Annotated in this window: 58 protein-coding genes, 1 other RNA gene and 1 pseudogene (1 of these 60 cut by a window edge); 16 read left to right on the top strand and 44 right to left on the bottom strand. The window is 71.4% G+C overall.

Annotated features, from left to right (window positions below):
- The 4 genes from ACFT41_RS15430 to ACFT41_RS15415 all read right to left on the bottom strand — a co-directional run.
- On the bottom strand, positions 1-786 hold the 5' portion of the coding sequence (locus tag ACFT41_RS15430) for an ABC transporter permease (protein WP_377613883.1). 54 nt of this gene lie to the left of the window's left edge; only the first 786 of its 840 coding nucleotides appear in the window; its start codon is at positions 784-786; its stop codon lies beyond the left edge, outside the window.
- Complete coding sequence (locus tag ACFT41_RS15425) at positions 783-1,742, bottom strand: ATP-binding cassette domain-containing protein (protein WP_377613882.1); 960 nt, start codon at positions 1,740-1,742, stop codon at positions 783-785. The genes ACFT41_RS15430 and ACFT41_RS15425 overlap by 4 nt, the downstream gene beginning before the upstream one ends.
- A 29-nt stretch (positions 1,743-1,771) precedes the next feature.
- Positions 1,772-2,611 (bottom strand): DUF4097 domain-containing protein, encoded by an 840-nt coding sequence (locus ACFT41_RS15420; RefSeq protein WP_377613881.1) that lies wholly within the window; start codon positions 2,609-2,611, stop codon positions 1,772-1,774.
- A 95-nt stretch (positions 2,612-2,706) separates the two neighbouring features.
- Positions 2,707-3,243 (bottom strand): ribbon-helix-helix protein, CopG family, encoded by a 537-nt coding sequence (locus ACFT41_RS15415; protein WP_377613880.1) that lies wholly within the window; start codon positions 3,241-3,243, stop codon positions 2,707-2,709.
- A gap of 123 nt (positions 3,244-3,366) precedes the next feature.
- Between ACFT41_RS15415 and ACFT41_RS15410 the strand changes: the two are divergent.
- Positions 3,367-4,260, top strand: a pseudogene (locus ACFT41_RS15410) (DMT family transporter); the annotation flags it as partial.
- 94 nt (positions 4,261-4,354) lie between these two features.
- Positions 4,355-5,035 (top strand): HAD family hydrolase, encoded by a 681-nt coding sequence (locus ACFT41_RS15405; protein WP_377613879.1) that lies wholly within the window; start codon positions 4,355-4,357, stop codon positions 5,033-5,035.
- Positions 5,036-5,170: 135 nt separating this feature from the next.
- Here ACFT41_RS15405 and ACFT41_RS15400 read toward each other — a convergent pair whose 3' ends face one another.
- The 8 genes from ACFT41_RS15400 to ACFT41_RS15365 form a co-directional block, all read right to left on the bottom strand.
- The gene (locus ACFT41_RS15400) at positions 5,171-5,422 is read right to left on the bottom strand and encodes a hypothetical protein (RefSeq protein WP_377613878.1); all 252 of its coding nucleotides are present in this window, start codon (positions 5,420-5,422) and stop codon (positions 5,171-5,173) included.
- A gap of 56 nt (positions 5,423-5,478) precedes the next feature.
- A complete protein-coding gene (locus tag ACFT41_RS15395) occupies positions 5,479-6,021 on the bottom strand; it encodes a DUF6036 family nucleotidyltransferase (RefSeq protein WP_377613877.1) in 543 nt (180 codons plus the stop codon).
- Complete coding sequence (locus ACFT41_RS15390; protein ID WP_377613876.1) at positions 6,018-6,524, bottom strand: helix-turn-helix domain-containing protein; 507 nt, start codon at positions 6,522-6,524, stop codon at positions 6,018-6,020. Before ACFT41_RS15390 ends, ACFT41_RS15395 begins: the two co-directional genes overlap by 4 nt.
- 241 nt (positions 6,525-6,765) lie before the next feature.
- On the bottom strand, positions 6,766-7,506 hold the full coding sequence (locus ACFT41_RS15385) for an MAE_28990/MAE_18760 family HEPN-like nuclease (protein WP_377613875.1): 741 nt from the start codon (positions 7,504-7,506) through the stop codon (positions 6,766-6,768).
- A 9-nt stretch (positions 7,507-7,515) separates the two neighbouring features.
- Positions 7,516-8,616: a DUF262 domain-containing protein gene (locus ACFT41_RS15380; RefSeq protein WP_377613874.1), complete on the bottom strand. Its 1,101-nt coding sequence runs from the start codon at positions 8,614-8,616 to the stop codon at positions 7,516-7,518.
- Between the two features lie 9 nt (positions 8,617-8,625).
- On the bottom strand, positions 8,626-9,831 hold the full coding sequence (locus ACFT41_RS15375; RefSeq protein ID WP_377613873.1) for a tyrosine-type recombinase/integrase: 1,206 nt from the start codon (positions 9,829-9,831) through the stop codon (positions 8,626-8,628).
- Positions 9,831-10,010, bottom strand: coding sequence for a helix-turn-helix domain-containing protein (locus ACFT41_RS15370; protein ID WP_074474743.1), 180 nt, complete (start codon positions 10,008-10,010; stop codon positions 9,831-9,833). Before ACFT41_RS15370 ends, ACFT41_RS15375 begins: the two co-directional genes overlap by 1 nt.
- Complete coding sequence (locus tag ACFT41_RS15365; protein ID WP_377613872.1) at positions 10,010-11,809, bottom strand: replication initiator; 1,800 nt, start codon at positions 11,807-11,809, stop codon at positions 10,010-10,012. The genes ACFT41_RS15370 and ACFT41_RS15365 overlap by 1 nt, the downstream gene beginning before the upstream one ends.
- 95 nt (positions 11,810-11,904) lie before the next feature.
- On the opposite strand from ACFT41_RS15365, the gene ACFT41_RS15360 reads away from it, so the two are divergent.
- On the top strand, positions 11,905-12,258 hold the full coding sequence (locus tag ACFT41_RS15360) for a hypothetical protein (RefSeq protein ID WP_377613871.1): 354 nt from the start codon (positions 11,905-11,907) through the stop codon (positions 12,256-12,258).
- A gap of 23 nt (positions 12,259-12,281) precedes the next feature.
- On the opposite strand, the gene ACFT41_RS15355 is transcribed toward ACFT41_RS15360, so the two are convergent.
- The 5 genes from ACFT41_RS15355 to ACFT41_RS15335 all read right to left on the bottom strand — a co-directional run bounded on the left by ACFT41_RS15355 (position 12,282) and on the right by ACFT41_RS15335 (position 15,602).
- Entirely contained in the window at positions 12,282-12,860 is a 579-nt protein-coding gene (locus tag ACFT41_RS15355; protein ID WP_377613870.1) for a DUF2637 domain-containing protein, read from the bottom strand.
- Complete coding sequence (locus ACFT41_RS15350) at positions 12,857-13,048, bottom strand: hypothetical protein (RefSeq protein ID WP_074474741.1); 192 nt, start codon at positions 13,046-13,048, stop codon at positions 12,857-12,859. The genes ACFT41_RS15355 and ACFT41_RS15350 overlap by 4 nt, the downstream gene beginning before the upstream one ends.
- 5 nt (positions 13,049-13,053) lie before the next feature.
- Positions 13,054-13,308 (bottom strand): hypothetical protein, encoded by a 255-nt coding sequence (locus ACFT41_RS15345; protein ID WP_278128425.1) that lies wholly within the window; start codon positions 13,306-13,308, stop codon positions 13,054-13,056.
- The gene (locus tag ACFT41_RS15340) at positions 13,305-14,924 is read right to left on the bottom strand and encodes an FtsK/SpoIIIE domain-containing protein (protein ID WP_377613869.1); all 1,620 of its coding nucleotides are present in this window, start codon (positions 14,922-14,924) and stop codon (positions 13,305-13,307) included. The genes ACFT41_RS15345 and ACFT41_RS15340 overlap by 4 nt, the downstream gene beginning before the upstream one ends.
- A gap of 276 nt (positions 14,925-15,200) precedes the next feature.
- A complete protein-coding gene (locus ACFT41_RS15335) occupies positions 15,201-15,602 on the bottom strand; it encodes a hypothetical protein (RefSeq protein ID WP_043961098.1) in 402 nt (133 codons plus the stop codon).
- A 614-nt stretch (positions 15,603-16,216) separates the two neighbouring features.
- On the opposite strand from ACFT41_RS15335, the gene ACFT41_RS15330 reads away from it, so the two are divergent.
- Positions 16,217-16,660, top strand: coding sequence for a hypothetical protein (locus tag ACFT41_RS15330; RefSeq protein WP_377613868.1), 444 nt, complete (start codon positions 16,217-16,219; stop codon positions 16,658-16,660).
- Here the strand turns inward: ACFT41_RS15330 and ACFT41_RS15325 are convergent.
- From ACFT41_RS15325 to ACFT41_RS15310, 4 genes are all read right to left on the bottom strand, one after another.
- Positions 16,650-17,432, bottom strand: coding sequence for a glycosyltransferase family 2 protein (locus tag ACFT41_RS15325; RefSeq protein WP_377613867.1), 783 nt, complete (start codon positions 17,430-17,432; stop codon positions 16,650-16,652). The two genes, ACFT41_RS15330 and ACFT41_RS15325, sit on opposite strands and share 11 nt — an antisense overlap.
- Positions 17,420-18,241 (bottom strand): GntR family transcriptional regulator, encoded by an 822-nt coding sequence (locus ACFT41_RS15320; protein ID WP_377613866.1) that lies wholly within the window; start codon positions 18,239-18,241, stop codon positions 17,420-17,422. The genes ACFT41_RS15325 and ACFT41_RS15320 overlap by 13 nt, the downstream gene beginning before the upstream one ends.
- A 149-nt stretch (positions 18,242-18,390) precedes the next feature.
- Positions 18,391-18,636 (bottom strand): precorrin-4 C11-methyltransferase, encoded by a 246-nt coding sequence (locus tag ACFT41_RS15315; protein WP_377613865.1) that lies wholly within the window; start codon positions 18,634-18,636, stop codon positions 18,391-18,393.
- Between the two features lie 91 nt (positions 18,637-18,727).
- Positions 18,728-19,060 (bottom strand): hypothetical protein, encoded by a 333-nt coding sequence (locus ACFT41_RS15310; RefSeq protein WP_377613864.1) that lies wholly within the window; start codon positions 19,058-19,060, stop codon positions 18,728-18,730.
- Positions 19,061-19,353: 293 nt separating this feature from the next.
- Between ACFT41_RS15310 and ACFT41_RS15305 the strand changes: the two genes are divergently transcribed.
- Together ACFT41_RS15305 and ACFT41_RS15300 are read left to right on the top strand one after the other, a co-directional pair.
- Positions 19,354-20,025 (top strand): GntR family transcriptional regulator, encoded by a 672-nt coding sequence (locus tag ACFT41_RS15305; RefSeq protein WP_377613863.1) that lies wholly within the window; start codon positions 19,354-19,356, stop codon positions 20,023-20,025.
- A 79-nt stretch (positions 20,026-20,104) separates the two neighbouring features.
- Positions 20,105-20,620: a hypothetical protein gene (locus tag ACFT41_RS15300; RefSeq protein ID WP_377613862.1), complete on the top strand. Its 516-nt coding sequence runs from the start codon at positions 20,105-20,107 to the stop codon at positions 20,618-20,620.
- A 32-nt stretch (positions 20,621-20,652) separates the two neighbouring features.
- On the opposite strand, the gene ACFT41_RS15295 is transcribed toward ACFT41_RS15300, so the two are convergent.
- Both ACFT41_RS15295 and rnpB read right to left on the bottom strand, forming a co-directional pair.
- Positions 20,653-21,267, bottom strand: a complete 615-nt coding sequence (locus tag ACFT41_RS15295) for a hypothetical protein (protein ID WP_377613861.1) — start codon at positions 21,265-21,267, stop codon at positions 20,653-20,655.
- 757 nt (positions 21,268-22,024) lie between these two features.
- An RNA gene (gene rnpB, locus ACFT41_RS15290) (RNase P RNA component class A) lies at positions 22,025-22,441 on the bottom strand.
- A 238-nt stretch (positions 22,442-22,679) separates the two neighbouring features.
- Here rnpB and ACFT41_RS15285 point away from each other — a divergent pair.
- Positions 22,680-23,441, top strand: coding sequence for a sulfite exporter TauE/SafE family protein (locus ACFT41_RS15285; RefSeq protein WP_377613860.1), 762 nt, complete (start codon positions 22,680-22,682; stop codon positions 23,439-23,441).
- A 20-nt stretch (positions 23,442-23,461) separates the two neighbouring features.
- Here ACFT41_RS15285 and ACFT41_RS15280 read toward each other — a convergent pair whose 3' ends face one another.
- Positions 23,462-24,694 carry an MFS transporter gene (locus tag ACFT41_RS15280; RefSeq protein ID WP_377613859.1) on the bottom strand — a complete coding sequence of 411 codons (1,233 nt, stop codon included), beginning with the start codon at positions 24,692-24,694 and terminating at the stop codon, positions 23,462-23,464.
- Positions 24,695-24,747: 53 nt separating this feature from the next.
- On the opposite strand from ACFT41_RS15280, the gene ACFT41_RS15275 reads away from it, so the two are divergent.
- Positions 24,748-25,227 carry a MarR family winged helix-turn-helix transcriptional regulator gene (locus ACFT41_RS15275; protein WP_377613858.1) on the top strand — a complete coding sequence of 160 codons (480 nt, stop codon included), beginning with the start codon at positions 24,748-24,750 and terminating at the stop codon, positions 25,225-25,227.
- A gap of 119 nt (positions 25,228-25,346) precedes the next feature.
- The gene (locus tag ACFT41_RS15270; RefSeq protein ID WP_377613857.1) at positions 25,347-26,096 is read left to right on the top strand and encodes a trypsin-like serine protease; all 750 of its coding nucleotides are present in this window, start codon (positions 25,347-25,349) and stop codon (positions 26,094-26,096) included.
- Positions 26,097-26,161: 65 nt separating this feature from the next.
- On the opposite strand, the gene mctP is transcribed toward ACFT41_RS15270, so the two are convergent.
- The 7 genes from mctP to ACFT41_RS15235 form a co-directional block, all read right to left on the bottom strand.
- On the bottom strand, positions 26,162-27,814 hold the full coding sequence (mctP, locus tag ACFT41_RS15265) for a monocarboxylate uptake permease MctP (protein ID WP_377613856.1): 1,653 nt from the start codon (positions 27,812-27,814) through the stop codon (positions 26,162-26,164).
- The gene (locus ACFT41_RS15260; RefSeq protein WP_377613855.1) at positions 27,814-28,056 is read right to left on the bottom strand and encodes a DUF3311 domain-containing protein; all 243 of its coding nucleotides are present in this window, start codon (positions 28,054-28,056) and stop codon (positions 27,814-27,816) included. Before ACFT41_RS15260 ends, mctP begins: the two co-directional genes overlap by 1 nt.
- Before the next feature lie 200 nt (positions 28,057-28,256).
- A complete protein-coding gene (locus ACFT41_RS15255; RefSeq protein ID WP_377613854.1) occupies positions 28,257-29,396 on the bottom strand; it encodes a bifunctional RNase H/acid phosphatase in 1,140 nt (379 codons plus the stop codon).
- A gap of 3 nt (positions 29,397-29,399) precedes the next feature.
- Positions 29,400-30,137 carry a zinc ribbon domain-containing protein gene (locus ACFT41_RS15250; protein WP_377613853.1) on the bottom strand — a complete coding sequence of 246 codons (738 nt, stop codon included), beginning with the start codon at positions 30,135-30,137 and terminating at the stop codon, positions 29,400-29,402.
- Entirely contained in the window at positions 30,127-31,083 is a 957-nt protein-coding gene (locus tag ACFT41_RS15245) for a Nif3-like dinuclear metal center hexameric protein (protein WP_377613852.1), read from the bottom strand. Before ACFT41_RS15245 ends, ACFT41_RS15250 begins: the two co-directional genes overlap by 11 nt.
- 116 nt (positions 31,084-31,199) lie before the next feature.
- The gene (locus tag ACFT41_RS15240) at positions 31,200-31,805 is read right to left on the bottom strand and encodes a flavoprotein (protein WP_377613851.1); all 606 of its coding nucleotides are present in this window, start codon (positions 31,803-31,805) and stop codon (positions 31,200-31,202) included.
- Positions 31,802-33,031 (bottom strand): helix-turn-helix domain-containing protein, encoded by a 1,230-nt coding sequence (locus tag ACFT41_RS15235; RefSeq protein WP_377613850.1) that lies wholly within the window; start codon positions 33,029-33,031, stop codon positions 31,802-31,804. Before ACFT41_RS15235 ends, ACFT41_RS15240 begins: the two co-directional genes overlap by 4 nt.
- Before the next feature lie 250 nt (positions 33,032-33,281).
- Here ACFT41_RS15235 and ACFT41_RS15230 point away from each other — a divergent pair, with 250 nt between their 5' ends.
- Entirely contained in the window at positions 33,282-33,953 is a 672-nt protein-coding gene (locus ACFT41_RS15230; RefSeq protein WP_377613849.1) for a bifunctional DNA primase/polymerase, read from the top strand.
- 424 nt (positions 33,954-34,377) lie between these two features.
- Here ACFT41_RS15230 and ACFT41_RS15225 read toward each other — a convergent pair whose 3' ends face one another.
- The 5 genes from ACFT41_RS15225 to ACFT41_RS15205 form a co-directional block, all read right to left on the bottom strand.
- Positions 34,378-35,100 (bottom strand): FAD:protein FMN transferase, encoded by a 723-nt coding sequence (locus ACFT41_RS15225; RefSeq protein WP_377613893.1) that lies wholly within the window; start codon positions 35,098-35,100, stop codon positions 34,378-34,380.
- A 79-nt stretch (positions 35,101-35,179) separates the two neighbouring features.
- A complete protein-coding gene (locus ACFT41_RS15220) occupies positions 35,180-35,725 on the bottom strand; it encodes an FMN-binding protein (RefSeq protein WP_377613848.1) in 546 nt (181 codons plus the stop codon).
- A 24-nt stretch (positions 35,726-35,749) separates the two neighbouring features.
- Positions 35,750-37,165: a ferric reductase-like transmembrane domain-containing protein gene (locus tag ACFT41_RS15215; protein WP_377613847.1), complete on the bottom strand. Its 1,416-nt coding sequence runs from the start codon at positions 37,163-37,165 to the stop codon at positions 35,750-35,752.
- Positions 37,162-38,541, bottom strand: coding sequence for a DUF1501 domain-containing protein (locus ACFT41_RS15210; RefSeq protein ID WP_377613846.1), 1,380 nt, complete (start codon positions 38,539-38,541; stop codon positions 37,162-37,164). Before ACFT41_RS15210 ends, ACFT41_RS15215 begins: the two co-directional genes overlap by 4 nt.
- 32 nt (positions 38,542-38,573) lie before the next feature.
- Entirely contained in the window at positions 38,574-40,685 is a 2,112-nt protein-coding gene (locus ACFT41_RS15205; RefSeq protein WP_377613845.1) for a DUF1800 family protein, read from the bottom strand.
- Positions 40,686-41,132: 447 nt separating this feature from the next.
- Here ACFT41_RS15205 and ACFT41_RS15200 point away from each other — a divergent pair, with 447 nt between their 5' ends.
- Complete coding sequence (locus tag ACFT41_RS15200) at positions 41,133-41,390, top strand: DUF3040 domain-containing protein (RefSeq protein WP_043967006.1); 258 nt, start codon at positions 41,133-41,135, stop codon at positions 41,388-41,390.
- 39 nt (positions 41,391-41,429) lie between these two features.
- On the opposite strand, the gene ACFT41_RS15195 is transcribed toward ACFT41_RS15200, so the two are convergent.
- The 3 genes from ACFT41_RS15195 to ACFT41_RS15185 all read right to left on the bottom strand — a co-directional run bounded on the left by ACFT41_RS15195 (position 41,430) and on the right by ACFT41_RS15185 (position 46,448).
- Positions 41,430-42,398, bottom strand: a complete 969-nt coding sequence (locus ACFT41_RS15195; protein WP_377613844.1) for an SWIM zinc finger family protein — start codon at positions 42,396-42,398, stop codon at positions 41,430-41,432.
- Complete coding sequence (locus tag ACFT41_RS15190) at positions 42,395-45,526, bottom strand: SNF2-related protein (RefSeq protein ID WP_377613892.1); 3,132 nt, start codon at positions 45,524-45,526, stop codon at positions 42,395-42,397. The genes ACFT41_RS15195 and ACFT41_RS15190 overlap by 4 nt, the downstream gene beginning before the upstream one ends.
- Positions 45,527-45,926: 400 nt before the next feature.
- Positions 45,927-46,448 (bottom strand): DinB family protein, encoded by a 522-nt coding sequence (locus ACFT41_RS15185; RefSeq protein WP_377613843.1) that lies wholly within the window; start codon positions 46,446-46,448, stop codon positions 45,927-45,929.
- A gap of 160 nt (positions 46,449-46,608) precedes the next feature.
- Here ACFT41_RS15185 and ACFT41_RS15180 point away from each other — a divergent pair, with 160 nt between their 5' ends.
- Positions 46,609-46,815 carry a hypothetical protein gene (locus ACFT41_RS15180; RefSeq protein WP_377613842.1) on the top strand — a complete coding sequence of 69 codons (207 nt, stop codon included), beginning with the start codon at positions 46,609-46,611 and terminating at the stop codon, positions 46,813-46,815.
- On the opposite strand, the gene ACFT41_RS15175 is transcribed toward ACFT41_RS15180, so the two are convergent.
- The 3 genes from ACFT41_RS15175 to ACFT41_RS15165 form a co-directional block, all read right to left on the bottom strand.
- Positions 46,788-47,957: a polysaccharide pyruvyl transferase family protein gene (locus tag ACFT41_RS15175; protein ID WP_377613841.1), complete on the bottom strand. Its 1,170-nt coding sequence runs from the start codon at positions 47,955-47,957 to the stop codon at positions 46,788-46,790. The two genes, ACFT41_RS15180 and ACFT41_RS15175, sit on opposite strands and share 28 nt — an antisense overlap.
- 88 nt (positions 47,958-48,045) lie before the next feature.
- The gene (locus ACFT41_RS15170) at positions 48,046-48,522 is read right to left on the bottom strand and encodes a GNAT family N-acetyltransferase (protein WP_377613840.1); all 477 of its coding nucleotides are present in this window, start codon (positions 48,520-48,522) and stop codon (positions 48,046-48,048) included.
- Between the two features lie 75 nt (positions 48,523-48,597).
- Positions 48,598-49,197, bottom strand: a complete 600-nt coding sequence (locus ACFT41_RS15165; protein WP_377613839.1) for a TetR/AcrR family transcriptional regulator — start codon at positions 49,195-49,197, stop codon at positions 48,598-48,600.
- Between the two features lie 78 nt (positions 49,198-49,275).
- Between ACFT41_RS15165 and ACFT41_RS15160 the strand changes: the two genes are divergently transcribed.
- Positions 49,276-49,929: a dihydrofolate reductase family protein gene (locus ACFT41_RS15160; RefSeq protein ID WP_377613891.1), complete on the top strand. Its 654-nt coding sequence runs from the start codon at positions 49,276-49,278 to the stop codon at positions 49,927-49,929.
- On the opposite strand, the gene ACFT41_RS15155 is transcribed toward ACFT41_RS15160, so the two are convergent.
- Complete coding sequence (locus ACFT41_RS15155) at positions 49,901-50,698, bottom strand: alpha/beta fold hydrolase (RefSeq protein ID WP_377613838.1); 798 nt, start codon at positions 50,696-50,698, stop codon at positions 49,901-49,903. The genes ACFT41_RS15160 and ACFT41_RS15155 overlap by 29 nt on opposite strands.
- A 186-nt stretch (positions 50,699-50,884) precedes the next feature.
- Between ACFT41_RS15155 and ACFT41_RS15150 the strand changes: the two genes are divergently transcribed.
- From ACFT41_RS15150 to ACFT41_RS15140, 3 genes are all read left to right on the top strand, one after another.
- A complete protein-coding gene (locus tag ACFT41_RS15150; RefSeq protein WP_377613837.1) occupies positions 50,885-51,541 on the top strand; it encodes a hypothetical protein in 657 nt (218 codons plus the stop codon).
- A gap of 160 nt (positions 51,542-51,701) precedes the next feature.
- Positions 51,702-52,034 (top strand): DUF6204 family protein, encoded by a 333-nt coding sequence (locus ACFT41_RS15145; RefSeq protein WP_377613836.1) that lies wholly within the window; start codon positions 51,702-51,704, stop codon positions 52,032-52,034.
- Between the two features lie 495 nt (positions 52,035-52,529).
- Positions 52,530-53,741, top strand: coding sequence for a pectate lyase (locus ACFT41_RS15140; protein WP_377613835.1), 1,212 nt, complete (start codon positions 52,530-52,532; stop codon positions 53,739-53,741).
- 40 nt (positions 53,742-53,781) lie between these two features.
- Here ACFT41_RS15140 and ACFT41_RS15135 read toward each other — a convergent pair.
- Positions 53,782-54,274: IS630 family transposase (locus ACFT41_RS15135; protein WP_377613834.1), on the bottom strand; the 493-nt coding region annotated here is incomplete at its 5' end.

Below are 54,274 nucleotides of genomic sequence, written 5' to 3'. Positions count from 1 at the left end.
CGCGACGGCCGCGCACCAGGCGAGCGCGATCCACGCGTCGTTCCCGATCGGCTCGTCCATCAGCAGGCCGCGCAGGGTCTCGATGATCGGCGTGAACGGCTGGTACTCGGCGAACCAGCGCAGACCGGCCGGCATGGAGTCGGTGGGGACGAACCCGCTGCCGAGGAAGGGCAGCAGGACGAGCGGCATGGGCAGGTTGCTGGCGGTCTCGACGCTCCCGCTGACCTGGCCGAGCGCGACGGCCAACCAGACGAGCGCGAAGGTCACGGCCACCAGGAAGCCGGCCGCGGCCAGCCACCCGCCCGGCCCGGCGGTGGGCCGGAAGCCGACCAGCAGGGCAACGCCCGTCACGACCGCCACGCTGAACATCGCCTGGATCATGCTGCCCAGGACGTGTCCGGTCAGCACCGAGACACGGGCGATGTGCATCGTACGGAACCGGGCGATGATCCCCTCGGTCATGTCCATGGCGATGGAGATCGCCGTCCCCTGGACCGCGGCCGTCACGGTCATCAGGATGATCGCGGGCGCCACGTAGTTGGCGTACGCGGCACGCCCGCCGGCCGCGCCGCCGGGCACCGCCCCGCCCAGCCCGGCGCCCAACGTGCCGCCGAACACGTAGACGAACAGCAGCAGGAAGACGACGGGCATCGCCACGAGCGTCACCGTCATCGACGGGTACCGCAGCATGCGTCGGAGGTTGCGGCGCAGCATCGTCGCCGAGTCGCGCAGTGGATGGAAGCGCAGTGCCGCCGGAGCCGGGCCGGTGAGGGCGGGGGTGCTCATCGGGTGGTCACCTTCTCGTCGGTGGGGTCGCCGGTCAGGGCGAGGAAGACGTCGTCGAGGTCGGGGGTGTGCACGGACAACTCGTCGACCTGGATGGCCTGGTCGTCGAGCCGGCCGATCAGGGTCTTGAGCGAGCGCAGGCTGCCGTCGCTGGGCACCCGCAGGGCGAGGGCGTCGCCGTCGCGCGAGGCCCGGCCCAGCACGCGCCGGGCCGCGTCGAGGCCCTGCGGGTCGGCGAACCGCAGGCGGACGTGTCCGCCGGGGATACGGCGCTTGAGTTCCTCCGCGGTACCCTCGGCGACCACCCGGCCGCGGTCGAGGACCGCGATCCGGTCGGCCAGCTCGTCGGCTTCCTCCAGGTACTGCGTGGTCAGGAAGATGGTGACACCGCCGGCCACCAGGTCCCGGACGATCTGCCACATGTTCCGGCGGCTGCGCGGGTCAAGCCCGGTGGTCGGCTCGTCGAGGAAGATCACTTGCGGGCTGCCGACCAGGGTCATCGCCAGGTCGAGCCGCCGCCGCATGCCCCCGGAGTAGGTCGACGCCGGCTTCCGGGCCGCCTCGGTCAGGTCGAACTGTTCGAGCAGCTGGGCGGCCCGCCGCCGGCCGGCGCTGCGGGCGAGGTGGCGCAGGTCCGCCATCAGCAGCAGGTTCTCCTCGCCGGTGAGCAGGTTGTCCACCGCGGAGAACTGGCCGGTGACCCCGATCGCCGCGCGCACCGCGTCCGGTTCGCGGCCCAGGTCGTGCCCGGCGACCCGGACGTCACCGGCATCTGCCCGGAGCAGGGTGGACAGGATCCTGACCGTGGTGGTCTTCCCGGCGCCGTTCGCGCCGAGCAGCGCGAAGACCGTGCCCTGTGGCACGAACAGATCGACACCATCGAGTACGACCTGGTCGCCGAACGATCTCCGTAGTCCGGTCACGGCGATCGCCGGCCGGGATTGCGTACCGATCATGGGTGTTCTCTCCTCGGGACGGATACGGGTCAGGAGCGGTGGATGGTGATGTCGCCGTAGGAGGTGGCGGCGCGCACCTCGACGGTCTCCTCGGTCTCCCCGGGCCGGCCGGTGTTCTCCAGCAGGTTGCGTACGTGCCCGTACCCGGTGTTGACCTCCAACCAGGCGGCGGTGCCCTCGGCGATGCCGACGTCCAGGTTGCCGGCGGCGGTGCCGAGCACAACCGCGCCGCGGGCCACCTCGCCGAGGCGGATGCCGCCGTTGGAGGTCTTCGCGTCGACACCCGCACCGGCCCGCTCGATGTGGATGTCGCCGTTGGCCGCGCGCACCCGCGCGTCGCCGGTGGCCGCGTCGATCGTGGTGTCGCCGTTGGAGTTCTTGACCACTGCGGCGCCCTGGATCTCGCCGAGCTGGACCTTGCCGGAGCCGGTGGAGATGTCGGCATCGCCCGCGACGGCGTCGACGGTGACGTGGCCGATCCCCGTGTGCAGCCGCAGCGGGCCGGTCCGTTCGACCCGGACGTCGCCGGTGGTCTTGAGCCGGCACTCACCGAGCCGGCCGGTGCAGCGGATGTCGCCCATCACCAGGTGGGCGGAGAGCGGGGAGCCGCTGGGCAGTTCGATGGAGACCTGCACCGACCTGCTCTTCTTGGAGAAGTCGAACGTACGCTTCGGGCCGGTGACCTGGAGCGCGCCGCCGGTGCGCTCGACACGGACCTGCGCGGCGGCCTGCACGTCGGACTCGTCGGACTCGTCGCTGGGCCGGACCTCGACGACGGTGTCGGCCCGGTCGCTCGCGGCGATCCGCACGTTGGCGACGCCGAGTTCCAGCGTGACGGCGATCGGTTCGGGCGTGTCGAAAGTAGGCATGGTTGTCTCCGCATCATGGGTTGGTGGGTCGTCCCCGCAGGTCGGGGAGGCGGGGTGAGCGGCGGCGCGGCGCGGTCCGCTTCGGTGCCGTGCCGTCAGCGCACCCAGCCGGTGAAGCTCTGCCGGGCGCGTTTCCCGCTGTCGCGGGGCTCGGGGCGCTGATCGCGCTCGGGCCGTTGCAGGGCGGCGGCGGCGGCGGCGCGGACCAGCCAGGCGTTGACCGAGCGGCCCTCCCTCGCCGCCGCCTCCTCGACCGCGGCCTTGAGCTGCTCGGGCAGGCGTACGTTGATCCGCGCGGCGGGGCCGTCCTCGGCGATCAGCGGATCGGGTCCCGGTGCGCCGCTTCCCGTCGCCGCAGCGCCTTCCGCCGCGGTGTGGAGCGGCTCGGCGGGCGGCGGGGTCACGACGAAGTGCGGGTCGCGCCCGCGCAGGCGCAACTCCACCGAGCCCGGAGCCAGGTCCCGGGTGATCTCATCGGCGGCGGCCGACAGCGTTTCCAGCAACGTCATCCGGATCGCCGATTCGAGCGAACCGGTCAGGCGCTCGACCAGCACCCGCGCCTCCTCGCCGCCGGCTTCGGCGAGGGTGGCGAACTCGCGCCCGAGGTTGCTCACGTGGGAGGTCAGTTCCATGGTGCCAATATGGCACACGAGTGGCACACGCGCAAGCCATATTGGCTCAGCAGGACGCCACATCTGGCGTCATGCTGGCGTAAACCGATCGAACGATCTTGCCGGGACGAATAGGTTGGGTCGGTGGCGACGAGGACGGGGTCCGTGCACCGGAGTGCGCGCATCGGGCTGCTCCAGGTCTGCGCGGCCGGCGTCCTGTGGGGCACCGGCGGGCTGGTGGTCACCGTGCTGCACAGCCGCGACGGCCTCGGCGCGATGACGGTCAGCGCATGGCGGATGGCGCTGGCCGCCGTCGCCCTGGTCGGCTTCGCCGTGGTCACCCGCCGGTCCGGCGTCGTGCGCGCGACGATGCGCACCCACCCGGTGCTGGCCGTCCTGGTCGGTTGCGGCACCGCCCTGTACCAGGGGCTGTACTTCGTCTCCGTCCTGCTGGTCGGCGTGAGCGTCGCGACCGTCGTCGCGCTCGGGCTGGCCCCGATCCTGGCCGCCGCCTGGGAGCACGCCGCCGCCCGGTCGCGGCCGTCGCTGCGCGAGGTGGGCGTGCTGCTGGCCGCGCTCGCCGGACTGGTGTTGATCAGCACGGCCGCCGGACACGGCTCGCCGGCAGCCGGCGACCGGCCGGGCCTCGGGATCGTCCTCGCCGTCGCGTCCGGGGCCACGTACGCGGCGACGACGGTGCTGGGACACACCCTGGCCCAGCGGGTCGACTCCGTGGCCCTGACCACGTGCGCCACGGCCGCCGGGGCGCTGGCACTGCTCCCCTTCCTGGGACTCGCCGCTGCGACGGGAGAGCCGGTGCTACCGACCGACCCCGCCTCGCTCGCCCTGCTGGGATACCTCGGGGTCGCGACGATGGCACTGGCGTACGGCCTGCTCTACGCCGGGCTGCGGACGACGTCCGGATCGGCTGCCACGGTGGCGACCCTCGTCGAGCCGCTGTCCGCCGTCCTCCTCGCGGCCCTGCTCCTGGGCGAACGACTCACCGCGCCGGCGCTGCTCGGCGGCGCGCTGATCCTGGCGGCGGTCGTCGCCCTACAACCTGCGGGCCAGGATCGAGCGGCCCCGGAGCGGCAAGGAGCGGCCCGGCGCAGCCCGACAGGCCCGCCGGATCGTGACCGCAGCCCTCGCTCCCCTCGTGGACCGCGCCCGCGTGCTCCTGCTCGACTTCGACGGGCCCGTGTGCGGCGTCTTCGCCCGGCACCCGGCCTCGGCCGTCGCCCACGAGCTGCGCCGGCTGCTCGCCGACCGGGCCGTGCCCCTGCCGGCCGGGATCCGGCACGAGCCCGACCCGCTCGCCGTGCTGCGCTTCGTCGCCACGCTCGGCCGCCCCGCCGTCGTCCGGCTGGTCGACGAGGCGCTGACCCGCGCGGAGGTCACCGCAGCAACCACCGCCGAGCCGACGCCGTACGGCCGGGAGGTCATCGTCGCCGCCCACCGCACCGGCCGCCGGGTCGCCGTGGTGTCGAACAACTCCGCCGAGTGCGTCCACGCCTACCTGAGCGCCCGTCGGCTCACCGGCTACGTGCACCCGGTCGTCGGCCGGCCCGAGGCCGACCCCGGGCGGATGAAGCCGGACCCGTACCCGGTGCTGGTCGCCCTGCGGGAGCTGGGCGCCGAGCCGACGGACTGCGTCCTCGTCGGCGACTCGGCCACCGACATCGAGGCCGCCCACGCGGCCGGGGTCGCCGCCATCGGGTACGCCAACAAGCCCGGCAAGCGCGCACGGCTCGCCGCAGCGGACGCCGTCATCGACAGCATGGCCGAACTGGTGGCCGCCTTCGGCGAGGGCTGACGGCCGCGATGCCGAGTCAGTCGGGCGCTCCCGCCCGTGCCGCCGCCCTGCCGATCAGCCCGGCGTACCCGCCCGTGCCGCCGCCCGGAGGATGCTGTCGAGGCCCTCCTCGAACAGCAGGTCGTCGTCCCAAGCTCACCGCAGCCGCGTGCGCACCAGCGCCGTCTGGAGGAACTCGGTGCGGGCCAGGACGTTGGGCCCGAGCATCGGACGCCCGATCAGCCTCGGCGCCCAGGGATGGCGCAGCATGGCGGCGCGCCAGGCGCAGACGAGGACGCGGACGCCCTCCCGCCAGTCGTCGGTCACACCGGGGATCGGCACGTCGCCGAAGATCCCGTCGACGGCCAGGTCGAGGACGGTGGGCAGGAGTCGCCGCCATTGCGCCACAACATGATCTTGGACGCCCACCCTTCACGCCCGAACAACGGCCCCCGGCTTCGGAACTACTCGTCTAGACGCGCGGCGATCCAGTCCCTCAGTCGTTTCATCACCAAGGGATGCACATCGACCAGGAGTTCAATCCGCTCGGCGAGCACTTCCGGTCTTACCAGGCCCGCTCGGAGCAGCGCGGCCGCGAACCTGGCGTCCTTCTCCCTGCCCGCTACCAGCTTGGACACCACGCAGTCGTGCGGATCGAGCGCATAGCCGCGTCCCGGCCGGGTGTTCTCGGACTCCACCAGCACCAACCGATCGCGCCACCCGTCGGGCAATACCGCAGTCGACACACTCACGCCCTGCGCGTAGTAGCCGTACGTCTCGTGGAACGGCGAGAACTCGCCAATGAACGCGTCGACCTGGTCGGCCTTCCGATCGCCCGGATCATCGAAGAAGGCCACATCCACCTCCATCGAGGCAGTGGCTTCCAACGGCAGATCACCTTCCGGGATCGTTGCCAGCACCGACTGGCTGCCGATGATCAGAACGTTCCGGTCTTCGACAATCCGGCCCGTCGACCTCAGCACATGCTCCAGCTCTTCGCGCTTCACGCCGCCCGGTCCCACCCGCGGCGCTTGAACGCCTCAAGCACCTTGAGGCGCTGCGGCTGCGAAAGCACGCCAGCGAAGGGCGAGTTCTGCCGCAACTCGACCGCCTCCGGATCTTCCGAGGTCAACGTCCGCAGGACGGCCCCAATCCCTTCGTCGATCTTCTCTTGCCAGCGCCTCAGCCAGACCTCGGCCATGGTCCCTTGATGCTGCCGGAGCAGCCGATCAAGATTCTCCCTAGCCTTTCCCAGCACCCCATCCGGATCAACGACCAGACCGCCCGCCACGGCTTGGTGCAGCCACAGCGACTTGAGCTGGTCACGGGTCAACGCCTGCTCGGGTCGCAACAACGCCTCGACGTGCTCCCGCCTCACCTTGCGGTGCGCACCCACCCGCACGAACGGCAGGTCCCCACGCTCGCACAGGTTGACCACCTGCTGACGTGAAGAGCCCAGCAGCTTGGCAGCCTGGCCAGTGGTCAGGAATCCCCCACTCACGGTCGCCACACTCGTCAGCATGCGCCGCAAACGCCAAAAACGCAAATCGCCGGCTGCGGCGCCCGGAGACTCTTGGACCACCCGAGCCACCCACTGACGCCGCGACGGCTCCAGCCCCGTGGGCGACGGACGAGTCGACCTGTACGCCGGATTAAGATCATCGCAGACCCGCTGACCAGGGGCGGAGCCTAGCGAAGGCCGCTGCAGGCCGTCGCCAGGCCGTCACCCATCCCGCAGGGCCCATCTGCCCCTATTCGACCCCCATCTCGGAACTAACGGCACGTTGAGTTGGGACCACTACGGCTACGACATCCGGCTCGTGGTCACCATTATCCTGGCTACGATCAGCGGCGAGGAAATGACTGTCCCTCACCGCCTCGAATAGTTGCTGCGAATATCGATCTAGCAACTTTACGACAGCTTCTATCCGCTCAACCACCTCGGCAGTGTCGAATACCGCAAGCTCACCGTGCGCAACCTGGTTCCTCCCGTGTACCAGCTTGGTATCAATGAATGGGCCTCGCGTTTTGTATTCATCCAGATAATCGAGGCCCATTCCTTCAACCAGATCACCAAAGACAGAAGAGGTCAAGTTACTTTCGGTAATAACGATTTTTGCAGGAGAAACCAGAAAGACGCCTTTGCGCGCCTCGTCAATATCCTGCAGAACCGTGCCGAGAAAACGAACCTTAAGGCTCTCTCGCGCCCTTCTGAAGTGAGAAATAAGACATGCCGCCTGCAACTCGCGCTTCAGCGACGAGACGGGCAGATTTTTTGAATTCAAGTACCGGACATATTGAATGCTGGCCTGCTTCACGAAGCCCTCCCAGTGGGCGTACGCAATGACTGCAGCAGATCGCCTCATCCATGATGCACGGTCCGAGTCGGAATCCGGCCCCCCTTGAATCACATCCATCTTGAGCCGAGAAAGTTCGAGCTTCCGATGCGCTAGATCTTTATCTATCTTGTTGACGAAGCCTTCGATCTCCATCTCGCCCGCTTAAGCGAACAGCTCACGGCCTGCGGGGATCGTCCTGCGCATACGCTCATCAGCCCGCTTTCCCGTAGAAAACCCCGGGGCAAACTGCGGCATTGACCAGAACTCGATACGCTTCGCCGCCGCAATCTCCGAGGTTATCGACGGGTCGGCATTATGAAAGCCTATCCCCAATGCAATTGCCTCGAAAGCAGACAGAGAGAACGGCCCCTCAGTTCGCCCGCTAGCAGGATTCCACTTGCGGAGCACTTCCGACCCCCCAGCAGCCCTCAGAATCTGGAAGGTTCTACGGAAGACATCTTCCTCTTCACCAAGCTGCCCTGGACTCTTCTCTACAAGGGATACAATTTCTTCGGTGAGAAACTCACCAATATTGCCAATCTTTGAGAGGCGCGGCTCTTCAATTCGCCTGAAAGTGATAAAGCGCAGGGCCATCTCCATATGATAACGCTCATTGATCAACCTGTCCTGCATTTCAAGGACGGCAAGGAAGTTCTCATCCCTAGAGATCGAAACAAGCCATTCGTAATGAGTCTTGCTCAAGCTAACGAGCAAGCAATTCCGCAACTCCTGATCCGTCGCCACGCTGCCATAAGAATTCAACCGTTGAAACAGGTCGTACTTGGCGCGGTTATCACTCTGACGCTTAATGATCTTTACATCAATGCGCGCCCTTTTGAAGTCTAGACGCTGGGTCGAGCTGAGCGACCCAGGCTCACCAATTGCACCCTCATAGGAAATACCTTCAAGAGACTTCAAAAATGGAGCTTCTTCACAAACAAATGGACTGAGCAGTTCACCGTCCTCGTCGCGGAGAATCCCCATGAACTGGAAGATCGTAGACAACCGCTGAACCCCATCAACAACATCCCAAACACCTTCTTCGTTGGACGCTACGAAGAGGCTAGGGAGAGGGATGCCGAGCAGAATGCTCTCTATCAGCCGAGTCTTCTGTCCCGGCGTCCAACGGAAGATGCGTTGAAACTCGGGGTGGATGTCCATCTCCCCGTCACGATAAAGGTTTGCCAGTTCCCCAATTGACATCGGATAGGCATCCGTCGCGATTTGTCGACGGTATTTCTTGAGCTCGACCTCAAGTGACATAGAGGAACCCTATCGCTGCGGCCCACCATTGCCCAACAGGTCGTCGATCGCGCGGCGGGTACGTTCCTCGCTGGCCGGCATCAGGTGGGTGTATACCCGGAGCGTGAAGCCGGGGTCGGAGTGTCCGAGGTACAAGGCGAGGGCCTTGATGCTCTCCCCCGCGTCGAGCAGCGCTGAGGCGTAGAAGTGGCGAAGCGCGTGCATCCCGGTCGCCCGGGTCGGGACGATGCCGGCCGCCTCGACCGCTGGACGCCAGCTCTTGCCGTCGAAGGTCGCCCGCTTGATCGCACCCCGTCGGGTGGTGGTGAAGATCAGCGGCACCGTCACCCGCTCGTCGCCAAACGGGTCCTCCCACGGCAGGGTGATCGAGAGCGGGTCGTACTGTTTGGCGTGGTCCTTGAGCGACTGAGCCACCGAGTCGGGCAGCGGTACGCGGCGGTCACGGTCGTTCTTGGGTAGGCCGAAGACCAGCCGGGAGCGGACCACCTTGACCTGCCGGACGATGTGCACCCAGCCCGAGGCGAGGTCGAGGTCGTCGACGCCCAGGCCGAAGATCTCGCCCTGCCGCATCCCGCAGCCGGCCCCCAGGTCGACCATCGGGCGGTACCGCTCAGCGAGACCACCGCGGATTGCCGAAACCTCGTCGGCCCGCCAGGGAACGACCCGACGTTGCACCGGCCGAGGTGGCTTGACCGAGGCTGTCGAACAGGGGTTCTTGGCGATCCGTTCGTCGTCGACAGCCGCGCCGAGGATGGTCCGCAGGTGGGCGAAGACGACGGCCCGGGTCGACGCCGCCAGCTTGCCGACCATCCCGGCATCCCACTCCCGGATGTGCCCCGGCTTGATCGAGGCCAGTTGCCGAGCACCGAAGAAGGGCACCAGGTGCTTCCGTACCCGGAACTCCGTGCTCTCCCGGGTCGACTCGTCGAAGGCACGGGTTCGCAACCAGTTCTCGGCGTACTCAGCGAAGGTGATCCGACCGGCGGACGGGTCGACGTAGGAGCCCCGGAGCTTGTCCGTCTCGGTGGAGACGAGGAAGGCGTCAGCTTCGCGCTTGGCCCGGTCCGGGAAGGACTGGCTACGTTCCCGGCCGTCGGGGCCGATGTACCGCACCCGGTAGCGCATCCCCTTGCCGAACAGGGCCGACTTGACCCGTTCCTTCCGGCCGCCGGGGTGACGGATCACCTTGTACCAGCGATCTTCGACGTGTCCCATCAGGCTGCCGCCTGCTCACGTACCCACGCCCGGACCGCTTCCGGCTCGTACCGCAGGTGCCGGCCGACCCGGGCTGCCGGCGGACCGTACTTGACCTTGCGCCAGCGGTACAGCGTTTCCGGTGGGACCCGGAGGTACACCGACACGTCCTGGACCGTCCAGAGCCCTTCGCTGGCCATCAAAGCCCCTCCCCCGTCGTGCTGTCTTGCCCGTTCGTCGATCCGTCCTCCGGTCGCTGTGCCGCCCGGTCCTTCGCGGCGAGTAGTTCGGTGCGCCAGCGGGCGCGTTCGCTGATCGAGCGCATGAGTCGGAAGGACAGTGGGCCGACGTCGGCGTCGTCGGGTCGGGCGAGTTCCCAGGCGTGCCGGGCCCGTTCGGCGGTGGCGCCCTGGTCGTCGACGAGCTGCCCGGGGCTGCCGGCCGTGCTGCTTTCGGTGGTGCCGTTGGCGGTGGCGCTGTCGGTGGTGACGCCGAGCAGGGCGCGCACCCAGGCGCGTACGTCGTGTTTGTGGTCGGCGAGGGTCTTGCCGGACCAGTCGCGGGAGATGAGGATGCGTCGGCCGCCGATGCCGAGGGTGTCGCGTTGGTGGACCTTGCCTTTGCAGCGGCCCGGCTTGAGCTTGGCGTTGGCCTTGCGGGGTTGGACGCCGTAGAGCAGCCAGTTGGCGCACCGGTCGGTGCAGGGGGTGACGCGCAGTGCGCGCCAGAGTCGGTCGAGGTGGGCGCGTTGCCGGTCGGTGGTTGCTTTGTGGCAGTCGCCGGTGTGCTTGGTGATGTACTTCGTGACGTACCGGATGGTTCGTTCGGCGTCTTCGGTGCCGGGCATGACGCCGCGGGCGTCGACCTGGGTGCCGAAGCGGACGACGTGCACGGGTTCGGCGTCGGGGGTGTCGTCGATGGCGTCGAGGGCGTCGGTCCAGGTGGTCAGCGGGTGGTGGGTGTCCGGGTCGACCCACGCCGCCGCTTGTTCGTCCCAGACCGGGGGTCGGTCGGCGGTGTACCGCTGGACGTCAACGGATGGCCACCAGACTTGGTGGTAGGTGGCGGCGGCGACGGTGCGCAGGGTGTCGCGGGCGATGGTGCCGCGGATGGCGAAGTGTGCGTGTGGGGCGAGTCGGCGTTGGGGTTCGACGCAGCCGGCGTACTGGACGTTCCAGCCCTCGCAGCGGCGTAGGTTCTGCCAGAACCGGTCGAGCAGGCGGGGGAAGTGGACGGCGTCCCAGGCGGCGCGGCGGTAGTCGTAGCGGTCGGGGTTGACGGGGGTGCCGTCGGGGCGGACCGGCCCGTAGGAGTCGAGGGTGAGGGTGAGCCACATCGACGGCCGGTAGGTGGAGCCGTCGGGGGCGGTGTAGGTGCGGCCGACGGTGCGGGCTTCGACCTTGCGCCGGGGCAGGTCGGGTGCGTCTTGCCGCCGCTTGGTGGAGCGCTTGCGGCGGCGGCCGGTGTCGTCGTCGCCCTGGTCGTCGTCGGTGCTGGTGTGGGGTGGGCCGACGCGTCCGCGCAAGCCCTCTGCGGCGATGGCTTCCTCTACCTCGCGGATGGCCTCGTCGAGGTCGGTGACCTGGTCCCACTGGCAGGCGCGGGATGCCTCGTCGCGGGAGAACTCCAGGTGTGCGCGGAACAGGATCAGGGACTTCTGCGCTTCGGTGGCGGGTTGCGGGCCGGGTAGGGGTTCGTCGTCGCGATGCCAGCCCTCGCGGATCTGGGCCTGTCGCAGCCGGCGGTTCTTCTTCGCGCAGGGCGGGCACTTGTCTTCGCGGGTCGCGCCGCAGGGTAAGTCGATGACTTCGGTCAGGCCGGTGTCGAGGTCGGTGCGGCGCATGGCGAGGGGACGGACGCAGACGCCGTACTCGATGGCGATCTGCTTGAGCACGTCGACGGAGCGGGGCAGCGCCATGCGGGCCGCCCGCGACCCCGGCCGGGGAGCAGCAGCCGGGGTCGGGGCGGGTTCGAGGCCGGGCAGGGTCGGAGCGGTCATTGGCCCGCCCCCAGCGTGGGGCGAATGCGGTGGTGTCGGTCGCGGGTCGGTCGGTACTGTCCGGGCTCACCAGGAACCCGAGCGGCGAGGTCGACATGAACAGCGATGACGGAACGACGGTGCTGTGGCGACCGACCGGGCCGCAAGAGCTGGATCTCGTCCGCGAGTCGGGGTGGCGCAAGTGGCCGCCGCGCCTTCCGGATCAGCCGATCTTTTACCCGGTCCTGAACGAGGACTACGCGGTCATGATCGCCCGGGACTGGAACGTGCCCGCGTCCGGCGTCGGCTACGTCACCCGTTTCCGCGTGGAGTCGGAGTTTCTGAGCCGCTACCCGGTCCGTCAGGCCGGCGGCAAGACCATCCTGGAGCTGTGGGTGCCGGCCGAGGAGCTGGAGGAGTTCAACGCGCACATCGTCGGGCTGATCGAGGTCGTGCACGAGTTCCGTTAGCCGCTCGGCGTCGGGGGCGGCGGTCATCGGATGATCCCGACGACGTGCGGTCGGTTCGACTGGACGACGCCGCGCGGGGGCAGGATCACCGCCGGGGCAGAGACGGCGGCCGGGGCCGGGACAGTCGGCGGCACGGGGTCGGCTGGACGCTCCGGTTCGGGGTCGGTGGTGGTCTGCTCGGGTGCCTCGTCCCAGTCGATCGGGGGTTGGTCCGGTTCCGGGACTGGCGGCAGGGCGGGGGTGTTGGACAGGACGACCTTGACCAGGGCGAGGAACGCCAGGGATGGCACGGCGGCGACGGTCCAGCCCCACACGGAGGGTTCGGCTTCGGCGACCTGGGCGGCGAGGGACAGCAGCGCGAACGCGACGAGCAGTGAGGCGACCAGGCCGACCGGGCGGCGTGCGCGGCGGCGGGCGCGGAGTTCGAGGCCGAGGTAGATGGCCATGAGTTCGACGGCTACGGCGTTGGCCCAGCCGATCCAGTCGGGTTGGCCGTGGGTGACGGACAGGTCGTGGACGTGGGTGAAGGCGGCTGCGCCGGCCATGGTGCCGATGGCGAGCAGGATGACCAGGCGTACGGCGGTTTCGGTGCGCTCGGTCATCGCCACTCCTGCAAGGGCTTTTCGCGGATGGTGAGGTCGATGCGGATGCGCCGGTCGGCCATGTCGGGGCGGCGGCTGACCATGTGAGCCAGGCCGTGCAGGGCGGCGGCGGTCTGGTCGGCGGGGCCGACGAGGCGGATGCGCAGCGGACGCCGGAGCCGGTTGACGATGCGGGCGAGGGTGGTCATGGCGGTTACCTCCGGGCCGGTCGGATGTCGGTGCGGATGTAGTCGGGTGGGGTGCCGAGGGTGGCGACGGCTTCGGACAGGCAGCGCCACAGCGCCCACGCCTCGTCCGGGGTCAGGGACATCCGTCGCCGGCCCGCGCCGACGGCCAGGTGGACCGGGTACGGGTCGGGCCGTTCGGGGTCGACGCGGACGGACACGGCGGTAGTCGGGTCGGGGGTGCGCAGCCGGTAGAACCGGCGTCCGTTCGGCGTGGCGGTCACCGCGGTTCACTCCCGCCGTCGGGGTCGAGGAGGTTGCGCAGGGCGTCGGGCAGCAGCGGCCCGGACGGCTTGCGGGGCAGCGGCGGGCGCACCGGTTCCGGGGTCGACTCGCGGCCGACCTGGGCGAGGATGTCCGCCGCATCGGCCGGGGCCGGATACCGGCGGGCTAGGTCGCGGATGTCGTCGTCGCTGACGTAGGAGAAGCGGACGCGCAGGGGTTCGGGGGTGCCGTCGAGGATCACGTACCCGACGCCCTTGGCCCATCGCGGCATCTGATCGGCCAGGGCGCCCCGGTTGCGGGCACCGTCGCCGAGGATCATGTCTACCTGTGCCGCTTCGGTGAGGCCGAGCGCGATGCGGGTGGGGAACAGGTCCCGGAACGGCAGCACCTCTTTGCGCGGGTCCTGCAACGCGGCCACGACGAGGACGCCGACGCCGGCCCCCTGTGACAGCAGCAGCCCCAGCGACGACGCGATCCGCCTACGCAGGTCGACGTCTTGCAGGTACGCGGTGAGGGCGGCCATTTCGTCGATGACGACCACGACCAGGGGGTCGGCTTCGGTCGGGGTGTGGACCCGGACGGTTCCGGCGAGCCGGGTCTGACGCTCCCGCATCACCGCCACGGCCTCGTCAAGGAGGTCAGCCATGGCCTCGAACGAGGTGCCGGCGAACCGGGCGAACAGGGGCCGGCCCATGGCGAACTCCATCCCGCCCTTGGGATCGATCACCCACAGCCGGGCCAGGCCCGAGGCGATGCCGCCGGACAGCGCCCGCACCAGCGACCACAACACCGAACCCTTACCGGAACGGGTGGCCCCGCCGATGAGCACGTGTGTGGCGAGCAGGCGCAGCGACCAGGTGCCCAGGTCCTCCCGCCGAGCCAGCGGCAACGCGGTAAAGTCGGGGACGGGCGGGGCGTCGAACGGCGGTACGACCGGCCGCAGCGCGTCGGTGCGGACGAGCACCAGGTAGACCACGCTCGGGCGGTCCCGGAACCGCACCCGGTCCACCCAGCCCAGCAGCAACGCCCAGTAGCCGGTACGGGTCGGCGGGGCGTCGGGCCGCTCGGAGTAGACCCGGGCGTGCCGCCGGCCGAAGGCGTACGCGAGGTTCGCCGTCGCCTTCTGGAAGTCGGCCGGGGTCTGCCCCCGGACCATGCGGACGGTCAGCACGTCGAGCGCCTGATCTGAGCGCACCCGCAGCAGCTTGGGCAGGACCGGCCGGTGGTCGTAGGTTTCGGCGAGGCCGCACAGGGTCATGGCCTCGTGCCACGCCCGCCGGTACACGAAGACGTGCCGGAATCGGCCGAGCAGCGGGCCGGCGCACCATCGCCACCAGGACGCCTCATCGCGCCACCGCCACAGCGCCGACGCCGCCGAGGACAGCACCAGCGGCACGACCACGCCCGGCAAGCCGTGTTCGGCGTAGAGGACGACGGCGGCCACGGCCAGGCCCACGGCGACCGGATGACGCAGGCACCACCAGCAGAACCGGGCCAGCCAGCGCAGCACCACGCCAAGCACGACCAACCACATCGGCAGGACGAACCGCTTCGGCCGGATCACCAGCAGATCCCCGGCCGACGTCAGGATCACCTCACCGCGCGGCCGGCGCATCACCGCGCACCCCGCAGGGACACGAACCGGCCCGACGCATCCCGGACCGGAGGGAACGGAAGAACGAGCTGCCCGACGCAACCGGCACACCGACCGTCGGCACCCGTGGCCGGGTCGAACCGGGACTGACACACGCCACACCGCGCCTGAACGGGGGCAGCCGAACGCCTACGCTTGGACACGTCACTACCTCTCTCGACAGAGCAGGGGAAAGAGACACAGGGGGCGGGGCTGCCGTCCGCCAAGACCTGACAGCCCCGCCCCCACCCGATGCGGCTACGCCGCCGCCTTCTGCTTGCCGGCCACACCCGCCGGGGCGCGCATCCCGGTCGCCCGCAGCGAGTACGCCATCCGACCGGTGTTCGACACGTACGGCGTCACCGTCATGCCCTCGAACTCCACCGCCTCGAACGGCGCACCCGTCGGCGGCACCGGCTGGTGATCCGCCGAGATCTTGACCGTCGTCTCCCGCGAGCGCTTGCCAAGCTCCGGGTCCAGGTCCATCACGCGCACCTGCCACACCCGCTGACCGGTCAGCTTGTCCTTCGCCGGACTACGCCGACCCGTCTTCTCGTCGTAGTCCTCGACCTCACCCAGAGACTCGGGGACCAGGGCGCACCCCGCCGGGAACACGTCCTCACAACGCACGGCGAACCTCGCACCGCCACGCAGAGCCATCGCTCGACCTCCAAGTTGTTGGCATGTCTGCCAAGTGGAGACTCCAAGGTAGACGGCACTTGGCAGACAAGTCAACAGCCAGTTCAGGGCCGGCAAAGACACCTTCGGTAGATTTGCCCGCTTATTATCCTTTTTTTAGTTCAACGATCAGCGGATCAGAGTTTCGAGTTATCAGTTACTGAAAGTACTTTCTAGTAATCGATAACTCGAAACTCGACAGCTTATTCAAACCATTAAAACTGCACCCACGAGACCTTGACAGGTCGCAACGATTTGCTATCGTTGACGATGCCAGCAAGGGCGAATCAGGGCCCTCAAAGTATGGGCAGTGAAAGGAAGTTGAATGGTAGAGATTTTAGCAAGCTGCATAGACTGGAAATGCCCACCAGAGATCACCCTTATATTACTCATAATAATCATGGTGCGGTTAGCTTCGCCCATTCCCGACCGAAGCACCGATCGGGGCTGGGGTGGCTCTGGGCTACTCCTTCTCATTCTGGCGAGGGTTCATGCATCCAACGGAGACCTCGACGGCATTAGAGACGTGTGACGGCTGGTGCCCGAGCTAGTGAGGTTGACGGTAGCTAGGGCCCGTTCGGGGTAATGCTGAGCCCATGGCAAAGGAAAAGCGGGCCCTAGCAGCCGATGAGCATCACGCTCGCCCGAGGGACCTAGACGACGCGACGGTCGAGGCTTTAGGTGAACTCAGCAAGGCGCTGGAGACGGTCCACCGCGTGCGCGGTCATCTGTACTCGGCGCATCAGCTCGTGGGCGGTGCGGATCTTACCCTTGACCGGGTGGTGAAGTTGCTTCGCGAGGCCGGGCATGACGAGGTGGCCGACCGGGTTGAGCGCGAACTGTTGGGTCGCAACGTGTTGCCTGGCCGGTGGACGTTCCAGATCGTGGAGGAGTTCGATGACGGCTACTACGCGGCGTTCCAGGAGATCGAGAGGGACGCGCGGGAGAAGTTGGCCGGTGGTCGGCGGCACATCTACGAGGCGGAGATGAAGGAGCGGCGGCGTACTCCCGGGATGCCGGGGCACGAGGCTACGCCGTAGCGCCGCCGCCGAGGTCGAAGCCGTTCGGGGCCATCGAGGCCAGGGCGTGGGCTCTGGCCTCGATGATCCTCATGCGTGCCTGATACTCGGCGGGTTCCCGGTGTGCGGCCTGGCTGGTGACCTGGCCGGGCCACTTGCGGTAGAGCAGGCCGTACTCCCGGGTGAAGTAGCCTTCGCTGACCGCGTTGGCGGCCAGGAGAAGGCCGGTGTCCTCGGAGGCGGGCAGGGCCATCCAGCCGCCGAGGGCGAAGACGAGATCCCGGCGTAGGCACAGCGTCGCCGGATGCACCGATGCCCGGTAGTCGTTGGCCTGCCAGAACGCCAGGACCGCACCGCGGTCGATGACGCCGCCGGCCGGGTCCTTGTCCCATCCGGCGGTTGACCCGTCGGGGAGCAGGTCGAGTACCCGCGAGGTGGTCCAGCCGATCTGCGGGTGCGCGTCGAACGCGGCGATGTCCCGGGCCAGCGCCCCGGGGGTCAACTGGTCGTCGGCGTCCAACACTTTGATGAGCTGCCCGGAAACGCGGGAAAGCGCGAGGGTACGAGCGACGCCAGGCCCACCGGGACGGCCGGTTCCAAGGCTGATCCGGGGGTCATCGGGCAGCGCGTCGGCGAGGGCACCGGTCTGCCCGTCTTCCTGGATGAGCCATTGCCAGTCCCACCCCGGGGGCATGTCCTGCTTGGCCAGCGACTCGTACGCACCCGGCAGGTACTCGATGCTGGGCGCGTGGACCGGGGTGATGACCGAGACGAGCTGCGTCACGTTTTCCACCGCTGGAGTTTGTGGGAGTAGACAAGCTCAGTCCGGTCGCCCGGCATCACCACGTCGGCCACCTCGACGACGCGGCCGGTGGTGTCGACGGAGGTCTTGCGCACGGTGAGCACGGAGACGCCCGGGTCGATGTCCAGCAACTCTGCCTCGTCCGGCGACGGCGGCCGGGCGCGGATCTCGTCGTCGATGCGGTCCAGCTCGATGCCGAGGGTGTAGAGCTGGTGTTGCGTCCCGCCCGGCCACGGTTCCTTGCTCTCGTCGAGCAGGTCGGGGCTCGCGGCGACCAGGTCGTACGGCAGATAGGAGTACGACACGGTCAGCGGCGCGTTCTCGTGCCGCGACGACGTCCAGTAGACCCGGCGCAGCAGCGGCGTGCCCGCCTCGACCTGGAGGGCCGCCGCCATGTCGGCATCGGCGTCAACGCGGGTGTACTCGGCGTGGAACTTCAGGTCGTCGACGGTCAGGCCGGTGTCATGCTCGGTCGCGCCGGTCTTCAACCGCTCGGCCTCGTCGAGCAGAACCCGATCCTTCTCCCACTGGTACCGCTCGGTGTTGCGACGCCGTACCCGCTGGCGGGGTGCCCGCACGTAGGTGCCGCGCCCCTGCTCGGCCCGGACCAGGCCCCATTCCCGCAACTGGCGGATGGCGTTGCGCACGCTCGTGCGGGACAGCCCCGAGGTGTCGGCCAACTCGGTCTCACTCGGCATCAGCGTGCCAGGGGCCAGCTCACCGCTCACGATCTTCGCCCGCAACTCTTCGGCGAGTTGCAGGTAGCGAGGGCGCCAGTCCCGACCATGCACACCGGTCACCGTACCCCCTAGACGTTCCAACGTCTGCCAGGTGGTCCCCCCAGCCGGCCGCTCCGGAACCGGAGGCACTGCCATCGCCGTCCGCGACGACAGCGTCCGACGCGGCCCCCGCGTCTGAGGAACAGGTACGCCCCGACGACTGCTCGCGTTCACCGCGTCTCCCCCGCCTGCTCGCGCGGGTCGGCCGCCGCCCGCATGGCCTGCCGCGCGTGGGTCAGTTCCTCGATGAGCCGGTCCACATGGGCGGCCGTCAGCAGCACGGTTTGAGTCGCGCCGTAGCGGGTCGCGTCGAGCTTGACGGCCAGGTCCCGACGCGCGAACCGGTCGACGAGCAGTTGCACGCTCACCCAGCCGGTCCGCTCCCGCCCGATGGTCGCGAGAAGCCCTCGATGCATCGGATCGTTCGGCCCGCAGCCCCGACACCACTCCGGGCACACGACCGGCGCAGTCGCCGACGACGGCGGGGCGTTCGTCACGGGTACGGCCTCACTCATCGTCGGCCCCCTGGCCGCCGGTGGCCTGCTCCAGCAACCCGAGAAGGTGCTCGGCCAGGTCGGCTGCCTGCGGCAACGTCAGCTCCGCCCACGTGTTGCCCGCCCGGCATGTCGCGTGAACCCCCACCATCGGCCCGAGACCATCCGCAGCGATGAGGTAGGTGGCGACGAAGCCGGCCGCGCGGGAGTCACCGACGCGGTGCATCTGGCCGCGATGGCGGCGGGCCATGTGCGCCATCACCGGCGGCACCAGGTAGCCGCAACGGTCCGGCGCACACCACTCCGGGTGTCCCGCGACCCCGACGGGCCTGGTCGGGTGCCTCATCGCGGACACCTCCCGCCGTTGCCCCGCGCCGCCTGCCCCAGGGTCATCAGCGGCGCGTACGGCAGCACGGGCACCTCCCGCGTCGGAGCCACCGACCACCACGGCAACGGCGGAACCGAGGCCGGGCGCGGACGGGACGGGGCGTTGCTGCTGGCGGCCCGGATCGTCGTTCGCGTTCGCGGCCACCAGGACGAGAACCAGCCGCGCCGACGGTGAGAGCCGGACATCGCACCTCCAGAGGTAGGAGGGGCCGGTGGCCAGCCCTGGAAGGAGATGGCCAGCCACCGGCCCGGATGAAGGCACGGCGCACCGTCCGACACAGACGGGTCGGGTATCGCCGAGCCAACTTGCGCGCGGCTACCGCAACCGGTCCGACAGGACGCCGCGCTTCAAGTGCGACCAGGGCCGACCCGACCACCCCTGACACGAGCCGTCACCCTGGCCGCACAGATGGAAACGTACCTACAACTGGACGAGTTGTCTACACGTCGAAACGGGTCTCTTGGTTGACACTTGGTAAGACAAGTGCCAGGTACGGTGAGCAGGTGCCCACCCCGCACTACGGACAGCCCCGCTACCGCGCCATCGCCGACGAGTTGAGCAGCAGGATTGATCGGGGAATCCTGCAATCAGGAACTCTCCTACCGACCGAAAGCGCTCTCGCAGTCGAATTCCGCGCCAGCCGCGGAACAATTCGACAAGCCATAGCCGTACTCCGAGACAGCGGCCTAGTCCTTACCGAACACGGCAGAGGCACCTTTGTTGCACCCAATCCCTGCACACCCAGACAGAATGCGCGCACCACAACGACGACATATCAAGAAGTGCCGGCAGATCAAGAATTGGCCAGGATCTTGGATGTTGAAGCCGGGGCTTCGATCATCAGAAAAGAGACAGTGGAATACTGTGGCTCAAGAGTAGATAGGGTAACACGCTCCTACCGGCGCAAGCAGCAACTCCCTTAGACGTCCGGGAATGTGAATCGCGGCCACGCCATAACTGCTGGCCACCATGCCACTTGCGCAACTGTGCGACCCTTGCAGCGTGAGAGAATTCATCCTCGTTACGTTTGGTGCCCTCATCGGCGCTGGGGCAACCGGGTTCGGCGCTTGGCTCCAAAGCAGATCAACCATCCGCGCAGCCCTGTTGCAGGTCAAGGCAGCTATCGAGCTAGAGTCACGCAAGGCCGAACTAAGCAGAACGAATCAGGCAATCATGGAAGGCAGAACACTTGTCAGCCTAATGATCGAAACCCTCGATCACATTAGGAGCCAACACAATCACCAAGGGGTTTCAGAACGCGAGACGTGCAGCAAAGCTCTTCCCGATGAGTACCTGAGAGCCGAGCGAGAATCCATCACATACCACAATCTCTACGTACATGCTCTACCCGCCGTCCAATCAAACGGGATACAGGATCTCTTTAGCAGGTTCGACCTGCTCCGCTTTCCTAAGGAAGGGGAACCTTGTCACCTGGATGAGGATTCAGACGACGTGATGACCGTCGCGTACCAGGCACTCGAAACTCTGGCACCTAAAAAAGGCATCGACACCATGTAGGGTATAAACCCGGATCTAAATGGACTCAATCGCTAAGAGATGCGATTCACAACGACTCCTAGAACGAGGGCCATAAGGACACCAAAGATCGCCACGGAGATAACGTTCTGGCCTCTTGACGAGCCTGACTCGGTCACCTCGAAAGCCGGGATTATCCTTGCGACGCTTGCAGGCGTCAGAAACCGCCACGCTATCCAGAAGCCAGCAACCGCCGGAACAGCCGCCGCGAACTTTAGCGGCAAAAAAAGCAGCCCTAGAAAAAGGCCGATCAGAACAGCGGAGGAACGAGCTACTACAAGCCTCCCGCCTGGAGTGCAGATATTACCCCACCAAGGCTTGCGCTCGACAAGCATCGAAACGACCGAACTAGACACCTGACTTGACCAATACTCCTCGGATTTCATGAGCTTCAACGAAACGCCCCTCTCTCTGTCAAGCAGGAGTTCACCCTGATTCGTGTCCGAGACGGAACGGGAGAAGGAAACGAGAACCTCCATCAACTCGCGATCCTGAATACTTTCACAGATCGCATCTATAGAACCCGTCACAGTGATGACATCGCCGGTCGCTCTCTCCCTCAACTTCAGTCGAACATAAAAGGTTTCACTGTAGTCATTCTGGTAGTAAAAGGGAGGTGGGGACTCCATAGCAACTTTATGCAACTCGTCAAGCAAACGGCGCAATTGGGTTGAACTCCCAACCCAAGCAGGGACGCTACGCTCGCGGGAAACGAAGACCATTGCACGATGATGATCTACTTGTCGCACATCTGCAAGTTAGCTGATCACCCGAGTCAACTCCTCCGCCATCCCGGGCCTCTCATGGTGGTCCGTGCGATAACGTCCGCAGGCGCTGCCGATTTCTTCTGTTCTAGATCAAGGCACCGCGCTGCGCGCGGTGCGGGGCGGCAAGCCCGGCCGGCGGCAATCCGCCCCGGACGCCTACGGCACCGGGGCGGTAAGCCGCCGACAGCCGCCGGGACGCCGCCCCACCAACCAGAGGGACCAGGTCCAACGAGGCCGTGACGGAAGCCTGCGGGTCGGCCTGGTCGCGTGGTCGGGGCTTCCGGCTGCCGCGCCAGTCCAAACCCGGGACTGGCTTGCCACCGGGTACCCGGGTCGCCCCAACAGCTCCACCGCCAGGACGTGCCCAACCGCCCACAGCAGCCGGCGGCACCGCGCAGAGCCCGGCCGCACCGCCGCAAGGCCCCTCAGGATGAGCCAGCGCGCCGGCCCGAAGCGAGGTCCACTGAGCCCACACTCAGGCCGTCTCCAGGCCGTCCCAGGCCGTGGCCAGGCCGTGGCCAGGCCGTCAGACGCCGCCCAACGATGACCAAGGTCAACCAACGGCACCAGATAAACGACCAGCTCAGAGCCTTGATCGGGGCTCTGAGCTGGTGGGCGACGGACGAGTCGACCTGTACGCCGGATTCTGTGCCCGGCGCGTACCCCTCGCGGGGTCCGCGCCAGCGGCGGCCATCCATCTAGGCCTGCCGTCGCCGGCAGGCTCCAGCGGCCTACCCGCAGACATCGGGCGGGCCGCCCTCAAGCGTCTGCGCAGGTCGTCATCTTGCGGTGACGGCCCATTTTGGCCTTGCTCCGGGTGGGGTTTACCGAGCCATCCCGGTCACCCGGGATGCTGGTGGGCTCTTACCCCACCGTTTCACCCTTACCGTCCCCGTCGGGGCCGGCGGTCTGTTTTCTGTGGCACTGTCCCGCGGGTCGCCCCGGGTTGCCGTTAGCAACCACCCTGCCCTGTGGAGTCCGGACGTTCCTCGGCGACGGGCACCTGGCCCGCCGACGCGACCGCCCGGTCGACTCGTCCGTCGCGCCCCCATCCTAACGACCGCACCGCCGCGCCTACTGCGCGGCCTTCCGCGCTCGGCGCCGGCGCCATGTCGGCGACATTGCGGGGTCCGGGGCACTCGGATACCGCCATGTCGCCGACATCGTGATGATCATGGCGGGGCGGGCCGTGGCGGGGCGGGGCAGGGCATGGCCGGGCCGGGCAGCCGGGGTGGCCCGGGTGCGGGGCGGCAGGGCGGGCTAGCCTCGGCGGCGTGGAACTCTCCGACGCCGCGCTGCTGGTCGCCGCCGGTCTCGCCGCCGGCACGGTGAACGCGGTGGCCGGGGGCGGCTCCCTGATCACCTTCCCGGCGATGATCGCGGTGGGCCTGCCGCCGGTGCCAGCGAACGTGAGCAACTCCGTGGCGGTGTTCCCCGGGTACGTCGCGAGCGTGGCGGGGAGCCGGACGGACCTGCCGCGCGGCCGGGCGCTGTGGGCGCTGCTGCCGACCACGGTGGCGGGCACGATCGTCGGGTGCCTGCTGCTGCTGGGCACCCCGGCGCGGGCGTTCGAGCTGGTGGTGCCGTTCCTGGTGCTCGGTGCCACGGCCGTGCTCGCGTTCCAGGATCCGCTGCGCCGCCTCGTCGGGCACCCGGCGGACCTGGGGCCCCGCCGCCGTACCGTCACCGTGCAGGCCATGGTCGCGGTCGGCGCGGTGTACGGCGGCTATTTCGGCGCGGCGCTGGGGGTGATGCTGGTGGCCGGCCTGGCCCTGGTGCTGGACGCGACGCTGGCCCGGGTGTCGGCGGTGAAGAACCTGCTCTCGGCCGTGGTGGGGCTGACCACGCTGGTGGTGTTCGCGCTGTTCGGCCCGGTGAACTGGGCGGCCGTCGCGGTGGTGGCCCCGGCGACCCTGGTCGGCGGGTACGCGGGCGCGCGGCTGGTGCGCCGGCTGCCGCCGGTGGTGCTGAAGACGCTGATCGTGGCGTTCGGCACGGGCATCGGCCTGTACCTGCTGTGGCGCGCGGTGCGCTGAGCCGGCACAGATCAGCCGGCTCAGTACGCCTCGCCGACCGGCTCCTTCGGGGCGTGCTCGTTGCGCGCGGCGGCCCGGTTCCAGTGGGACCAGAGCACCCGCTCGCCGTGGCCGGCGGCCATGAAGTGGGCGGAGGCGAGGTAGACCAGCGCGCCGGCGACGAGGACGCCGAAGCCGACCCAGAAGGGCAGGGCCGGCCCGTGCTCGGCGAGCTTGCCGGAGACGATCGGGGCGGGCGCGGCGGCACCCCAGCGGACCAGATTGAACGCGCCGGTGGCCACCCGGCGGTCGGCGGAGCCGAGGCCGAGGGCCAGGTCGGTGAGGTTGGCGTTGGCCAGGCCCATGAACAGGCCGGCGACGACGAGCACGACCAGCGACATGGCGGTGCCGGTCGAGGTGGCGAACAGAACCATGCAGGCCAGCAGGCCGGCGACGGCCACGCCGACGGTCTGCACCGCGCCGATGCGGTGGGCGAGCCGGTGGCCGATCACGAGGATGCCGGCGGCGAGGCCGAGGCCCCAGCCGGTGAACGCGAGGCCCAACGGGATGACGTCGAGGCCGAGGAAGAGCGGCGTGTAGCCGAGCACGACGAAGAAGACGAAGCTGTACGCGCCGGTGACCGCGCACAGGGCCACGAAGGCGGGCCGGCGGTAGGTGGCGAAGATCGCGCCGAGGCGTACGGGAGGTTGGGGGTTGGTCGGCTCGCGCAGCCGGCGGGACGCGACGGCGAGGGCGAGCACCATGAACACGCCGCAGACGAGGAACGGCAGCCGCCAGCTCACCTCGCCGAGCAGGCCGCCGATCAGCGGGCCGACGGCGAAGCCGAGGCCGAGCGCGGTCTCGAAGAGGCCGACGACCCATTCGCGGTCGTTGGCGAGGTTGACCAGCACGACCATGGCGGTGGCGAAGAACATGGCGTTGCCCAGCCCCCACACGCCGCGCAGCACGGACAGTTGCACGATGTCGTTGCTGAACGAGGCGCCGATGGCGGCCAGGCCGACCACGGAGACGCCAGTGATCAGCACGGGCTTGAAGCCGAACCGGCCGCTGGCCAGGGTCGCGGGGATCATCCCGAGGGCCATGACCGCGATGTACGCGGTGAACAGCAGCTCGACCTGCCAGGCAGTGACGCCGATGGCCTCGCCGATGGCGGGCAGGATCGGGTCGACGACGGCGATTCCGGCGATGGCGAGGAAGGCCACCAGCGTGGTGGCGTAGATGGCACTGCGGTGGGGTTCGGTACGCCGATCCACTCCGCCTCCCAGATGGCTGTATCGTACAGATAATTTTCTTGTATCCTACAGCTATGAGCGACGAAGCCAGCGAAGACGGCACTGCGGAAGAGGTCACACTCGGGCGGATCGAAACCGAGGTGGCGCTGCTGATGCGCCTCGGCGAGGCCACCCGCCGGGCCACCGGCACCGCCGAGCACCGGGTGCTGGACCGAGCCGCGTACGTGATCCTGCGGCACCTCGACAGCGCCGGCCCGCAGAACGTCTCCGCCCTCGCCGCCCGGCTCAACCTGGACGGCTCCACGGTCACCCGGCAGGTCTCCGCCATGCAGCGCGACGGGCTGATCGCCCGCGCCCCCGACCCGACCGACGGCCGGGGCACCGTGGTCTCCCCCACCCCGGCCGGGTTGCAGCGCATGGCGGCCGTCCGGGCGGCCCGCACCCGGCTCTACGGCGACATCCTCGCCGACTGGGCCTCGGCCGACCGCGACACCCTGGCCGCCATGCTGCGCCGGCTCAACGAGGCCCTGGAGACCCGCACCCGCCGCCGCTGACGGTGCCCATCCGGTCCACTGTGGTCTTCATCGCCCCGAAACTCCTGCTTCACAAGGGATCCGACCCGGTCGGCTACGGTTCGCTCGACAGAAGTCGATCATCAAGAAGCAGGGAACGCATGAGGCTCAGACGTGTGGTCGGTTCGGTGCTGGCGATCGTGCTCGCCGTGGTCGCGGGGGCCGTCGCGCCCACGCCCGCGTACGCGATCGTGGACGGCGTACTGGCCGGCAAGATCAGGGGGCAGGTGCCCTTCTTCACCAAGGACCCGAACTCGACCAAGTTCGCCTTCACCTGCACCGGCACGCTGATCAGCCCGCACTGGGTGCTCACCGCCCGGCACTGCATCACGCTCACCGGCGCCACCGCGGAGAACTCGTACATCGAGGCCGGCTCCAGGGACATCGGCACGGGCATCCGGATCCGGACCAGCAGCTTCCACAACCACCCGACCCTGGACATCTCCCTCCTCAGGCTCACCCAGGACGCACCGATCCAGAACGTCGTCGGGTACGCCCGGGAGATCGGCACCCTGCCGGTGAACGCGACCGTGGCCATCTCCGGGTGGGGCCGGTGGGACCCGTTCGAGGGCGCCTCGACGATGCTCAGGATCTGCTCGGTCCGGGTGGCGGACAACCTCATGCACACCGATCGAACCGGCCCTGGCGCCAATGCGATCAAGATGGTGGACATCAACAACGGCTGGCCCTGGAGTGGGGACTCGGGCGCCGGGATCCACTACGGCAACCGGATCTACGGGGTCTACAGTCACGGCAGCTCGACGGAGTTCTTCGCCGTCGCCATCGGCACCGAGAGCACCGTCAACTGGATCATCAGCACCAGCGGGGTGCAGCCGACCCTCAACCCGTGAGGCGTCGACTCGTTGGTTAACAAGGGCCCCCTGTGCAACAGAATGCGTTGACAGGGGGCCCCTCCTTACATCGCCGGGGCGGCGTCGGCGTCGCGGGTCGGGCCCGGGGTCACGCGCGGGTCGCCCTCGTCGGCGAAGTAGTCGTCCGGCGTGGTGCCGTCCGTGCCCGCGTCCACCTTCGCGGCCCGCAGGGCCAGGGTCACCAGGGCGGCGACCAGCAGGTTCACCAGCACCGCCACGATCCCGACGTAGATCGTCTTCTTCGTGTCGAAGCCGAAGTCGCCCAGCGGGAACGCCGAACCGCCGAAGTGGGCGCGCTTCGTCGCCGGGTTGGGGATCTGGTAGAGCATCCACATGCCCAGCCCCATGCCGGCCGCCCAGCCGGCGACCAGCGCGCCCCGGTGGAACCAGCGGGTGTAGAGGCCCAGCGCCACCGCCGGCAGCGTCTGGAGGATGATCACGCCGCCGATGAGCTGGAGGTCGATGGAGAACTGCGGGTCGAGGAAGACGATGCAGGCCACCGCGCCGACCTTCACCACCAGCGAGGTGATCTTCGAGACGTTCGCCTCCTGGGCCGGGGTGGCGTCCCGCCTCAGGTACTCCTTGTAGATGTTGCGGGTGAACAGGTTCGCCGCCGCGATCGACATGATCGCCGCCGGCACCAGCGCGCCGATGCCGATGGCCGCGTACGCGACCCCGGCGAACCAGTCGGGGAACTGCTGGTCGAACAGCACCGGCACGACCGTGTTCACGTCCGCGCTGCCGGGCGTCGACCCGGGCAGCGGCTTCACCCCCGCCGCGACGGCCATGTAGCCGAGCAGCGCGATCAACCCGAGGACCAGGCTGTACGCGGGCAGCGCCGACATGTTCCGCTTGATCACGTTCCGGTTCCGGCTGGCCAGCACACCGGTGATGCTGTGCGGGTAGAGGAACAGCGCCAGCGCCGAGCCGAACGCCAGGGTGACGTACTGGAGCTGGTTGTTGGCGTTGAGCAGGATCCCGTCGTTGGGGTTCTGCGCCGTGGCCTGGAACTTCGCCTCGGCGGCGTCGAAGATCGAGCCCCAGCCGCCCAGCTTCTGCGGCAGCCAGAGCACCGCCACCAGGATCACCACGTAGATCAGCGTGTCCTTGACGAACGCGATCAGCGCGGGCGCGCGCAGCCCCGACTGGTACGTGTACGCGGCCAGGATCGCGAACGCGATGATGATCGGCAGGTGCCGGGCGAGCGCGCTCTCGCCGGTCACCCCCATGGTCTTGAGCACCGCCTCGATGCCGACGAGTTGCAACGCGATGTACGGCATGGTGGCGACGATGCCGGTGACCGCGACGACCAGCGCCAGCACCGGCGAGTCGAACCGGCTGCGGACGAAGTCGGCGGGGGTGACGAAGCCGTGCCGGTGCGAGACCGACCAGAGCCGGCACAGCACCAGGAACACCAGCGGGTAGATCACGATCGTGTAGGGCACCGCGAAGAAGCCCATCGCGCCCGCACCGAACACGAGCGCCGGCACCGCCACGAACGTGTACGCCGTGTAGAGGTCACCGCCGACGAGGAACCAGGTGATCCAGCCGCCGAAGCTGCGCCCGCCCAGCCCCCACTCGTCGAGGTGCGCCATGTCCTTCGGCGCCCGCCACCGGGCCGCCACGAAACCCATGACGCTGACCAGCAGGAACAGCACCGTGAAGACGATGATCTCGGTCAGATGGTCGCGCCACATCACCGACCACCCCGCTTCTTCGTCAGCCGGTAGACGAGCGTGGTGGTGGCCACGCCGAGCAGGATGTAGGCCAGTTGCAGCCAGTAGAAGCGCGGGAACCCGAACACGCGCGGCGAGTCGGCGTTGAAGAACGCCGGGATCAGCGGCACCACGATCGGGATGAACAGCAACCGGTTCCAGGGGCTGTGGTCCTTCGCCCTGGACGACGCCGAGCCGGGTTCCTCCGGTTCGGATGCGGTCATACGACACACCTCCGGTGGTTTTGTCTGCCCATGACGGCCGGACGTTACGACCCGGTGACGGGCGTCACGTTCAACCGGCGCCGAATGGTGCGCCGAGCGGGCCGGCGGGTGCGCCGAACGGCACGTCCGTCGATGTCCCGGGCTGCGGGCAGACGGAACAGGCGGCAGCCCCTGGGGACGGCCGCCTGCTCGCCGGTGGGTCAGAGCGCGGCGAGGTGGGCGGTGTCGTTGACCGAGCGCACCGCGACGCCGCCGTCGGGCCACCGGTCCAGCACCGAGATGCCGGCCGCGTCGAGGTAGAGCCGGTGCAGGAACGCGTCGTCGGCGGCGAGGGCGTCGCGCAGCACCAGCTTGATCGGCGAGACGTGCGAGACCACCACCACGGTCTCCCCGGGGTACGCCTCGACCAGCGCGTCCGTGGCCCGGGCCACCCGGGCGGCGACCTCGGTGAACGACTCCCCGTCGGGCGGGGCGACCCGGGTCGAGGCGAGCCAGGCGTCCAGCTCGCCCTGCCAGCCGGCGCGCACCTCGGCGAAGGTGCGCGCCTCCCACACCCCGAAGTCACACTCGATCAGGTCGTCGACCGTGCGTACCGGCACGGTGCCGCGAAGCGCCCCGGCGATCGCCCGCGCGGTGGCCGTACACCGGGACAGCGGTGAGCTGACCACGGCCGCGGCGGCCGGGGCGAGAGCGGCCACCCGGGCGCCCGTGGCCCGTGCCTGGGCCCGGCCCCGCTCGGACAGCGGCACGTCGCCGCGGCCGGAGTAGCGGCGCTGCTCGGTGAACTCGGTCTCGCCGTGCCGCACCAGGATCAGCCGGGTGGCCGTGTCGCTGGGGCGGGGCTCCCAGGACGCTGGGGTGGTCGCCGGGTCGGTCCCGGCCCGCTTCGTGGCGGCGTCGCGGGTCGGCCTGCCGGCGGCCGACCCGGTGGCTGCCGCGTCCATCGCGGCGTTGGCGAGGGCGTCGGCATGCCGGTTGCGCTCCCGGGGAATCCACTGGAAGCGCACCGCCGCGAACCGGCCGACCAGCGCGGCGGCCTGCGCGGCGAGCGGGCGCAGCCCCGGGTGCTTGATCTGCCAGCGGCCGCACATCTGCTCGACCACCAGCTTGGAGTCCATCCGGGCGTCGACCTCCGTCGCGCCCAGCTCGGCGGCGGCCTCCAGACCGGCGATCAGCCCCCGGTACTCGGCGACGTTGTTGGTGGCCGTGCCGATCGCCTCGGCCCGTTCGGCGAGCACCTCGCCGCTGGCCCGGTCCCGGACCACCGCGCCGTAACCGGCCGGACCGGGGTTGCCCCGGGACCCGCCGTCGGCCTCGACGACGACCGCGCGCACCGCCATCCGCTACAGCCCCGACTCGTTGGTGCGGACCATGATGCGGCGGCACTCCTCGCAGCGCACCACGTCGTCCGGGGCGGCCTTGCGGATGCGGGCCATGTCCGCGCCGTAGAGCTCCAGCCGGCAGCCGCCGCAGCGGCCACCGGTGAGCAGGGCCGCGCCGAGCCCGGTGTCGGCGCGGATCTTGTCGTAGAGGGTGACCAGCTCGGCCGGGAGGTCGCCGGCGAGGGGCTGGCGGGCCTGCCGCTTGAACTCCTCCTCCTTGGCGATCTCGGCGAGCGCGTCGTCGCGGCGCCGCTCGGCCGCCGCCCGCCGCTCGCGCGCGTCGGCCGCCCGCCGTTCGATCCCGTCGAGTACGCCCTGGGCGGTCTCCCGCTGCTCCATCAGCTCCAGCTCGGCGTCCTCCAGGTCGCTCTGCCGGCGGTTGAGCGAGACCAGTTCGTGCTGGAGCGCTTCCAACTCCCGGGCCGGGCCGCTGCCGGCTGCCAGCCGCGTCTCGTCCCTGCTCTTGCGGGCCCGGACCTGCTCGACGTCCTTCTCGATCCGGGCGATGTCGCGGTCCAGGTCGTCGACGGCGACCTGGGCGCGGACCCGCTCGTCCTCCAGCGCGGACAGCTCCCGGGCGAGGGCCTCCAGCTCGGCCAGTTCGGGCAGGGTGCGGCGGCGGTGGGCGAGCTGGGCGAGGGCGGTGTCGATCGCCTGGAGGTCGAGCAGGCGGCGCTGGACCTTCGGGTCAGCCTTCACGTCGGGGCTCCTTGTCGTCCGCGGCGGGGGCGGGGTCGGCGGCGGGTCCCGGGGCGGCGCCGCCGGGCACGGTGCGGGTAGCTGCCGGGTCGGCAGCCGTGGGGGCGGCGGCGTGCACCGTCCACGGGTCGGTGTCCAGGTCGGACACGATGGTCTCGACGCCCAGCTCGGCCCGCAGGACGGCGGCCAGGTCGTCGAGCCAGGGCCGCTCGGTCGCCCAGTGGGCGGCGTCCAGCAGGGCGGGACCGCCGGCGGCGAGGTGCTCGCCGGCGGGATGGTGGCGCAGGTCGGCGGTCAGGAAGGCGTCGACGCCGGCCGCGGTCGCCGCGCCGAGGAACGCGTCCCCCGAGCCGCCGCTGACCGCGAGGGTACGAACCATACGCCCGGGATCGCCGGCGGCGCGAACACCCCAGGCGGTGGCGGGCAGCACGGCGGCGGCGTGCCGGGTCAGCTCGGCGAGGGTCAGGGGCCGGGGCAGCTCGCCGATCCGGCCGATGCCCCGCCCGGCACCGGCTGCCGGCGAGCCGGGGGCCGGGGGGTGCAGCGGGCGCAGGCCGGTCAGCCCGAAGCGGGCCGCGAGGGAGTCGGAGACACCGGGGGCGGCCACGTCGGCGTTGGTGTGCGCGACGTACAGCGCCACGTCGGCCTTGATCAGGTCGTGGACGATGCGCCCCTTGAACGTCGTCGGGGCGACCGAGGAAACCCCGCGCAGCAGCAGCGGATGGTGGGCCACGATCATGTCGGCGCCGGCGGCGAGGGCCTCGGCGACCGTCTCGGGGACCACGTCGACCACGCAGGCCACCCGGCGCACCCGGGCGGTGGGCTCGCCGAGCACCAGCCCCACCCGGTCCCAGTCCTCGGCCCAGGCCGTCGGGTAGTGCCGGGCGAGCGCCGCCACCACGTCGGCCACGGTCGTCGGCGGCGGCGGTGTCGCGGTTGTGCTCACGGCGGGCCAGCTTACCGGCGCCGGCCGTGCGGCACGGTCTCGGCGGTGGAATGGGGCCCCTGGCCGACGGAATCCACGGAATCCGTTGACAAGGGGCCCCTGTTTCTCGACCGGGCTCAGGCGGCGGGGGTCACCGGGCAGCGCCGGTGGCGGCGCAGGGTCGCCAGGACGGCGGCCCAGGGAAACGCGTGCAGGTGGTGCTCGCCGGAGCCGGGCGGGTGCAGCGGGACGACGTGGTCGCCGAAGAGCACGTCGACCCCCCACTCGGCCAGTCGGGCCAGGCTGGCCCGGAAGGCCGGGTGCCCGGCCATCGCGACGTTGGTGAACGGCACCGCCACGATCGGCACCCCCTTGCCCTGCCCCTCGACCAGCAGACCGAGGGCGAGGGTGTCGGTGATCCCGGCCGCCCACTTGTTGACCGTGTTGGACGTCGCCGGGCAGACGACCATCGCGTCGGCCGGGGGCAGCACGTCCGGGTCGCCCGGGGCCTTGTAGCGGCTGCGGACCGGATGACCGGTCTGGCGGGCCAGCGCCGGCCGGTCGACGAACTTCCCGCCGTCCGGCGTGGTGACCACGCACACGTCCCAGCCGTCCTGCTGGGCCAGTTCCACGAGCCGGCCAACGTGACCGGCCAGCGGCGATCCGCAGGCGATGACGTAGAGCACCTCGCGGCGCTCGCTGCTGCGGTGCGGGTCGGTGATCCCGACCCCCAGCGCGCTCATACTCCCACTCCCATGTGCTCAGCCAACTCCGCGATCAGCGAAGGCGGCGCACCCCTTGTGCGACGCAGGACGTCCGACATCACCTCGTGGGCGATGGGGCGGCAGCGGATCTCCGAGGGGGCGAGCCGGTCGCCGCGCAGCAGCATCTCCCCGGCGTTGGCCACGTCGCCGATCTGGGCGAAGCCCCGGGCCAGGTCGAGCAGGTGGTGGGCCCGGCGCTCGGGCAGCAGGGCGTTGAACGCGGGCTCGGCGATGCGCTGGTGGTGCACCTCCACCGCCCGCCCGCCGTCGCCCAGCTCCACGGCGGCGGCGGCCCGGTGCAGCTCCACGTTCGTCGGGCCGAACGACGTCCAGTAGTGGTTCTGGTCGCTGCCCAGCAGCAGGGCCGCCTCGTGGGCGCCGTTGATCAGGTCGTCGACGGTGGCCGAGTCGCCGAGCCGGGCGGCGGCCATCGCGCCCTGTAGCAGCAGCAGCCCGTAGACGGAGAGCCGCCCCGGGTCGGTGTCGTTGCTCCCGCCGGGGGCGAGCCGGTTGGCGATGGTGAGGTTGAGCTCCAGCGCGGGGCGGGGCCGGCCCATCGCGACCATCGCGTTGCACACGCGGGTGGTGGCGATGCCGGCCAGCAGCTGGTCGTCGGCCCGCTGGGCGACGGCCATCGACCGGTCGGCGGCCAGCCAGGCCAGGTCGCACTCGCCGAGCTTGCGCAGCACGGAGGAGGCGATCTGGTAGACCTGGCCGAGCAGGTGGGCCGCCTCCCGGGAGCGGTCGCCGTCGTGGCCGGCGTCGGCGGCCTGGGCGTCGCGCAGCAGCTTCGGCAGCGCCCGGGTCAGCATCCCGTAGCGGCCGTACTGGTAGGTGAGCCAGGCGTGGTTGACCGCCTTGCGCATGTCCATCAGCGGCGGCGGGCACGGGGCCACGGCGAAGTAGGCGCTCATCGAGTCGTACCGCTCCAGGGCCGCCCGGATCTCCTGGACCTCGACCTGGTCGATGCAGTTGAGCGCGTCGGTGCGCCGCTCCGGGTCCTTGCCCAGCAGCAGCTGCACGTCGACTTCGAGGATGTCGGCGATCTCGTAGAGGACGGAGAACTTGTCGAGCCGGCGCACCCCGCGCTCGACCTTGTCCACCCAGCTCTTGGACTTGCCGAGCCGGTCGGCGAAGACCTGTTGGGACAGCTTGCGCCGCCCCCGCCAGTAGGCCACCCGCCGGCCAATGGGTAACTCGTCCATCTTCCCGTCCCTCCCCTGCCGGCGCCCGATCGGGCACCGGCGGCCGCCCCGCGGGTGGCGCAGCAGTCCGTTCGTGATCAGGTTTTTGCTGGTCGCACAGCCTGTACGTCGGCCGTACGGGTGGTCCTCATAGCTTTCGTGCAAGTTGCACCAACCGTTCGTCAGGTCAACGACGGCGGGTCTACGGCAGTGACGGCGCTCGACATGTGACCTGACACCTAGGGGTGTCAGGCGGAGGGAGTACGAACGAATGTGGGGGAACGTCGGCCCACGGGTCGCACAGCTGTCGCCGCTGGAACGGGTCCGGCTGCGCCGGGTCGCCGTCCGCTACGCCGCGCACGGCTGGGAGGTGACCCCCGGCGCCTGCCTCGCCCGCAGTCGCTTCGTGTGCGGCCGGGCCGGCTGCCCCACCGTCGGCTGCCACCCCGCCCTCCAGGAGTGGGAGCGGGCCGCCACCGCCGACCCGGCCCGGGTGGCGACCTGGTGGCGCAGCCGCCCGCACGGGGTGCTGCTGCCCACCGGGCGGGCGTTCGACGTCCTCGAGGTGCCGGCCCACGTCGGGCGGCACGTGCTCGACTCCGTCGCGACGCACCCGGCCGGCACCGGGGTCCGGGGACCGGTGGTGGCGACCCCGACCGGGCGCTGGATGTTCCTGGTCCGCCCGGGCGACCCGCTCCGCCCCGAGCTGGAGCACTGCTTCCACGTGGTCCGGCACGGCGTCGGCTCGTGGATCGCCGCCCCGCCGACCCGGCTCCCGGAGGGCGCGGTCCGTTGGGCGGTCGCCCCGGAGCAGGCGCGCTGGCAGCTTCCGGACTCCTACCTGGTGCAGAACGTGCTGATCGACGCCCTGCGGGCCACCGGCGTGTCGCTCCCGGCCGAGCTGCTCCCCGGTCACCTGCCGCTGCCCCGGCGCGGCTGGTGAGCGACGGCGTCGGCAACCGGCTGGTGAGCGGCCCTGTCGGCCGACCGCCAGCGAGGGCCACTGTCGGGGAGCGGACGCCGGGCGGGCAGCGTCCCGGCCGCCACGGGCGTCGTTGACCCGGGCGAGGGCGCGACAGCGCCCCGATCGGGGGTCAGATGTCCAGGGATGACGCGGCGCGCCGACCCGACGGGGCGGAACCGCCGCCGCACCACCGCCGGCCACGGCGCTGGCCGCCCACCCGTCCGCCGGGCTCGCGCCCGGGCCGCCCCCGCCCCCTGGGCTCCCACCCGGCCGGCACCCGCCGCCCCGCCCCCTGACCCCCGCCCTCCCTCCCCCGCGATCTTGCACTTTGGGCCCGGGCAGAACGGGACAAAGGCCTCCCGATCGGGGCCGTAACTGCAAGATCGCGGGAGCATGGGCGGGGTCAGGGGAGCCGGGGGAGGGCAGCGGAGTGGAGGAGGCGGGCGTCGTCGGTGACTATCGCGTGCTCGTGGCCCGCTTGGCGGTCCAGCCAGCCGATACCGGCCACGCCCATCGCCACCGCCGCCGTGGCGTACGCGTCGGCGACGCCGAGGTCCGCGCCGACCACGGTGACCGAGCGCAGCCCCGTGGCCGGGGCGCCCCGGCGCGGGTCGAGCACGTGGTGACCGCGCTCGTACACCCCGGAGGTGGCGACGGCCAGGTCGGTGCCGGTGAGCACCAGGCACGTCGCACTCTCGTCCCACGGGTGCCGCACGCCGATCCGCCACGGCTGTCCGCCCGCCGAGCGGCCCCGCACCCGCACGTCCCCGCCCGCGTTCACGCAGTGGTTCGGCACGCCGACGGCGAGCAGCCGGTCGGAGGCGACCTGCGCCGCCCAGCCCTTCACGTAGCCGGACGGATCCAGCGCCCCCGTCGCGTACGCGTCGAAGAAGCCGTCGGTGTCGCCCCACAGGTCGGCGCAGCGCGCCAGGACGGCCCGCAGGTCTCCGGACGCCTCCGACAGCAGCACCTCGCCCCGGTCGAAGCGCCGCACCTCGCTGTCGGCCCGGTACGTGCTGAACCGGGCGTCCACCTCCCGCAGCCAGGCAAACGTCTCCTCGGCCAGCTCGTGCAGCCGCCCGACGGGCAGGTCGTCGGCGAGGTCGAGGCTGATCGCCGTACCCATGATCTGCTCGACCCGGCGCAGGCCCGGCCGGGTCGGTGCCGCCGCCACCTCAGCGGGCCGGGTCGGTGCCGCCGCCACCTCAGCGGGCCCGGTCGATGGCGGCCTGCACCGACCGCCGGTAGGACTCGCTGGTGGCGGTCGCCCCGGAGACGGTGTCCAGGTCGGCGCCCTGCCGCTGCACGACCTGCCCCGAGGCGCCGCTGTAGCGGCCGTCGACCTGGTCGCTGCGCCGGTCGGACTGCGCGGACTCCTGCGGCAGCTCCAGGGCCACGGCGTCGACGATCCGGGTGCCGGAGAGCACGATCTGCACCTGCACGTTGCCGTACTCGTTCTCGACGACCGGGCCGGTGACCCGGCGGATGGTCGCGCGCGGCGCGGCCGTGGTGGCACGCGGGGCCGCGCCGGGCCGGGCCGTGGTGGTGGTGCGGGCCGTCGGGGTGCGGGCGGCGGGGGTGGTGGCGCGGGGTTTCGCGCCGAGGGAGGCGGCCGACGGCGTGGCCCCGCCGGAGGGGGAGGCGACCGGCGGGTCCTGGGCGACCTGACTGGCTCCCGGGGAGCCCTTGAGCACCACCAACGCGGTGGTGCCGGCAGCGAGGCCGGTGATCGCGAGCAACGCGCGACGCATGGCGGGGGACCTCTCGGCGAAGGACTACAGCTCGAAGGTGGCGAGGTGGATCTGCCGGCCGGGCACGCCGGCCGCCCGCACAGCGCGGACCGACTGCGCGACCAGGCCGGGCGGACCGCACAGGTAGACGTCGCGGCGGGCCACGTCGGGCACCAGGGCGCGCAACCCCGGTGCGCTGAGCACCTGCCGGGGGCCGGGGTCGGCGCGGGAGCCGACGACGTACCAGACGTCGGTGCCGCGCTCCTGGGCGAGCCAGTCCAGCTCCCGCTGCAGCAGCACGTCGTCGGGGGTGCGGGCCCGGTAGATCAGCGCCGCACCCGGCGGCAGCTCCTCCAGCATCGCCCGCAGCGGGGCGATGCCGCTGCCACCGGCGATCAGCAGGGCCCGCTCCCGGCGGCGGTGGGCGGCGGTGAACGTGCCCGACGGGCCCTGCGCCCAGACCCGGGTGCCCTGCTCGACCTCCCGCAGGTCGGCGGTGTGCCCGCCGACCACCTTGACGGTCAGCCGCAGCCAGCGGCCGTTCGCGGCGGCCGAGACGGAGAACGGGTGCGACTGCCACCAGCAGCCCGGGGCGAGGAACCGCCAGCGGAGGTGCTGCCCACCGAGCAGGTCGATCCGGTGGAGCCGCCGGCCCGTCAGGTAGATCGACACGGTGTCGCGACTCTCCGCCACCACGTCGGCCACACGCAGCCGGTGCCGCAGGTTGAACCGCAGCGGGGCGACCACCCGGCCCCAGAACAGGGCGGCGGCCACCAGCGCGTACGCGGTGATCCAGCCGGTGCGCACCGGGCCCGGCGGGTGCAGCTGCGCGCCGTTGCTGAACTGGTGGCCGAGGCCGAGCGCCACGACGAGGTAGCTGGCCAGGTGCAGGTGGTACCACAGCTCGTAGGGCAGCGCCCGGCGCAACGCGCGGACCCCGGTGAGGCCGAGCAGCACCAGGATGCCGGCTGCGGCGAACGCGCCCACCATGTCGTCGTAGTCGGCCAGCAGCTCGCCGGCCTGGCCGGGCACCGACGTGTCGCCCTCCACGGCATAGCCGACCACGATCAGCGACAGGTGGGCCAGCACCGCGACCAGCAGGGTCGCGCCCACGTCCCGGTGCCAGCGGGACACCCGTTCCGCGCCGGCCGACCGCTCGAACGCGCCGAGGCGGCTCATCATCAGCACCTGGACCAGCAGCAGGTAGCCGGCGACGAGGCCGATGATCCGGCCGGCGGCGGTCAGCGCGATGGCGGTGTCCAGCGAGCCGGCCGGCGTGTCCAGCCACCACGGCAGCACGGCGGCGACCAGGCCCGCCCAGAACAGGGCCACCAGCGCCCGCCGGCCGCCGGGCCCGCGTCGGGGCACCACCACCGGGGGTACGGGCGCAGCCGACCGGCCGCCGTGCGGGGCGGGGTTGCCCGTACGGCGGCCGGCGGCGTGGGTGTGCGGGTGGGTCACGCGTACAGCTTCACGGGGGTGAACTTCTGCCGGGGGAAGATCTTGTCGACCTCGGCGGTGGTGAGCCCGAACCGGCCCTGCGCGACGGAGCCGTACACGTCGAACATGTTGTTGTACTCGGGCACGTCGCCGGAGTCGAGGTCGGCCAGGCCGTTCCAGGTGCCCAGCAGCGAGCCGGCGAGCTTGCGGCCGGACAGGACGGTGACCACCCCGCCGTGGCCGTGGTCGGTGCCGCCGCTGTTGGAGGCGACCCGGCGGCCGAACTCGCTGGACACCATGATGGTGACGTCGGCGGCGGCGTCGCCCAGATCGGTGAAGAACGCGGCCAGCGCGGCGGCCAGCTCGCCGAGGCGCCGGTGCAACTGCCCGCCGGGGCGGGTGCCCTGGTTCTCGTGGGTGTCGTAGCCGCCCATCCCGACGGTGGCGACCCGGACGTTCGCCCCGCCCTTGATGAGCTGGGCGAGCTGCTGGAAGGCGTAGCCGACGCCCTCGTACGTCACGCCCTCGGCCGGCTGGTACGGCTTCGCCGCGAGCTTCTGGGCGGTGGCCAGCGCGCCGAGGCCGTCCTGCACCGCCTCCTGGACCGGGTGGTTGATCCCGGTGAACAGGCCCCTGATCGCCTTCTCGGTGGCGGCCCGGTACTTCTCGTCGCCGCCCAGCCGCAGCGAACCGACGCTGTTGATGGCCAGCGCGCCGTTGGTGCCGACCAGCGACCGGGGCAGGGTGCTGCCGATGCCGACGCTGCGGAACGCGGTGCCCTTGCCGAGGTTGTCGACGAGGCTGTCCAGCCAGCCCCGGCCGCCGGTCTCGCTGGGCAGGCCGCCGAGGTTGCAGGCGTCGGCGGCCTGGAAGTGGCTGCGGGACAGCCGCTCGTCGGAGACCGCCGGGACGAAGCCGAGCTGCCCGGCCCTGAGCCACTTCTCCAGCGGGGCGAACGCGCTGGTCAGCTTGAAGCCACGGCCCAGGGCCAGGGAGTCGTCGCCGAGCAGCAGGTCGGGGCGGGCCTTGGCGAGCACCGGGTCGTCGGCCGGGGCGACCAGGCTCAGCCCGTCCAGCCCGCCGTAGAGGAAGACGTGGATCAGGGTGCCGGTCTTCGTCGCCGCGAACGAGGCGGAGGTGGTGACGAACTGGGCGGTGGCCAGGGCGGTCGCGGTGGCGGCGGCCCCGGCGACGAAGGTGCGCCGGGTGACGCCCCGGCCGTCCTGCTGGGCCTCCTCCAGCGCCTCCAGCCGGCGGTAGCGGTCGGCCTCGGCGGCGTTCTCGGCGGCGACGACGTCGGCCTCGGCCCGCAGCAGCGCCTCGGCCGGGTCGTCCGCCAGGCGGCGCAGGTCGGGGCATTCGGGGTGCAGGGGGAACGGGTGCACGGTCTTCTCCATCGGGTGCCTCGTCGGCTTCTCCATCGGGCGCCTCACCGCAGGTGGTGCTGGGGGGACGCGAGGATCGTCCGCGCGACGGCGGCGACGGCCCCGCCGAACGTGGCGTCGACCCGGGTGCCCGCCGAGACGCCGGCGACGTCGAGGATCAGCTCCCGCTCCCGGGCGCTGAGCTTCTGGTGCACGAGGCGCTGGGCCAGCGCGTCCACGTACGCCCCGGCGGTGGCCGGCGGCTTCGCGACCAGCTTCTCCGGCGGGGTGTAGGTGAACTGGGTGCGCCGGCCGCCGATCAGTTCCCCGGCCTCGTTCCAGCCGTTGACCATGGTGCCGGCGGAGGTCCAGGCGACGTAGACGTCGGGGTAGCCGTCCGGGGTGGGCTGGCCCATCGGATACTGGCCCAGCTCGCGCATCTTGTCCTGGACCTGCCGCAGCCCCTGCGCGAACGCGGTGCGCCGGTTGTCGCCCTGCCGGAACGCGGGCGATGCCTGCGGGGAGACGCCGAGGGCGCGGTACGTGGCGACGAGGTACTCCATCGGGCGGCGCACCTTCTGGCCGACCGACGCCCAGAACTCCGAGGAGCTGAGCAGCGTCATCAGCATCGGCTTGATCATGCCCTTGTTCGCCGCGTACGTCTTGGCGAGCCGGTCCACGAGGGACTTCGGCGGGGTGTCCGAGACGAACCGGGTGGCGAGGCTCTGCGCCACGTACCTCGCGGTCGACGGGTGCAGCCCGAGGTACGCGATGTACGCGTCGATGGCCGCGTCGGCCTTCAACGGGTCGTCGGAGTTGTTCGCGTGGGTGAAGCCGAGGATCTTCACCTTGCCCAGGTAGTGCCGCTCGGGGCGGAAGACGTACTTCCCGTCGTTGACGCCGCGGCCGGTCTGGAGCAGGGCGGCCTGCCGGACGTCCTTCTCGGTGTATCCGCCGTCGACGCCGACGGAGTACAGCTCCAGGTTCTCCCGGGCCAGGTTCTCGTTGACCGCGTCGGCCCGGGAGTCGTTCTGGTTGAGGTAGAGCAACAGCGCCGGGTGCTTGTTGGCGGCGACCAGCATCTCCGGGTAGCTGCCCAACGCGTGCCTGCGCACCACGTCGGCGTCGAAGGAGGCGCGGTAGACCTCGCCGCCGTCGAAGTCGGCGGCGACGTGCAGGAAGTCGTTCCAGAAGTCGACCATCACCTCGAACAGCTGGCGCTCCGACCAGACCTGCCGGGCGATGGTGGCGTCGACCAGCTCGCGTTCCGGCTGCGCGCCCCGCTCGTTGAGCGTGTCGCGCTGGTCGCGCAGCTGCTGCGGGCTGAGCTTGAGGGTGGGCAGCTCGGACAGCTTCAGCTCGGCGGCGCTGGGGGCGATCTTCTCGGGTTCGAGCTGCTGGCGGACCCACGCGTCGATGCCCATCCGCCTGATGTCGGCCAGCAGCTTCGGCGTGGCGCCGAAGGTGGCCCGGCTGGCCAGGTGCCGCACCGGGTCCTTGGCGAGCACCGTCTCGACCGTCACCTCGGTCGCCTCGGCGGCGGCGGCCGGGCCGGAGAACGTACGGCCACCGGTGGGGGTGTTCCTCTTCAGCACCGCGCCGGCCCGGGAGCCCATGTAGCTCTCGTTCTGCTCCGTGTAGGTGCGCACGGTGCTGGGCTGCTGGCCGCCGGGGCGCACCGAGCTGCCGTCGGTGACCGTGGTGCCGGTGGCGTCGCCGACCGGGGCGTCGCCGCCGAGGTCGAGCAGACCGCGTACCTGCGGGGTCATCGCCAGGGCGGCGCCGCCGGCGACCACGGCGGCGGTGCCGCCGATCGCGGCGAGGGCCCGGCGGCGGCCCACCCGCCGGCCGGGGTCGCCGTCGTCGTCCAGGTTGGGCAGTCCGGGATCGGCCGGGCGCGCGGGCCGGTCGCCGAGGCCGTCGGGGCCCACCCACCGGGGGCCGCGCCGGGCCGGCTCGTGGCCGGCGGTCATGGGGTACGCGGGCTGCGGGCCGGCGGCCGGCGGGTGGCCCGGCTGGTGGCCGGTGGGGTACGGGGGATGGCCCGGCTGGTGGCCGGTGGGGCCGTAGGCGGTGGATGGTCCGTGCTCGCGGTAGGCGTCCGGGCTGGGGTGCTGTCGCCCGTCCCCGCCATGGTCGTCCCGCGGTCGGCGCGGTGGCACGTTCTGGTCGGCCATGTACCAATCCCGTTTTCGTCACGCGCCGACGGGGCCCAGCCCGGGGGTGGGGCGGGTGCGGCGACTGCTGCCTGAGAAGTTGTCAGGGAAGCTAACGACCGGGTGGAGGGGCTTCAAGGCGCTGCGGACGGGCCGGGGAGGGCACTTAAGACGGCCCTCAACGCCGCGCGCCCGGTGGCCCGGTTCGGGCCCTGCCGGCGGCGGTGTCCCGAGCAGGGTGGACACGCATCGCGCGGGCCCGGGCTGCGACATTTCGCCCCCTCCGGCCGCCGGCCGCGCCGTTGCTTGCCACAGGGAAACTTAAGGCGGGGATAAGCGGGCTCTCAGGTGCCGCGCGGGCCGGCGGCGAACCCGGTCCGTCGAAAGTAGCAGCAGCAGGAGCGCGTGAGCCGCCACCGCAGCGGGTATGCCGCCGAATCGCTGAACGCGTGAGGGGAAGGCACCGCCATGCTCAGCAAAGAGGATCAGCGCAGGTTCGAACAGATCACCCGTCAGCTCCGGGAGAGCGACCCGGAGTTCTTCGCCCGCCTGGACCATCGGGCCCGGGCCCGTCGTGGCCGGTACCTGATGCTGTTGACCGTCGTGCTGTGGGCCTCGCTGCCGGCGGCGACCGTCCTTGCCGGCCGACCGGCCGGGGCGATCTTCGCGGCGGTGCTGCTGGCCAACGCCGCCGTCATGTGGCGGTTCCGCCGCCGCTGGTGGTAGCCGGTCCGTCGCCGCCGGTGGGAGACGGCCGCGCCCGGGTCACCGGCCGCCGTCGGCCTCCGGGCGGGCCCGGCCGAACTCCCGGTACGCCCGGCCCAGCCGTTCCGTGAGGCCGGGGCCGCCGAGTGCAGCCGCCGGGGCGCCGAGCTGCCGCAACAACAGGTCCGGCCCGGTCGCCAGGCTCGGCGGCCGGTCCGGCAGCGGCACCGGCGGAACCCAGAACCGGTCGACCGCGTCGGCGAGCGGCGCGGCGGGCAGCGGGGCGAGCGCCCGCGCGGCGCCGACGGCCGGCACGGCCCGGCCGTCGCCGTCCGCCGCGGCGACCGCGCCTCGGCCGTCGGGCGTGGGTTCCGCGTCCCCGCCGTCCCCGGTGGACACCGGCGCGACCGGGACGCCGTCGTCCCGCCCGGGGCCGGTGGCGGCGCGCAGGGCCCGCAGCCGGTCCAGCAGGTCGGCGCGGCGGCGGCCCCGCCAGTGCAGCAGCTCGAACGGGTCCGCGTCGAACGCCTCCGCGAGCAGGTAGAACGTCGCGGCCAGGTGCTTGCACGGCACGGCGTAGTCGGGGCAGGAGCAGTGCTGGTCCAACTCGTCGACGCCGGCCGGGAACAGCGGCGCGCCGGTGGCCGCGAACAGCTCCTCCAGCTCGGCCGGCAGGTCGCCGGCGAGCAGCCGGGCGCTGAAGAACGCCTGCGCCGCCAGCTCCGCCTCCACCCGTTCCCACCGCGCCGCCGGAAACGGCTCGACCGCGATGCGCACCCGGTACGGCCGGGGGCGCGAGCCCTGCACCCGCGCGGTCACCACGCCGGGGGCGACGTCGAGGTCGAGCACCTGCCCCGCCCGCGCGTACGACCGGCCGCGGGTGAGCCGGGTGCCGAGCGCGAAGGACTCCAGCACCTCCAGGAACCGGCGGGACCACCAGGAACGGCCGATCGCGCCCCGGGTGCTGCGGGCCCGCAGCCCGCCCTCGACCCGCCGGGGCCTGCCGTAGTCGGCGAACGGGCCGCTCACTCGACCACCGCCCCGGCCTCCAGGGCGAACAGCTCACGCAGCCGCTCGGTGGACAGCTCGGTGACCCACTGCTCGCCGGCACCCACCACGGACGCGGCGAGGCTCCGCTTCTCGGCGATCATCGCCGCGACCTTCTCCTCCACCGTGCCGGCGCAGACGAACTTGCGGACCTGCACCCTCCGCCGCTGGCCGATGCGGAACGCCCGGTCGGTGGCCTGGTCCTCCACCGCCGGGTTCCACCACCGGTCGACGTGCACGACGTGGTTGGCGGCGGTGAGGGTGAGCCCGGTGCCGCCGGCCTTGAGGGAGAGCACGAACAGCGGCGGGCCCGCGGCGGACTGGAACCGGGTCACCATCGCGTCCCGGTCGGCCTTGCCGACCCCGCCGTGCAGGAAGAGCACCTCGCGGCCGAACCGGGCCGAGAGGTGACCGCGCAGCATCCCGCCGAACTCGGCGTACTGGGTGAACAGCAGGGCCTTCTCCCCCGCCGCGAGCACCTCGTCGAGGATCTCCTCCAACCGGGCCAGCTTGCCGGAGCGGCCGGGCAGGGCGGAGCCGTCGCGCAGCAGCTGGGCGGGATGGTTGCACACCTGCTTGAGCCGGGTCATCGCCGCCAGCACCAGGCCACGCCGCTCGATGCCGTCGGTGGACTCGATGCGGGCCAGCATGTCGTCCACCACCGCCCGGTAGAGGGCCGCCTGCTCGGCGGTGAGGTTGCAGAGCACCTCCATCTCCAGCTTCTCCGGCAGGTCGGAGATGATCGACGAGTCGGTCTTGAGCCGGCGCAGCACGAACGGGCCGGTCATCCGGCGCAGCCGCTCGGCGGCCTCGGCGTCGCCGTGCCGCTCGATCGGTTCGGCGTACGCCTTCTTGAAGCTGGCGGCCGGGCCGAGCAGGCCGGGGTTGGCGAACTGCATGATGGACCACAGGTCGGCGAGCCGGTTCTCCACCGGCGTGCCGGTGACCGCGATCCGGTGCCGGGCCGGCAGCGCCCGCACGGCCTCCGCCTGCCTGGTCGAGGCGTTCTTGATCGCCTGGGCCTCGTCGACGACGACCCGGAGCCAGTCGATCCCGGCGAGGCCGACGGCGTCCCGGGCGGCCACCGAGTAGGTGGTCAGGACCAGGTCCGCCGCGTGCACGGCCGCGACGAAGTCGTCGCCCCGCGCCCGCTCGGCACCGTGATGCACGTGTACGCGCAGCTTCGGGGTGAACCGGGCCGCCTCCCGCTGCCAGTTGCCGACCAGCGACATCGGACAGACCAGCAGGGTCGGTCCGGCGTCGGGCGGGTCCCCGGAGAGCAGGGCGAGCAGCTGCACCGTCTTGCCCAGCCCCATGTCGTCGGCGAGCACCCCGCCGAGGCCGAGCGACTGGAGGAACGCCAGCCAGGCCAGCCCGCGCCGCTGGTACGGCCGCAGCGTCCCGGCGAAGGAGGACGGCGGGTCCAGCGGGACGAGCCGGCGCTCGGCCTGCCCGGCGAGCAGGTCGCCCAGCGCGCCGTCGGCGACGACCTCCAGCACCGGCAGCGCGTCTGCGGAGTCGGCCTCGGCCAGCCCGAGCCGCAGCAGGTCGGCCACCGTCAGCTCGCCCGCCGAGCGCAGCAGCCGCAGCCCGGCGGCCAGCCGCCCCGGGTCCAGCTCCACCCAGCGCCCGCGCAGCCGAACCAGCGGGGTCTTCAGCTCCGCCAGCGCGGCCAGCTCCTCGGCGGAGATCGGCTCGTCGCCGAGGGACACCTCCCACCGGTAGTCGAGCAGGGCGTCCAGGCCGAACCCGCCATCGGCGGCGGCCACCGTGCCGGGGGCGGTGCGGCTGCGCGCCTGCAACCTCGCCCCCAGCCGCGCCGACGGCCGCCGCCACCAGCCCGGCAGCAGCACCCCGAACCCGGCGGCGTGCAGCACCGGCGCGCCCTCGCGCAGGAACCGGTGCGCGCCCTCGACGTCCAGCTCCAGCGCCTCCGGCGTCGCCGTACGCAGGGCGGCGTCCAGCTCCGGCCAGAGCCGGCTGGCCCGGCCCAGCTCCGCGAGCAGGGTCTCCTGGGGGGAGTCGAGCCGGCCGGCGAGCCCGGGCAGGGCATGCGGGGACCGCCAGATGTGACCGGCGTCCGCGACCAGGCTCGGCTCGTCGGCGGCCTGGAGCCCGAACTCCACCCGCCAGCGGCCGGCGTCGGCTGATGCGGCCTCCGCGTCGGCGTCGTCGTTCGCGTCCCCCGCGCGGACGTCGTCTGCGTCGGCGACGGCCGGGCCCAGCGCGGCGGCCAGGGCGTCGGCGGTCGGGTCGACGGCTGGCTCCACCAGGCGGAAGCTGGCCCGGACCGCGCCGCCGGCCGCGTCCCGCTGCCAGTCGTCCAGCTCGGCGGCCAGCGTGTCGAGGGCGGCCCGCTCGGCGGTGAACCCGCCGTCCGGTGCGGTCAGCGCCGCCAGCCAGGCCGGCACGGCGCCGCTCGGGCGGCCACCCCGGGTCAGCACGGTCCGGGTCAGCGCTGCCCGCGCGGCGGCGTCGGTGAGCGCGTCGAGGGCGTCGGCGACCAGCTCCCCGGCCGGCACGTCGGCGGCTGCCCGGGCGGCCGGGGGCAGGGCCAGGGCGAGCGACCGCGCCCAGGCGGCGTCGGCGCCGGTGAGCAGGGGCCGCCACACCGCCCGCGCCCCGACCCCGCAGGCCGGACGCGCCGCCCGCCGCGGGCCGGAGGTACGCGCCGCACCCGCCCCGGAGCCCGGACGCGCGGCGGCCCGGCCGTCGACCCGCGACGTGGCGGAAGCGTCGACCCGCGACGTCGCGGGGGCACCGTCGAGCGGGCGGAACGCGGTCGGTCCGGGATCGGGTGCTCCGGCGACGCCGGGCAGGACACGGCCCCGGCGGACCAGGTCGGCGGCGAACTCGGCCAGCTCCGCGAGGTGCCGCAGCGTCGCGCCGGGCACCCCGGCCCGGTCGCCGGCAGCGCGCAGCAGCGCGAGCGCGTCCGCCGGGGCGTACCGAAGGGCGGGAGCGCGCCAGCCGGCGAGGGTGACCGGCCCCCGGACCGGTTCGGCGACGGCCGCGCGGACCAGCTCCGGGGAGTCGGCCGGCGAGCCCGCCCGGGTGGGCAGGCGCAGCAGCACCGACCCGGGCTCGGCGGCCGGCCCGGCGGAGAGGATGGCGGTCTGCGGCCCGTCGGCGAGGGCAGCGGTCTGCGGCCCGGCTCCGAGGACGGCGGCGAGGGTGGCGTGGTCGGCGGCGAACGGGTGCGGGCGCTCGCGGGGGGCCCGGCCCGGCCGGCGGGGGGCCTGCGGCGGCAGGGCGCTGTCCTCCGCCCAGACGGCGAACCCGGCACCGGGCAGCCACACCCCGTGGACGACCAGCACCGTTCCCCCCTCCGCCGACGACCCCCGAGGATAGCCGGGCCGGCGGGGCGGCCGAGAGACACCGGGCCGACCCGCTACGGTGCCGCAGCTCCCCCGCCGGCCACCGACTCGCTCACCGTTCCCCCGATCGACCTGCGGATCGGCGACACCGGGGCGGGGGTGGCGCTGGCCGGGTGCACCGCCGTGGTCGTGGTCAGATCGCGCCGGTGGAGCCGTCGGTCAGCTCGCGCAGGATGTCGGCGTGGCCGGCGTGCCGCGCCGTCTCCTCGATCATGTGCGCCAGGATCCAGCGCAGGGAGACCTCGCCGAGCTGCGGCTGCGGCACCACGTGGTCGAGGTCGAAGCGCGCCGCGACCTCCCGCGATCGGGCGCAGGCCCGCTCGTAGCCGGCCACGAGGGACGCGATGGTGTCGGACTCGTCGAGGGTGAAGCTGGCCGCCGCGTCCGCCTCGGCGGTCGGGAAGACGTCGCCGGGCTCCGGGGCGAGCAGGAGGGCGAACCAGTTGCGCTCCACCATCGTCAGGTGCTTCACCAGGCCGGCGAGGGTGGTGAGGGAGGGCACCAGCCGGCGGCGCGCGTCGGCGTCGGAGAGGCCGGCGACCTTGCGCAGCACGATGCCCCGGTGGAAGTCGAGGAAGGACTCGAGCACGGCGCGCTCGTCGCCGGTGCGGGCCAGCACAGGGCCGAGGGTGGGGTCGATCTTGATCTCCGCCATCCCCGCACCCTAGCTGTCCGGATCTGGTGACGCCGCCCCGCGCGGCGCAGGCCCACCAGGAGTGGATCCGGGCACGAAAGTGCCCCGGCGGGGCCGAAACTCACCACATCTCCGGCTGAGAGCGCTGCGGGGCGTCCGGCGCCGGGGCAGGATGGGCCCCATGGCATCAACGGCAGAGATCCCGCTGGCGGGCGGCACCGCCGACGGACAGACGGTCACGGTGGAGCTGGACAGCAACGGCCGGCCGCCGCTGACCCACCACCACCTCGACGGACACGGGCTGGCCGAGGCCGAGATCTACGAGTTGGAGTCGACCGTCGGCGGAGATCAGGGGTGGCTCTACCGGTGGCGGGGTCCGGCCATCTGACCGGCGCGGGTCAGGGTCCGCGAGCGCAGGCGCGCCAGCACCTCGCCGGTGACCTGGGAGGTGCCCCGGGCCTGCTCGCAGACCTCCGCCACCCGGCGCGCGGTCTGCGCGGCGCGCGCGTCCCGCTCGTCCCACAGGCGGTCGACCTCGGCCAGCAGCGGCCCCTCCACCTCGCGTTCCACGCCGCGCAGCGCGGGCACGCCGAGCCGCTGGGCGAGGTCGAAGACCTTCCCGGCGTACGGCAGGGGCAGGAACGGGGTGCCGACCATCGCCGAGAAGATCAGGAAGTGCAGCCGCATGCCGACGGCGAGGTCGAAGTGCCGCATCAGCCCCAGCACCTGCCGGGGCGAGTAGTCGCCGTGCAGGATGCGGCCCCGGTCGGCGGCGGTCATGTGCGACATCACGCCGTGCGAGTGCCGGATGTCGTCGCGTTCCATCGGCACGAACAGCACGTGGGCGTCGATCCGGTGAATGAGGAAGTCGGCGATCTGGGCGATCAGCCGGTGGTAGCCGTCGACGTCGAGCCGCTCGGCGGCCCGGCCCGGCTCACGCACGCTGAGCCCGACCAGCCGCCGGCCGGCCGGCACGCCCTCCTCGCGCAGGAGGCGCTCGGGGAACTCCTCCGGCTCCAGCAGGAACGCGGGGTCGGCGGTCACCGTGATCGGGTTGAGCAGCCCGGCCTCCTCCAGCACCATCCGGGACTCCTGGTCCCGCACGGTGACCTCGGCGGCACAGGACAGGGTCTCCCGCACCATGCCGGTGTCCACCCCGTCGCTGAGCGGCCCCACCCCGACCGCGTACGTGAGCAGGGGCAGCCCCCGCTCCTGGGCGACCCGGACCACGCGCAGGTAGCGGCGGGCCTCCCGGTCGTAGAGGATGCCGCCGCCGCCGAGGATCAGCAGGTCCAGCTCGGCCAGCACCTCGGCCGAGTCGACCCGGCTGACCCCCTCCCACGGCACCGCCTCGACGTCGGGGTGGGCCTGGGCGGTGTGCGGCGGGTTGCGGGAGAAGACGATGATCCGCGCGTTGGGCTCGTGGGAGCGCAGGTCGGCCAGGAGGCCGGTCAGGATCGCCTCGTCGCCGAGGTTGCGACCACCGTACGAGCCCAGCACGCCGATCGTCGGTCCGGTACGGTCCGTCATTCGCCTCGCTCCTCCCCGCGGGATGCGCGTTCCGGGTGGGTTTCCCGCTGACTGCGGGAGCACACGTCGCGCCTCTGCGCAGGGGCGGTCAGCTCGGCGGCAGCGGCTTGACCATGTGCTGGGAGGTGACCTGGAAGCCGAGGCTGTCGTAGAGCCGGATCGCAACGGTGTTGTGCCCGAACACGTTCAGCCCGAGCTGGCCGACGCCGAGCCGGGCGAGTTCGGCCTCGGCGAGCTGGATCATCCGCCGCGCGTGCCCGTGCCCCCGGTGGGCGGGATGCACCTCGATGTTGTGGATCCAGGCCATCGTCGGCCGGTCGGCGTCGGGCAGGGTGGTCCAGATCCAGCCGACCTCCTCGCCGTCGACCAGGGCCATCCGCAGCAGGACGCCGGGGGTGGCGACCCCGTCGGGCAGGTCCCGGTCGATCTGGGCCAGCGACTCGGCCCGGGCCGCCTCCGGCGACAGGCCGCGGGCCCCGGCCAGGTCCTCGGCGTACGCCTGTTCGAGGCCGACCCGCAGGGGGGCGAACTGGTCGTCGGTCATCGGGACGAGGGTGAGCGACACGCGACTCCTTCGGGTTCTTCGGGTTCTTCGGGACGGCCGGGGCGCGCCGCCCGCCTCGCCCGGGGCGGACCAGCGTCAGTCGCGGGCGGCCCCCGGTCGCGGGGCGGCGCCGCCGACGAGGCGGGACACCAGGGCGGAAACCACCCCGTCGACGTCGAAACCGGCGTCGATCGACGTGGTGAGCAGGTCGAGCAGCAACCCGTCCACCGCATAGTGGAGCAGGGCGATCTCGAACGCGCCACCCGGTAACCCGGCGGCGGCGTGGAACGCGACGTCGTCGGCGTATCCCCGGCGGAGCACCTCGGCCAGGCCCCGGCCCAGCTCGGGGTGGCGCGCGGCCTCCAGCCGCAGCTCGATCAGCGCCCGGGTGACGTGCGGCTCGCGGGTGGTGCGCTCGACGATGTAGCGGACGTAGTCGGTGGTGAGGTCGATCGACGGTGCCCGGGCGGCGAGCCGGGCGAGGACGGCCTCGTCTGGGGCGTACCGCTGGAAGACCCGCTCGCCGAGCGCGCCGAGCAGCGCCTCCCGGGTGGGGAAGTAGTTGGAGGCGGTGCCGGTGGGCACGCCCGCCTCGGCGTCGACGGCGCGGTGGGTGAGCCCCCGCGCGCCGGCGGCGGCGAGCACGCGCAGCCCGGCGTCGGCGAGCAGGGCGCGTCGTTGCGGGTTGCGGGCCATGGCGAACACGATAGCAACAACCACGACAGGTGTAGTACGTTCCAACCACGACAGCAGTAGTGGTTGATGGGAGTTCCCTTGCGCAAGCTCGTCTACTACGTGGCCAGCACCCTCGACGGCTTCATCGCCGCCCCCGACGGGTCGTACGACTTCTTCCCCCTGGAGCCGGACGTGGCGGCCCACCTCACCACCGCGTGGCCGCAGACCTTCCCCACGTTCAGCCACCCGCAGCTCGGCATCGACCGGCCCGCTGGGCGCTTCGACGCGGTGCTGATGGGCCGCGCCACCTACGACCCGGCACTGCGCGTCGGCATCGCCAGCCCGTACGCCCACCTGCGGCAGTACGTCTTCTCCCGGTCGCTGCCCCCGTCGACCGACCCCGGGCTGGAGGTCGTCGCCGGCGACCCGGTGGCCTTCGTCCGCGAGCTGAAGGGGCAGCCCGGGGGCGACATCTGGCTCTGCGGCGGCGGGCACCTCGCCGGCCAGCTCCTGCCCGAGGTGGACGAGGTCGTGGTCAAGCTGCACCCGATCGTCGCCGGCAGCGGCATCCCGCTGGCCGCCCGGGGCTTCGCGGCGCACCGGTTCGCCCTGACCGGCACGCGGGCGTTCGACAGCGGCCTGGTCCTCCTGCACTACGCCGCCCCGTCGGCCCCATCGGCGTCGGCCCCGGCCGGCGCAGCAGCCGACGGCGCGGCGGAGGGCGTCACTGCGGAGGGCGCGCCGGTGCGGTGAGGAACGGCAGCACGGCGGCGGGCAGCGCCGGCGAGTCGAGCATCTCGTAGTGGGTCAGCCCCGGCAGGACGGCCAGCCGGGACGCGGGACGGTCGGTGCCGTCCCAGCCGGCGTCCCGGTGGCCGCCGCCGAGCAGCCCGAAGAACTCCGCCACGTGACTGGTCGGGATCGAGTCGGCGTCGGCGAAGACCAGCATGGTCGGATTCGCCAGGGCGGCCACCTGCGCCGACCAGTCGTAGTCTCGGCGCAGCAGCTCCCCCGTCTTCGCCCACAGCGCCGGCCAGTCCTGCGGGCGGGGGGCCACCCGGGCGTACAGCTCGTGCGGTGGGGTGCCCCGCATCCGCTCCCCCGTCGCCGCGTCCTGGGCGGCCATCGCGGCCAGCACCGCCGGATACCACCCGCCACTGCGGCACGGCGCGGAGACCACCACCAGGCGGCGCACCAGCGCGGGATGCCGGATCGCCACTCGCAGCGCCACCCCGCCGCCCAGCGAATAGCCCAGCACGTCGGCCTCGCCGAGGCCCAGGTGGCGGACCAGCGCGGCGACGTCGTCGGCCATCGACTCGTACCGCAAGGGGCGGTCGACGTCGGCGGTGCGGCCGTGCCCCTGGAGGTCGACCGTCACCACCCGCCGCCGGCCGGCGAACGCCGGCAGCAGCGGGGCGAACGACTCCGCCGCGCCGTACCCGCCGTGCAGCAGCACCAGCGGGCGGCCCGAGCCGCGCACCTCGTGCCACAGCCGCAGGCCGTTGACCTCCGCGTAGCCCACCCCGGGCACCTCCGGCTCCGTCCGACCCTCCCGCTTCCGATCCAACCCCAGCGGTACGACATTCCGGCCCGGAAACTTCTCCGGAGTTTTCTGTTGGCGTCCCGGCCTCCCGCTTCTCCCACCGATGTCAGCGCACACACCCCTCGGCCGGATCACCCGCCGAGCTTCTCTGAGAGGTCGGACAGCATGCGAGAAGGATCGAACCGGAGCCGGTGGACGCGTCGCACGGCCACCGTGGGCGGGGCTGCGCTGAGCGCGCACTCGGTGACCGGCCGCGAGGACGAGAACGGCGTCGCCGGCGACTGGGCGGTCACCGCGAGCGCGCTGTGCGCCCCGGCACCCAGCGGCCTGGTGACCGTCTCCGGCAGCTCCGCGCCCAGCTTCGGCACGTCCAACTGGTTCGAGAAGTCCTGCCCCGCCGGCAAGCACGCCATCGGCGTCGGCGGCGCGGTCGTCGGGGCGTCCAACAGCGAGGTGATCCTGGAGGATCTGCGCATCCAGCAGAACAGCGTCGTGGTGGCCGGCGCCGAGGACGGCACCGGCTTCGCCGGCACCTGGTGGCTGGACGCCACCGCGATCTGCGCCGACCCGCTACCCGGCGAGCAACGCGTCGTCGACGACAGCGCCTACAGCTCTGCGGCCGTCCAGTCGGTGGTCGCCACCTGCCCGCCCGGGACCCGGGTGCACGGGGTGGGCGGCGAGATCCTCGGCGGCGACGGCCAGGTGCGCCTGACTGAGATGCGGGCCACCTCCTCGACCACGGTGACCGTCCGGGCCATGGAGGACGAGAACGGGTTCAGCAGCAACTGGAAGGTGCGCGCGTACGCGGTCTGCGCGAACTGACCCGACTGCGGCGGGCCGCCGGACATCCCCGGCGGCCCGCAGGCGGGGCGTCGGCGGGCCGGTAATCCGCTTGCCGCACGCCGGGGAGGCGGCACGATGACGGGTGGAGCCGCCGGCCGGCGAGGTCGTGCCTTCGTCCACCGATCGGGGAGCATCAGCAATGACCGGCAAGACGTATCAGGTCATCGTGCGCGGCAGGTTCGCGCCGCTCGACGCCGGGCAGCGGGCCGCGCTGCTCGCCCGCGCCGACGAGCACGACGTGTTCGCGGCGCGGTTCACCGAGGAGGGCACGGTGACCTACGAGCGTTCCCTGCTCGCGTTCACCTTCCGCTGCGTCGTGCGGGCCACGGCGGAGGACGGGGAAGACGTGGTGACCGGCCGGGCGGAGGCGCTCGCCGCAGCCGCCGTCCGGGGGCTGGGCGCCGACCACGGCGACCTCACGTCGGTGTCGACGGACCTCGACAGCATCAAGGTCCGCCAGCGGGGACGCTGACCGGGACGAACGGGTCCGGAGGGCGGGCCGCCGGTTCGCTTCGACGGGATCGACCTGGCGGCGTTCCCCAACCTGGTCGCCGCCCTCACCGCCCCGCAGGCGCCGCCGACGCAGCGCGACCTCTTCGAGGCGACCGTACGCGGCGTCCTGCTCGGACTGCTCGGCGACGCCAGGTGATGCCTGAGGGGCAGCCCGGAAGCTGAGCCGAGGCGCAGCGGGCCGCCGGTCCGTCGCCGGCTGGCTTCGGCTCGCACTGTCCGGCCCTGTTGCTGTCACCGTTGCCGGCGACAGCAACAGGGCCGACCGCTTCGGCGCACCGGAACCTCCAACCCTCGATGAACAGCGCCAACAGCTCGTCGCCCAGCAGGTCACCCGGCGCGGGTGCCAGACGTTGACAAATCGGCAATCGCAACCTTGCCGCGCCATCGATAAGCCTCTATGGTGTCTGGAAAGCGCTTTCCGTAACAGGGTGTTCATGATTGAAAGGCGGATCAGATGAGACGCAAAGTCGCTACACGGTGGCTGGCCGGCGGTGCCACTGCGGTCGCAGGTGCCGTCGCCGCGCTGGCGCTGCAGGTCCCCCACGCCTCGGCCGCCACGAACCTGAGCCTCGGCGCCGGCGCCGACGGCTCCAGCAAGGCCAGTGGCACCAGCTATGGCAACGTCATCGACGGCAACACCAGCACCTTCTGGTCGCCGAGCGGCTCGACCGGCACGATCTCGGTCAAGTGGGGCGGCGCCACCACGGTGTCCTCGGCCGTCATCGTGCAGGCCTCGGGCGGCGGCTCGATCAGTGGCTGGCAGCTCACGAACCACGACACGGGCTCCGTCCTGGCCAGCGGCAGCAGCGCCCCGAGCACCATCAACTTCTCCTCGACGTCGCTGAAGAAGCTCTCCTTCGTCATCACCAGCGCGTCCGGCGCCCCGCGGATCGCCGAGTTCGAGACGTACTCCAGCGGCGGGTCGACCCCGACCACCAGCCCGACCAGTGGCCCCACCAGCGGTCCGACGTCCGGCCCGACCGGCAACCCAGGCGCGCCGACCGGCGCGTGGCCGTCGTCGGCCGGCTCGGTGAGCATCTCGGGCACGGTCAACGTCTCCGGCACCTTCGACGGCGGGATGAAGACCTACTGCTGCATCGGTGACGGTGGGCAGGGCGAGTCGCAGGACCCGATGTTCAAGATCGCCAACGGCGGCACGCTGCAGAACGTCATCCTCGGTTCGCCCGCCGGCGACGGCGTGCACTGCGAGGGCACCTGCACGCTGCGCAACGTGTGGTGGAACGACATCGGTGAGGACGCCGCCACCTTCAAGCAGACCAACGGCGGCACCTCCTACGTCATCGGTGGCGGCGCGCGCAGCGGCAGCGACAAGACCTTCCAGCACAACGGCAACGGCACGGTCGACATCTCCGGTTTCTACCTCAAGGGGTCCGGCAAGCTGTACCGCGGCTGCGGCAACTGCTCCACCTCGCACACCCGCCACGTGCGAATCGACAACGTCCTCGTCGACGACATCGACATGCTCGCCGGCATCAACAGCAACTGGAACGACACTGCGACGATCACCCGCGTGGTCGTCATTGGCTCGGCCACCATCTGCGGCAAGTACAAGGGTGTGCCCAAGGGCAGCGAACCCAGCTACCTCGGTGAGGGCTGGAACGACGCCAACTGCAAGGTCAACAGAAGTGACGTCACCTTCCGGTAGTCACTAGTGCAGCCCCGCAGAAGTCTTGTCAGGGTTGGGTTCACGCTGCCAGAGGCCGACCGTCGTAGCGCCATCGGAAGGGTTTGGCGGTCCGGCTGTAGTGGGCGACGAATTTGAGGATCTTGGTGGCGAGGTGGTCTCGGGAGGTGAACTCGCCGCGGTGTAACAGTCGTTTGGTGATGATCGAGAAGAAGATTTCGATCATGTTCAACCAGGAGGCGTGCTTGGGGGTGTAGGTCACCTGGAACCGGGGATGGGCAGCGATCCAGGCACGTGTGGCCTTGGAGGTGTGGCTGGACCCGTTGTCCAGGATCAGATGGATCTTCAGATGAGCGGGGATGGTCTCGTCGAGTTCGGCCAGGAACGCGGTGAAGGTCTCGGAGTTGTTGCGTTCGATGATCTTCGGGTGGACCTCGCCGGTGGCGACGTTCATCGCCCCCATGAGGGAGACCGTGCCGTGGCGGATGTACTCGAACTCGCGGCGGGCCGGGCGGCCGGGCCGTGCCCGGCGGGTGGGATATTTGCGGGACTTG

This window comes from Micromonospora sp. NPDC057141 (assembly GCF_042670805.1).
In the GTDB taxonomy this organism is placed as follows: domain Bacteria; phylum Actinomycetota; class Actinomycetes; order Mycobacteriales; family Micromonosporaceae; genus Micromonospora.
Note: the sequence above shows the minus strand (reverse complement) of the source record. Positions and strands in the feature narration are given on the sequence as shown.

What these genes read in the sequence shown, in the direction of transcription:
- ACFT41_RS15425 (WP_377613882.1), bottom strand. Translation starts at nt 1,742, where the DNA reads ATGATCGGTACGCAATCCCGGCCGGCGATCGCCGTGACCGGACTACGG.
- ACFT41_RS15420 (WP_377613881.1), bottom strand. Translation starts at nt 2,611, where the DNA reads ATGCCTACTTTCGACACGCCCGAACCGATCGCCGTCACGCTGGAACTC.
- ACFT41_RS15415 (WP_377613880.1), bottom strand. Translation starts at nt 3,243, where the DNA reads ATGGAACTGACCTCCCACGTGAGCAACCTCGGGCGCGAGTTCGCCACC.
- ACFT41_RS15385 (WP_377613875.1), bottom strand. Translation starts at nt 7,506, where the DNA reads ATGGAGATCGAAGGCTTCGTCAACAAGATAGATAAAGATCTAGCGCAT.
- ACFT41_RS15380 (WP_377613874.1), bottom strand. Translation starts at nt 8,616, where the DNA reads ATGTCACTTGAGGTCGAGCTCAAGAAATACCGTCGACAAATCGCGACG.
- ACFT41_RS15375 (WP_377613873.1), bottom strand. Translation starts at nt 9,831, where the DNA reads ATGGGACACGTCGAAGATCGCTGGTACAAGGTGATCCGTCACCCCGGC.
- ACFT41_RS15370 (WP_074474743.1), bottom strand. Translation starts at nt 10,010, where the DNA reads ATGGCCAGCGAAGGGCTCTGGACGGTCCAGGACGTGTCGGTGTACCTC.
- ACFT41_RS15365 (WP_377613872.1), bottom strand. Translation starts at nt 11,809, where the DNA reads ATGACCGCTCCGACCCTGCCCGGCCTCGAACCCGCCCCGACCCCGGCT.
- ACFT41_RS15360 (WP_377613871.1), top strand. Translation starts at nt 11,905, where the DNA reads ATGAACAGCGATGACGGAACGACGGTGCTGTGGCGACCGACCGGGCCG.
- ACFT41_RS15355 (WP_377613870.1), bottom strand. Translation starts at nt 12,860, where the DNA reads ATGACCGAGCGCACCGAAACCGCCGTACGCCTGGTCATCCTGCTCGCC.
- ACFT41_RS15350 (WP_074474741.1), bottom strand. Translation starts at nt 13,048, where the DNA reads ATGACCACCCTCGCCCGCATCGTCAACCGGCTCCGGCGTCCGCTGCGC.
- ACFT41_RS15340 (WP_377613869.1), bottom strand. Translation starts at nt 14,924, where the DNA reads ATGCGCCGGCCGCGCGGTGAGGTGATCCTGACGTCGGCCGGGGATCTG.
- ACFT41_RS15335 (WP_043961098.1), bottom strand. Translation starts at nt 15,602, where the DNA reads ATGGCTCTGCGTGGCGGTGCGAGGTTCGCCGTGCGTTGTGAGGACGTG.
- ACFT41_RS15330 (WP_377613868.1), top strand. Translation starts at nt 16,217, where the DNA reads ATGGCAAAGGAAAAGCGGGCCCTAGCAGCCGATGAGCATCACGCTCGC.
- ACFT41_RS15315 (WP_377613865.1), bottom strand. Translation starts at nt 18,636, where the DNA reads ATGCATCGAGGGCTTCTCGCGACCATCGGGCGGGAGCGGACCGGCTGG.
- ACFT41_RS15310 (WP_377613864.1), bottom strand. Translation starts at nt 19,060, where the DNA reads ATGAGGCACCCGACCAGGCCCGTCGGGGTCGCGGGACACCCGGAGTGG.
- ACFT41_RS15305 (WP_377613863.1), top strand. Translation starts at nt 19,354, where the DNA reads ATGAAGGCACGGCGCACCGTCCGACACAGACGGGTCGGGTATCGCCGA.
- ACFT41_RS15295 (WP_377613861.1), bottom strand. Translation starts at nt 21,267, where the DNA reads ATGGAGTCCCCACCTCCCTTTTACTACCAGAATGACTACAGTGAAACC.
- ACFT41_RS15275 (WP_377613858.1), top strand. Translation starts at nt 24,748, where the DNA reads ATGAGCGACGAAGCCAGCGAAGACGGCACTGCGGAAGAGGTCACACTC.
- ACFT41_RS15270 (WP_377613857.1), top strand. Translation starts at nt 25,347, where the DNA reads ATGAGGCTCAGACGTGTGGTCGGTTCGGTGCTGGCGATCGTGCTCGCC.
- mctP (WP_377613856.1), bottom strand. Translation starts at nt 27,814, where the DNA reads ATGTGGCGCGACCATCTGACCGAGATCATCGTCTTCACGGTGCTGTTC.
- ACFT41_RS15260 (WP_377613855.1), bottom strand. Translation starts at nt 28,056, where the DNA reads ATGACCGCATCCGAACCGGAGGAACCCGGCTCGGCGTCGTCCAGGGCG.
- ACFT41_RS15255 (WP_377613854.1), bottom strand. Translation starts at nt 29,396, where the DNA reads ATGGCGGTGCGCGCGGTCGTCGTCGAGGCCGACGGCGGGTCCCGGGGC.
- ACFT41_RS15240 (WP_377613851.1), bottom strand. Translation starts at nt 31,805, where the DNA reads ATGAGCGCGCTGGGGGTCGGGATCACCGACCCGCACCGCAGCAGCGAG.
- ACFT41_RS15235 (WP_377613850.1), bottom strand. Translation starts at nt 33,031, where the DNA reads ATGGACGAGTTACCCATTGGCCGGCGGGTGGCCTACTGGCGGGGGCGG.
- ACFT41_RS15230 (WP_377613849.1), top strand. Translation starts at nt 33,282, where the DNA reads ATGTGGGGGAACGTCGGCCCACGGGTCGCACAGCTGTCGCCGCTGGAA.
- ACFT41_RS15225 (WP_377613893.1), bottom strand. Translation starts at nt 35,100, where the DNA reads ATGGGTACGGCGATCAGCCTCGACCTCGCCGACGACCTGCCCGTCGGG.
- ACFT41_RS15220 (WP_377613848.1), bottom strand. Translation starts at nt 35,725, where the DNA reads ATGCGTCGCGCGTTGCTCGCGATCACCGGCCTCGCTGCCGGCACCACC.
- ACFT41_RS15210 (WP_377613846.1), bottom strand. Translation starts at nt 38,541, where the DNA reads ATGGAGAAGACCGTGCACCCGTTCCCCCTGCACCCCGAATGCCCCGAC.
- ACFT41_RS15205 (WP_377613845.1), bottom strand. Translation starts at nt 40,685, where the DNA reads ATGGCCGACCAGAACGTGCCACCGCGCCGACCGCGGGACGACCATGGC.
- ACFT41_RS15200 (WP_043967006.1), top strand. Translation starts at nt 41,133, where the DNA reads ATGCTCAGCAAAGAGGATCAGCGCAGGTTCGAACAGATCACCCGTCAG.
- ACFT41_RS15185 (WP_377613843.1), bottom strand. Translation starts at nt 46,448, where the DNA reads ATGGCGGAGATCAAGATCGACCCCACCCTCGGCCCTGTGCTGGCCCGC.
- ACFT41_RS15180 (WP_377613842.1), top strand. Translation starts at nt 46,609, where the DNA reads ATGGCATCAACGGCAGAGATCCCGCTGGCGGGCGGCACCGCCGACGGA.
- ACFT41_RS15175 (WP_377613841.1), bottom strand. Translation starts at nt 47,957, where the DNA reads ATGACGGACCGTACCGGACCGACGATCGGCGTGCTGGGCTCGTACGGT.
- ACFT41_RS15165 (WP_377613839.1), bottom strand. Translation starts at nt 49,197, where the DNA reads ATGGCCCGCAACCCGCAACGACGCGCCCTGCTCGCCGACGCCGGGCTG.
- ACFT41_RS15150 (WP_377613837.1), top strand. Translation starts at nt 50,885, where the DNA reads ATGCGAGAAGGATCGAACCGGAGCCGGTGGACGCGTCGCACGGCCACC.
- ACFT41_RS15145 (WP_377613836.1), top strand. Translation starts at nt 51,702, where the DNA reads ATGACCGGCAAGACGTATCAGGTCATCGTGCGCGGCAGGTTCGCGCCG.
- ACFT41_RS15140 (WP_377613835.1), top strand. Translation starts at nt 52,530, where the DNA reads ATGAGACGCAAAGTCGCTACACGGTGGCTGGCCGGCGGTGCCACTGCG.